Source organism: Conexibacter arvalis (genome assembly GCF_014199525.1).
In the GTDB taxonomy this organism is placed as follows: domain Bacteria; phylum Actinomycetota; class Thermoleophilia; order Solirubrobacterales; family Solirubrobacteraceae; genus Conexibacter; species Conexibacter arvalis.
In genome coordinates this window covers 221,737-278,636 of the sequence record NZ_JACHNU010000006.1, presented here as the reverse complement: position 1 = coordinate 278,636, position 56,900 = coordinate 221,737, and the positions used below count along the sequence as shown (strand labels likewise).

Here is a 56,900-nt window from a genome sequence, read left to right as displayed (position 1 = left end):
ACTTCACCGCCGGCGCGACGGCGCGGCAGAGAGGCGCGCCGATCACCTACGTCGCGCAGGTCTACCACCGCAACTCGGTCGCGTACGTCTCGCTGAAGAGAAGCGGGATCGAGAGACCGGAGGACCTCGAGGGGAGAAAGCTCGGCGTCCAGCGCGTCTCGGCATCGATCGACGGCCTCAACCCGCTGGTCGTGCTGCTGCTGCAGAGAGCGGGGCTGGGCACCGACGCGGTCGAGAAGGTGCCGGTCGGCTTCGGGATCGAGGACCTGCTCGCCGGCAAGGCCGACGTGATCCCGGCCCGCGTCTTCTTCCACATCGCGCAGTTGGAGAGCGCCGGCTACGACTACCCGGACGGCGTCAACGTCCTCAACCCCGACGACTTCGGCATCGACCTCGTCGATCACGGCGTCGCGGTCAACGACGACTACCTCGCCGACAACCGCCAGGCCGTCGCCTGCCTGCTGCGCGCCGGCAAGAAGGGCTGGGAGGCGGCCGTCGCCGACCCGGACGCGGCGGTCAGAGACGTGATGGCCTTCCTGCCGAAGGGCTCGAGCAACGCGAGAGACCAGGCGATCGACGTCGCCGAGACGCTGAAGCTGATCAAGCGCGACGGCATGAGCGACGCCGAGCTGATGAGACTCGACATGGACGCGATCGACGCGACCGTCGACACGATGAAGAGATTCAGACTGTTCGACGAGGAGTTCGACACCGGCGACTACGTCGACACGACCCTCTGGGGCGTGCTCGGCGAGAGCTAGGCCGATCGGCCGCGGCCGCGCGCGCGGCCGCGGCGTCGCGGAGCCGCCGCCGCGCCGGGGGCGCCGCGGCGGCTGGGCGGGGCGCGCTGGAGGTTCGCACGGCTTCGCGACCGACGATCGACCAGGCCGATCCGAGTTCCCCCTCCCGCGATTGATCCGCGCGGGGCGCTGCGCCAGATTGGGCGCGCGCCCGGCGCCGGGCCGGGCGCGGCGCGGCGACCGCCGCGGCCTCCTCACCGAATCGCAGGTCCTCTCGATGCCCAGATTGATCCCCTCGCTCGCGGAGCTGGACGGCTACGACCGGCTTCCCGACGGCTTCCACCAGCTGCTGACGCCGCCCGAGCCGGAGCCGCCGTTCCACGACGTCGGGGAGCTCGAGCGGACGTGGGGATGCCGGTGGGGCGCCGACGACGAGGTCTCGCGGCTGCGCAAGGTGCTCGTGCGCCAGCCCGGCGACGAGCTGGCCGCCGTGCGGGCCGACGCCTACCGGCCGGGCTTCGACGCCTTCGTCGACGAGGGCGGCGCATGGCACTGGACCGGCAGCGAGCCGCCCGACCTCGCGCGCCTGCACGCGCAGCACGCCGGCCTCGTCGCGGCGCTGCGCGGCGAAGGGGTGGAGGTCGTCGTCGCCGAGCCGCTCGCGCCCCGCTTCACGAAGGCGATGTACGTGCGCGACCCGCTCGTGACCGTCCGCGGCGGCGCGATCGTCGGGCGGCTGGCGCCGCGCATGCGGCGCGGCGAGGAGGCGGCGCTGACGCGCGAGGCGGCCGCGCTCGGCATGCCGATCCTCGGCACCGTCGTCGGCAGCGGGACGCTCGAGGGCGGGTCGTTCGCGAAGCTGCGGCCCGGCCTCGCGGTGCTCGGCACGTCGGTCCGCTGCAACGACGCCGGCGCCGAGCAGCTGCGCGAGCTGCTGCGGCGGATCGGATGGGAGCTGCTCGTCGTCCCGCTGCCGGGCTTCGTCGTCCACCTCGACATCCACTTCGCGATGGTCGACCGCGACCGCGCGCTCGTCAACGCGAACGGGCTGCCGTACACCTTCATGGAGGAGCTGGCGCGGCGGGGCGTCGAGTGCATCTGGGCCCATCCGGACGAGCCGTGGGCACTGAACCTGCTGACGCTCGCGCCCGGGCGCGTGCTGACCTCCGAGAGCGCGCCCCGCACCGCCGAGCTGCTGCGCGCCCGCGGCGTCGAGGTGATCGCGATCCCCTACGACGAGGCGCACAAGAACGGCGGCGGCGTCCACTGCTCGACACAGGAGCTGCTGCGCGATGCCGCGGAGTGAGCGGCTCGACGGCCTCGTCGACGGCGCGCGGGTCGTCGACGACCTGCGCGCGCTGGCGGCGCGGACCTCGTCGCCGGGCGGCGCGCAGCGCGTCGCCTGGACCGACCCGTGGCGGGATGCCCGCGACTGGCTGCGCGAGCGGCTCGCCGGCCTGCCGATCGCGGTCGACCGCGACGATGCCGGCAACCTCTGGGCCGAGCTGACCGGACCGCCCGGCGCGCCGGTCGTCGCCGTCGGCAGCCACCTCGACTCGGTGCCGGACGGCGGCTGGCTCGACGGCGCGCTCGGCGTCGTCGCGGGGCTGGAGCTGCTGCGCGCCGCCTGCGCCGCGCGCTGGGACGGGGCGACGCTGCGCGTCGTCGACTGGGCCGACGAGGAGGGCGCCCGCTTCGGCCACAGCCTGCTGGGATCGAGCGCCGCGTCCGGCCTGCTCGACGCCGAGGCCGCCGGGCGCCTGCGCGACCGCGACGGCGTCGCGCTCGCCGACGCGCTCCGCGCCGACGGGGTCGAGCTGCGGGAGATGGGCCGCGCGTCGGCGCGGATCGCCGACCTCGACGCCTATCTGGAGCTGCACATCGAGCAGGGGCCCGTGCTCGAGGAGGCCGGCGCGGCGCTCGCCGCGCCGGCCGGCTCGGTCGCGATCTCGCGTCGCCGCTTCGCCTTCTCCGGCGCCGCCGGCCACGCCGGGACGACGCCGATGGCGCTGCGCCGCGACGCCGGCGTGGCGGCCGCTCGGCTGACGCTGGCGGCGCGCGCAATCGCCCGCGAGCACGACGGGCTGGCGACCTGCGGCAGCGTCGCGCTCGCTCCCGGCGTGCCGACGGCGGTCGCCGCGACGGCGACGCTGACGGTCGACGCGCGCCATCGCGACGACCGGCGGCTGGCGGCGATCGTCGCGGCGATCGAGGCGGCCGCGCGCGAGATCGCCGTCGAGGAGCGCGTCGAGCTGCGCATCGAGGAGGTGTGGTCGTTCCCGGCGGTCGCGTTCGACGGCGAGCTGGTCGCGCTCGCCGCAACCGCCGCGGCTGCCGCGGACCCGGCGGCCGGCGGAATCGAGCTCGTCTCCGGCGCGCTCCACGACGCGGTCGCGCTCGCGCACGCCGGCGTCCCGGTCGCGATGCTGTTCGTCCGCAGCGCCGGCGGCGTCAGCCACAGCGCCGCGGAGGACAGCGCCGAGGCCGACCTCGTCGCCGGCACCCGCGCGCTCGCCGCGCTGGCCGAGCGGGTCGCGCGCCGCGCCTCCTGACCTCAGCGGTCGGGACGCGCGGCCGGCCGCTCCTCGAAGGCGGTCGACAGCACGATCGAGGTCGTCGGCTCGCCGTAGCGCATCAGCTCGTCGATCAGCGCCTCGAGCGCCTCGATCGAGGCGACGCGGACCTTGACGATGAAGGCGTCGCCGCCGGTCAGGCGGTGGCACTCGACGATCTCCGGGTGGTCGAGCGCCGCCTGCCCAAAGCCGCGGGCGCGCGTCTGCAGCCGGATGAACGCGACGATCGGCCGGCCCAGCGCGGCGTGGTCGACGCGCGCGCCGAAGCCGGTGATGACGCCGCGGTCGCGCAGCCGCCCGACGCGGTCGATCGTCGCGCTCGCGCTCAGCCCGACCTGCCGCGCGAGCGCCCGCATCGACATCCGCCCGTCGCGTTGGAGCGCCTCGACGATCAGCCAGTCGAGCTCGTCCATCGGCGTCGCGGTCGGGTGTCCGGGCGGCCGCCGAGCGGCCGTGCGTTCGTCCGGTCGAAGGTCGCCGGAACCGGACGAACGCCGTGGGCGGCGAGGCCGGCCGAACGTAGCGTTTCGGCCATGAGAACGACGATCCCGCGGCCGCCGGCCGCGAGCGCGCCGACGCGGCTCGCCGACGCGCTGGAGGAGGCGCTGGCCGCCGACCTCGCCCACTTCGCGCCGCCCGGCCACAAGCGCGCCGCCGCGCTGCCCGGCGCCGAGCTGCTGCGCCACGACATCCAGCTGCTCAACGGCGTCGAGGACCAGCGGCTGTCGCGCGGGCTCCTGAGCGACGCCGAGCGGGCGCTCGCCGACGCGTGGGGCGCGGCGTGGGCCCGGCTCTCGGTGCAGGGCTCGACCCACGCCAACACCGCGCTCTGCCTCGCGCTCGCCCGCCCGGGCGGCGAGCTGGTCGTCGCGCGGCACGCGCACAAGTCGGTGCTCGCCGGGCTGGTCGTCTCGGGCCTGACGCCGCGCTGGGTGATGCCGGAGGTCGGCGCCGACGGCGTCGTCGGCGGGATCGCGCCCGATCGCCTCGCCGCGGCGCTCGCCGCGGCGGAGGACCCGGTCGGCGCGCTCGTCGTCGACCCCGCGTACACCGGTGGCATCTCCGACCTGGAGGCGCTGCGGGCGGCGGCCCGGGTGCGGGGCGTCCCGCTGCTCGTCGACCAGGCGTGGGGCGCCCACCTTGGCTTCCACCCGGCGCTGCCGCCGTCGGCGCTGTCGCTCGGCGCCGACGTCGCCGTCGTCAGCCTGCACAAGACGCTGCCCGCCTTCACGCCGGCGGCGGCGATCCTTGGCGGGCCCTCCGGCGCGCTCGACCGCCGGCGGGTCGAGCTGGCCTTCGACGCGCTCCACACGACCAGCCCGTCGGCGGCGGTGCTCGCGAGCGCCGACCGCGCGCGGGCCTTCATGGAGCGGGAGGGGAGCGCCAGGCTGGGGGAGGCGCTGGCGCTGGCGGCGTCGCTGCGGACGCGCATCGCGGCGCTGCCGGGCGTGCGCTGCGACGACCCGGCCTCGCCGCCGCCCGGCGCGCGCTGGAGCGACCCGCTGAAACTCGTGATCGACGTCGCCTCCAGCGGCGTCGACGGCCTCGAGCTCGACCGGCGGCTGCGCGCCGCCGGGGTGCAGGTCTCGATGGCGGCGCCGCGGCAGCTCGTCGTGCTGCTGACGGTCGCCGACGAGGCGCGCGCCGCCGACCGCCTCGTCGAGGCGCTCGCGGCGGCGCTCGGCGGAGGCGCGGGCGGGGGCGGCGCGGCAGGCGCAGGCGCCGGTGGGGGAGGCGTCGGCGCCGGCGGGGGCGCCGCGGCCGCCGCAGGCGCCGGCGCGCACGCCGCGACCGGCGGCGCCGCCACCGCCGCGGCGAGCCTCTTCGCGCTCGACCCGCCGCCGGCCGTGCTGACCCCGCGCGACGCCTTCACGGCGCCGCACGAGACCGTCCCGCTGGCGGCCGCCGCGGGGCGCGTCGCCGGCGAGCTGGTGGCGCCGTACCCGCCCGGCGTCGCGGCGATCGTGCCCGGCGAGCTGGTCGCCGCCGAGACGGTCGCGTCGCTGCGCGCGCTCGCCGCGGCCGGCGTCCGCATGACCGGCTGCGCCGATCCGGCGCTGACGACGCTGCGCGTCGTCGCCGAGGGGCGCCGGCCGCTCAACGCACCGGCGCTGCGACGCGGTCGCTGACCGGCTGGGTCGCGGCCGCCCGCGCGGCCGCGACGACGAAGTCGAGCACCAGGCGCGCCGCGACGCCGGCGGTCACCCCGAGCGGGTCGCGCATCGGGTTGAGCTCGGCGACGTCGAAGGCGGCGACATGCGGCGCGAGCCGGCGCACGACGGTGCTGACGAAGGCGAACGGCAGCCCGCCCGGCTCCTGGTGCCCGACGCCCGGCGCGACGCTCGGGTCGAGGCAGTCGAGATCGACCGTCAGGTAGAGGCGCGCGCCGTCGGCGGTCGCCGTCGCGAGCGCCTCGTCGGCGACCTGCTCGGCGCCGCGCCGCAGCGCCTCGGCCGCGGTCAGCTGCGTGATCCCGCGCTCGCGGCACCAGTCGCGGAAGTCGGGGTAGTTGAAGCTCCGCAGCCCGACCTGCACGAGCCGCCGCGGCGAGCCCTGCTCCAGCTCGATCGCCCGTCGCATCGGGCTGCTCTGCGACAGCCGCCCCTGCGCCGGCGACTCGTCGACGAGGTCGAGATGGGCGTCGAGCTGGACGACGCCGAACCGCTCCGAGCGGGCGGCGAGCGCGCGCACCGCCGGGATCGTGATCGAGTGGTCGCCGCCGAGCACGATCGGGACCTCGCCGGCGTCGTGCGCGGCGCCGATCGCGTCGGCCGCGGCGGCGAAGGTCGCCTCGGCGTCGTGGCCGGCGATCGCGACGTCGCCGCGGTCGCGCAGCCGCAGGCCGCCGAGGTCGACGACGTCCCCCGCCTCGACGTCCCAGACGCGGTCGCCGCGGACGCGGTCGAGCCACCAGCCGATCGCGCCGCGCACCGCCTCCGGCCCGTAGCGGCCGCCGGGCGCGCCGAGCGACGCGCCGCCGTCCCACGGGAAGCCGATCAAGCTCAGTCGGCACGTCGCCGCCGCCGATCCTGAGAACGAAGCCTCAGCCACACCTGCTCCTTGTCGCGTTCGGGAATGCCCGCGAGTGCGGGGCGGCGATGCTAACGCTGCGAAGTTCTCGATCTCTTGCTCTGATGGATCGAGAAGATCGATGTCAGGCGTAGCGGACCGCGTCCTCCCACGACGTGATCGCGCGCAGATGGCGCATCACCGCGGTCGCCGTCACGGAGCTGCCGTCGCCGAGCACGATCGCCGAGACGTCGCGCGTGACCGGCTCGCCTTGCAGCGGCACCAGCGCGAGGTCGCCGCGCAGTCTCGGCACCGCCAGCTGCGGGATCAGCGCGACGCCGAGCTCGGCGGCGACCCAGTCGGCGATGACCGTGTAGCTGTCGGTGCGGCCGGCGATGCGCGGCTCGAAGCCGGCGCTCTGGCCGGCGCGCACCAGCAGGCGGTGGCAGGGGTGCTCGTCGGAGCCGGCGGTGATCCACGCCTCGCCGGCCAGCTCGGCGATCCCGATCGCGTCGCGGCCGGCGCACGGGTGGCTGGCCGGCAGCAGCAGCACGAACGGATCGGAGAAGAGCCGCACGACCGAGAGGCCCGGGACGGGGCGGACCCAGTAGTCGGGCGTCGTGTAGACGACCGCGACGTCGAGCCTGCGCTCGCGCACGTCGTCGACCGCCGTCGCCGGGATGTCGCACTGCTCGACCGTTATCCCGACGCCCGGGTGCTCGCGCCGGAAGGCGCGCAGGACGCGCGGCACGAAGGTCATGCCGGCGGTCCCGAAGGTCGACATCCGCAACATCCCCTCGCGCAGCGAGGCCGAGTCCTGCACGGCGCGCTCGGCCGCCACGAGCTGGCTCAGGATCAGCTCGGCGTGGTCGAGCAGCACGCGGCCGCGGTCGGTCAGCTCGACCCCCTTGCGGCTGCGCACGAAGAGGACCGTGCCGAGCTGGTCCTCGAGCGCCGCGAGATGGTGCGAGACCGTCGACTGGCTGTGCCCGAGCACGTGGGCGGCGCCGCCGAAGGAGCCCTCGCGGGCGACGGCCTCGAAGACGCGCAGGTGGTTGCTGCTGATCATCGGTCGGGCGCGGTCGGGGTGGCCGGCGACGGGGCCTCCAGCGGCGCCGCCCGGTGCTGCGCCGGGAAGATCTCCATCCGCCCGTCGGCCTCGCGCTCGAGCGAGGTGTACAGCCGGTCGCGATGGGTGCGGCGGTAGGTGATGCGCGCCAGCCGGCCGTCCTCCTGGCCCTCGAAGACCGCCTCGTCGTCGCGCGAGCGGACGAGCAGCCAGCGGACGGGCCGCCCCGCCTGCCGCGGCATCAGGCCGTGCGGCCCGAACGCCCGCAGCGAGAGCATCACGCCGCTGGCGCTCTGCTCGATCGTCAGGAACTCGAACAGCTGCACGCCGCCCGGGCTCGACCAGCAGTACATCCCCATCATCACGTCGCGCGAGACGCGCGTCCAGGTCTCCTCGATCGCGTCGTGCGAGCGTACGCCGACCCAGCGGCCGATCATGAACGCCAACGCGTCAAGCGCCGATTGCTTCTCCCCTGTGGTCACGGCGCCAGCGTACCGCGTCGGCAGGTGCACGCAACGATGATCTCGATCTCGTCGATGGAAGGGATGCAATCCGTCGATTGGCATCGATCGCGTTGCCGGCCTAGACTCGCCGCCTTGTCGGAGGACGGCACGGTCGTCCGGCGGAGGTCGGCCCCCCGTCAGGCCGGCAGGAGATGGCCCGTCAAACGAGCGGATGACTCATGGGAGAGGCGATGGTGCGAGAGGACCTGCGGATGGCGCGGATGCGTAGCCGGCACAGCGAGCTGGAGAACCACCTGATCGACGAGCTGCTCGCGGCGCGGCTCGACCGTCGCACCTTCGTGCGGCGGGCGACCGTGCTCGGGATGTCGATGCCGGCGGTCGCGACGATCCTGAGCGCCTGCGGCGACGACGGCCCCGCGGCCGGGACCGGCGCCGCGCCGGCCGCCGGCAGCGGCGTGAGAGGCGGCCTGCTGCGCGCCGGCGCGATCACGCCGGGCCGGGCGGTCGACCCGCTCAAGCTCGGCGACACCGGCTCGGTGACGCTGCTGTCGCAGACCGGCGAGTACCTCGCGCTCTCCTACGGCGAGCCCGAGCTGAGACCGATGCTCGCCGAGAGCTGGGAGCCGAACGACGACGCGACGGTGTGGACCTTCAAGATCCGCCAGGGCGTCAGATTCAACGACGGCACGCCGATGACGACGAGAGACGTGGCGGAGACGTTCAACCGCCTCGCCGACCCGAGAAACGGCACGAACGCGCTCGAGGTCTTCGACGGCTTCCTGTCGCCCGGCGGGACGAGAGCGGTCGACGAGACGACGGTCGTCTTCGAGCTCGACCAGCCGAACGGCTCGTGGCCGTGGCTGGTCTCCTCCGACAACTCCAGCGCGGTCATCCTTCCGGCCGGCTACTCCGGCGACTGGGAGAAGTCGTTCATCGGCACCGGGCCGTGGAGACTGGAGGCCTACACGCCGAAGGTCCGCGCCGCGTTCGTGCGCAACGACGACTACTGGGGCGAGCCGACGCTCGCCGACCGCCTCGAGTACACGCTGTTCGAGGACGAGGTCGCGATGGTGCTCGCGCTGCAGGCCGGCGACGTCGACCTGATCGGCTACTTCAGCGTCGGCGCCGGTCGCGCGCTGCTGGGAGACAGAGGCCGCTTCACCGTCAACGCGATCCGCTCGGCCGCCCATTCCAACTGGACGCTGCGGACCGACAGAAGACCGCTCGACGACCCGCGCGTGCGGCGGGCGCTGGCGCTGACGCTCGACCGCGACGAGCTCGTGAGAGAGCTGCTGCAGGGCTACGCCGACCTCGGCAACGACAGCCCCTTCGCGCCGGTCTTCCCGATGACGAACACCGACGTGCCGCAGCGCGCGCAGGACATCGAGCAGGCGAAGGCGCTGCTGTCGCAGGCCGGCCTGCCCGACGGCTTCGAGCTGGAGGTGACGGTCTGGAACACCGGCGTCAACGCCGCCTACGCGCAGCTGGCCCAGAACGCCGCGAGAGCGGCCGGCATCCGTCTGAGACTGACGATGCAGGACACCGCCACCTTCCTCGGCACGGGCGACTTCGGCAGCTCGCCGCAGCTCGACGTGATCTCCGGGATCGGCGACTGGGGCAGCCGCGGCATCCCCAACGCCTACCTCGCCGCCCAGCTGTCGCCGAGCGGCGTGCGCAACGCCGCGCACTGGAGAAACGACGAGTACGCGCGGCTGCTCAGAACGTACGTCGCCGAATCCGACCTGCAGGCGCAGCGGCGGACGGCGGGGAGAATCCAGGAGCTGCTGCTCGAGGAGACGCCGGTGATCTACGCCTTCTTCCCCAACTACCTGACGGCGGCGGCCACCAGCGTCCAGGGCATCGTGCCGACCGCGATGGGCCACATGCTGCTCGCGCAGGCGTCGAGAGCCTGAGGGCCCGCCCCGACTGATCCACGATGTCGCGTTTCCTGATCCGGCGCGCCGGGCTCGGGCTGATCACGCTCTGGCTGCTGAGCGTGATCGTCTTCCTCGGCGCGCAGGTGCTGCCGGGCAACCCGGCGCGGGCGATCCTGGGGCAGGACGCCGCGCCGGCCTCGGTCGCCCAGCTCAACAGCCAGCTCGGCTACGACCGGCCGCTGCTGGAGCGGTACTTCGACTGGCTCGGAGGCGTCCTCACCGGCGACTTCGGCACCTCGTACCTGTACCAGTCATCGGCCGGCGACCTGATCGCGACGGCCCTGGGCAACTCGCTCAAGCTCGGGCTCGTCGCGGTCGTGCTCGTCGTGCCGCTGTCGCTGGCGGGCGGCGTCTTCGCCGCGCTGCACCGCGGCAGGCTGGCCGACAAGGCGGTCACGTTCGGCGGCATGATCGTCTCGGTCCTGCCGGAGTTCGTGACCGGCATCGTGCTGCTGCTCGCGCTCGGCATCTGGTGGCCGGTGCTGCCGATCAGCGCGACGGCGCCGCCCGGCGCCGGCCCGCTGGAGGAGCTGCGCCATCTGATCCTGCCGGCGCTGGCGTTGATGGCGGGCCTGTTCGGCTACATCGCGCGCGTCGCGCGCGCCGGGACGATCGACGTGCTCGACGCCGACTCGACCCGGACGGCGACCGTGAAGGGGCTGCGGCGGCGGGAGGTGATCCGCCGCCACGTGCTGCGCAACGCGCTGCTGCCGAGCATCACCGTGACCGCGACGCAGATCGGCTACATGGTCGGCGGGCTGGTCGTGATCGAGCGGCTGTTCAACTACCAGGGCCTTGGGCTGCTGCTGTTCAACGCGGCGCAGCGCAAGGACTTCCCGCTGCTGCAGGGCGCCGTCCTCGTCGTCGGCGCGATCTACATCGTGATGACGCTGCTCGCCGACGTGCTGCAGGCGGTCGTCAACCCCCGCGTCCGAGCGCAGGTGACGAGCCGATGACCGCGACCTCCACGCCGCTCGCGGCGCCGTCGGCGCGCCGCGCCCGCCGCGTCGCGACCGTCCGCGCGCTGCTGCGCCGGCCGAGCTTCGTGATCGGCACCGCCGTGCTCTGCTTCTGGGTCCTCTGCGCGCTCGTCGGCCAGGCGATCGTGCCCGACGACCCGTACGCGACCGACCCCGCCAACGCGCTCGCGTCGCCGTCGGGAGCGCACTGGTTCGGGACCGACGCGCTCGGCCGCGACGTCTTCTCGCGCGTCGTCGTCGGCTCCCGCGCGATCCTCACGATCTCGCTGCTGGCCGCCGGCCTCGCGACGCTGCTGGGCACGACGATCGGGCTCGTGATGGGCTACTTCGGCGGCCTCGTCGACGAGGCGCTCTCGCGCGTCGCCGAAGCGGTGATGGCGCTGCCGAGCGTCATCCTCGCGCTGCTGGCGCTGACGGCGCTCGGCCCCTCCAACCTGACGCTCGTCGTCGTCGTCGGCTTCGCCTACAGCTGGGTGATCGCCCGAACGGTCCGCGCCGCGGTGCTGACCGAGCGCGGCGCCGAGTACGTCGCGGCGGCGCGCGTCCGCGGCGAGCGTTCGCCCTACATCATGTTCGGCGAGATCCTCCCGAACGTCGTGCCGGTCGTGATCGTCGAGTTCACGGTGCGGGTCGGCATGGCCGTCTTCAGCGTCGCGAGCCTCTCGTTCCTCGGCTTCGGCGTCCAGCCGCCGTCGCCCGACTGGGGGCTGCAGATCGCCGACTCCTACGGCGTGCTCTCCGCGGGCGCGTGGTGGACGGCGCTCTTCCCGGCGCTGGCGATCGCGTCGCTGGTCGTCTCCGTCTTCCTGATCGCCGACAACGTGCAAGGAGCTCTGAGCGAGTGACCGCATCGATCGCACCGCCGGCCGCGGCGGTCCAGGCCGAGCAGCTCGACGTCACCTATCGCGTCCGCGGCCGCGACCGGCTCGTGATCCGCGGACTCGACCTCGCGATCGCGCCGGGGGAGAGCTACGGGCTCGTCGGCGAGTCGGGCTGCGGCAAGTCGACGATGGCGCTCGCGCTCGTCGGCGCGCTGCCGTCGAACGGGCGCGTCAGCGGCGGGCGCCTCGAGGTCGCCGGCCACGACCTCGCGTCCGCCCGCGGCGAGGCGCTGCGGAGGCTGCGGACCGACGTCGTCGCGATGGTCTACCAGTCGCCCGGCCGCGCGCTCAACCCGACGATGCGCGTCGGCGACCAGATCGCGGAGTCGTTCGTCGTCAAGTCCGCCAGCTGGGACGAGGGGCGCGCCCAGGCGCACGAGATGCTGCGCAAGGTCAAGATCGCCGACCCCGATCTGGTGATGCGCCGCTACCCGCACGAGCTGTCGGGCGGGATGCAGCAGCGCGTCGTGATCGCGATGGCGCTGGCCAAGCGACCGGAGCTGCTGATCCTCGACGAGCCGACCACCGGCCTCGACGCGACCGTCGAGGCGGAGGTGCTCGACCTGATCGCCGAGCTGCGCGCGGAGATGCGCACGAGCGTGCTGTTCATCTCCCACAACCTCAGCGTGATCGCGCGGATGTGCGACCGCGTCGGCGTGCTCTACGCCGGACGGCTGGCGGAGGAGGGGCCGGTCGACGACGTCTTCCGGCGCCCGCGCCATCCCTACACGGCCAGCCTCGTCGGCTGCATCCCGAGAGCGGGCATGTCGAAGGAGGACGGCCGCCTCGTCGCGATCCCCGGCGCGCTCCCGGCGCTCGGCTCGGTCGAGCGCGGCTGCGTCTTCGCAGCGCGCTGCCCGGCGGCGGAGGAGCGCTGCGCCGCCGAGGAGCCGCCGCTCACCCGCGAGGACGACCGCGGCTTCCGCTGCCACTACCCGGAGCGGGCCGGCGCCCTCTCGCGCCCGACCGAGGCGCCGCTCGCCGTGGCCGACCCCGCGCGGGAGGCCGGGGAGCGGCCGCCGCTGCTGGAGGTCGAGCGGGTCGCGAAGACCTTCGGCGACGGCGCCCGCGCGGTGAGAGTCCTGCAGGAGATCTCGTTCACGCTCGCCGCCGGCGAGACGCTCGGGATCGTCGGCGAGTCGGGCAGCGGCAAGTCGACGCTGGCGCGCGTGCTGCTCGGCCTCGAAGCGGCCGACGAGGGCGCGACGCTGCGGCTCGACGGCAGACCGCTGCGCCCCGGCGTCGCCGCGCGCGACGACGAGCAGGTGCGGGCGCTCCAGATCGTCTTCCAGAACCCCGACTCGGCGCTCAACCAGCGGCACACGATCCGCCGCATCCTGCGGCGGGCGCTGCGGAGGCTGAGCGCGCTCCCGCCGCAGCGCCGCGAGCAGCGGATCGCCGAGCTGGCCGAGGAGGTGCGGCTGCCGGCGCCCCAGCTCGACGCGCGCCCGGCCGGGCTCTCCGGCGGGATGAAGCAGCGCGTCGCGATCGCGCGCGCCTTCGCCGGCGAGCCGCGCGTCGTCGTCTGCGACGAGCCGACCTCGGCGCTCGACGTCTCCGTCCAGGCGGCGATCGTCAACCTGATGGTCTGGCTGCAGCGCGAGCACGGCACCGCCTTCGTCTTCATCTCCCACGACCTCGCGATCGTCCAGTACATCGCCGACCGGATCATGGTCATGTACCTCGGCCGCGTGATGGAGGTCGGCGCCGCCGCCGACGTCTTCTCGCCGCCGCACCACCCCTACACGGAGGCGCTGCTGTCGGCGCCGCGCGACGCCTTCGCGGCGGAGGCGCGGGCGCGCGTGCGCCTCCACGGCGACCCGCCGAGCGTCGCCGACCCGCCGAGCGGCTGCGTCTTCCAGACGCGCTGCCCGCGCAAGGTCGGCGCGATCTGCGAGACCGAGGCGCCGCCCTGCCAGCAGCTCGCCGGCGGCCGCCAGATCCACTGCCACATCCCGGCCGCCGAGCTCGAGCGGCTGCAACGCGAGGCGCCCGTCGAGGCGCCCACCCCTGACCCGAAGGAGACCTGAATGGCCCGCGCCCACGTGGAGGACCTGCACTACACCGACGTCCCGCTCGAGCAGGCGGCCGCCGGGCCGTTCGCCGGCGCGCCGTGGCGCGTCCTGTCGCGCGACGAGGAGACCGGCGCGATGACGGCGCTGGTCGAGGCGCCGGCCGGCTACGCGGTCGACCAGCAGCTCGACGCCGGCTGCGAGCTGCTCGTGCTCGACGGCGCCGTCACGATCGACGGCGACGAGGTCGCCGCCGGCCGCTACGCCTACCTGCCCCACGGCGACAGCGCGCGGCTGGAGGCGACGGGCGCGACGCGCCTGCTGGCCGTGATCGGCGCGCCCGGCGCCGGCGGCGGCGAGCGGTCGGTCGTCGACCCCGAGTCGATGCAGTGGATGGTCCGCGTCAGCGAGGCGAGAACCGACAGCGGCTTCACCGAGCCGATCCTCCACGTCGTCAAGATCCTCCGCCGCGACCCCGTCAGCGGCGACGTCACCGGCCTCTCCGCGCTGCCGGCCGGCATGGGTCAGGTGACGGCCGAGTGGCACGACCCGGCCGACGAGGGCTTCATGCTGCGGGGCGACATGCTCGTGCTCGGCCCCGACGGCGAGCCGGCCGAGATGGTCGTCGGCACCTACAACTGGCGCCCGGAGAGCGCGCGCCACCTGCCGAAGTACACCCACACCGGCAACCTCCGCTTCTTCCGCGCCACCGGCGGCGGCTTCGACGGGACGGTCACCGTCACCTACGTCGACGAGCCGCGCTGGCCGGCGATGCTCGCGGCCTACCAGGCGAGATTCCCCTTCTTCGGCTGATCGTCGGGCAGGGGCGGGGCGGGGCGCCGCGGCGGCGCCCCGCCCCGAGCCCGCGCTCAGCCCTCGCCGGTCAGCTCGGCGAGGCGCAACCCGGGCGCGATCCGATCGGGATCGGTCCGGATCGCGATCAGCGACGGCCCGGCGTGCGCCAGCGCGCCGTCGAGCGCGGCGTCGAGCTCCTCCTCGTCGCGCGCGGTCCAGCCGCGCGCGCCGAGCGCCGTCGCCCAGGCGCCGAGGTCGGGCAGCCCGATCGTCGTGGCCGGCTCGACACGTCCGGCGGCGCGCGCCTCGTGCATCGCGATCGTCCCGTAGAGGCCGTTCTGGAAGACGACGACGAGCACGTCGGCGCCGTGGCGCACCGCCGTCTCCAGCTCCTGCCCGGTCATCAGCGCGCCGCCGTCGCCGACGACGGCGACGACGCGCGCCGCCGGCGCCGCGAGCTTCGCGGCGACCGCCGCCGGGACGGCGTAGCCCATCGCACCGTTGGCCGGCGCGAGCAGCGCGCCGCCGGGGGCGAAGCGCCAGTGGCGGTGCAGGAACGCCGAGAAGTTGCCGGCGTCGTTGGTGACGATCGCCTCCCCGCCGACGGCGCGGCGCAGCGCCGCGACCGCCCGCGCGGGGTCGACGCCGGCCGTCGCGGCGTCCGCGGCGCGCGGCGGCGTGGCGGCCGCCGCCGCGTAGGCGCCGTGGGCCGCCGACCAGTCGCGCGCCGCCGGCTCGGTCGGCAGGCGCTCGGCGAGCGCCCGCAGCGTCGCCGCCACGTCGCGCCCGATCAGCTCGGCGCCGTCCGGCAGGTCGTCGTCGGGGCCGATCGCCAGCACCCGCTGGCCCGGCCGCGGGAGCAGCCCCTGCTGGCCGGTGATGTCGTCGAGCCGCGTGCCGGCGAGCAGCAGCAGGTCGGCGTGGCGCGCCGCCCGCAGCAGCTCCGGCGGCGTCCCGATCACGAGCTGCCCGAGGCAGTTGGGGTGCTCGTCGGGGAAGACGTTCTGGCGCCGGAACGAGGTGTAGACGCCGAGGCCGGCCCGCTCGGCGAGCGCGACGAGCTGCTCGCGCGCCCGCGCCGCGCCGCCGCCGGCGACCATCACCGGCCGGCGGGCCGCCGCCAGCGCGGCCGCGGCGCGCTCGAGCGCCTCGGCGGCGGCAGGCGGCGGGGCGGCCGGCTCCAGCGCGGCCGCGTCGACCGGCTCGACCGGCTCCCGCCACAGGTCCTCGGGGACGGCGATCGCGACCGGGCCCGGCCGGCCCTCGCGCGCGATCCGCAGGCCTCTCGCCAGCAGCCCGGGCAGCTCCCGGGCGCTGCGCGCGGTGACCGCCCACTTCGTGATCGGCGCGTAGAAGGCGGCGAGGTCGATCTCCTGCAGCGCCCCGGTGCCGAGCCGGTCGGACGGGACCTGGCCAAGGATCGCCACCAGCGGCGTGCCGTCCTCGTGCGCGGTCTGCACGCCGATCGCGAGGTTGGAGCCGCCGGGCGCGCGGCTGGCCAGCGCGACGGCGACCTGCCCGGTCAGCCGCGCGTCGGCGTCGGCCATGAAGGCGGCGCCGCTCTCGTGGCGGGTCGAGACGACGTCGAGGCGCGGGTCGGCGTCGAGTGCCAGCAGCAGCCCGAGGAACGACTCGCCGGGAACGGTGTAGCAGCGGCGCACGCCCGCCCGCGCGAGCAGGTCGCACGCCGCCTGCGCCGCCGTCAGCGGCTCGCCGGCCATCCGCGCACGATCGTCGCGAGCGATGCGGCCGCCGCCTCGTCGAGCGGCTCGCAGGGCGCGCGGACCTCGCCGACGTCGCTGCCGAGCAGTGCCATCGCCGCCTTCACGACGGCGACGTTGTGGCGGCCGCCGGCGCGCGTGCGCAGCGCCTCGAACGGGAGCAGCGGCGCGATCGCGGCGGCGAGCGCGTCGAAGTCGCCGGCGCGGCTCGCCTGCCAGACGGCGAGCGCGAGGTCGGGGCGCACGTTCGCGACGCCGGAGGTGAAGCCGACCAGCCCGAGCGCGCGCATCGGCGCGACCATCGACTCGGCGAGCCCGCAGGTCCAGGTGCAGGCGTCGCGGAGGCCAGGGCGCTCCAGGACGGTGGCGAGCACGTGCAGATCGTGACGGGCGTACTTGACGCCGGCGATCCGAGGGTGGAGCGCCAGCTCGGCGAGCGCGTCGCCGCCGAGGCGGGGCGTTCGCACGTAGAGCACGACCGGCAGCGGCGAGCGCTCGGCGAAGTCGCCGTAGAAGCGGACGATGCCGCGCTCGCCGGCGAGCGGGTCGGGCGGGTCGTGGAGCATGACGGCGTCGTACCCGATCTCCGCCGCCTCGGCGGTCAGCTCGAGCGCCTCGGCGCCGGCGCCCGCGATCCCGGCGACGAGCGCGGCGTTCGTGCGCCCGCGCGCGGTCGCGGCGAGCACCGCGCGGCGCTCCTCGGCGGTCAGCTGGAAGACCTCGCCGGTGTTGCCGAGGGCGGTCAGCGCGTGGATCCCGGCGGCGTCGAGCGTCGCGGAGAGGCGCTCCAGCGCCGCGGCGTCGACGGCGCCGCCGTCGTGCGCGAACGGCGTGGGAAGGACGGCGACGACGCCGCCGAGCTGGTCGGAGAGCTGAGATCTGGGCATATTGAGATATGGTATACCAAACGACCTGACGGTCCGAACGGACCGGCCCGCGAACGGGTCGGCCGGACCGTCGCTGGAAGGAAGGCATGGCTCACGAATCCCCCGCCGCCGAGCCGCTCGGCGACGACCTGATCGCCGCGTTCTCGCGCATCAGCACGGCGACGCTCACCACGCAGCTGTTCGCCCGCGGGCTGCGGAACACGTTCCTGCACGGCGTCCGGCCGCTGAATCCCGGCAACGCCCGGATGGTCGGCAGCGCCTTCACGCTGCGGTACGTGCCGGCGCGCGAGGACCTCGACGTGCTCGCGGTCTTCAAGGACTACGACCATCCGCAGCGGCGGGCGGTCGAGTCGGTCGGCCCCGGCCAGGTGCTGGTGATGGACTGCCGCGGGCGGGGCCGCGCGGCGTCGGCCGGCAACATCCTCGCCACGCGCCTGATGCGGCGCGGCGCGGCCGGCCTGGTGACCGACGGGTCGCTGCGCGACAGCCCGGAGATCGCCGAGCTGGCGATGCCGGCCTTCGCCGCCGGCGCCTCGGCGATGACCAACCTCGCCCAGCACCACGCCGTCGACATGCAGGTCCCGATCGGCTGCGCCGAGGTCGCGGTCTACCCCGGCGACGTGATCGTCGGCGACGCCGAGGGCGTCGTCTGCGTGCCGCGCGAGCTGGCGGCCGAGGTCGCCGCCGCGGCGCTGGAGCAGGAGCGGCTGGAGGAGTTCATCCTCGCCGAGGTCGACGGCGGCGCGCCGCTGCGCGGCACCTACCCGCCCGGCGAGGAGCTGCTCGCGCGCTACCGGGCCGCCGGCGGCGACGGGGCGGCGTCGGCCGCGTCGGCGCCTTGATCGCCGCGCAGGCGCTCGAGCGAGGCGGCGATGTGGTCGTGGACGAGGCGCGCCGCGAGCGCGCCGTCGCCCTCGCCGACCGCCTCCAGCACGGCGCGGTGCTCGGCGGCCTCCGCCTCCCAGGTGGGATGGCGCGTCCACAGCAGCGAGACGGTGCCGAGCGCGACCCGGTCCTGCAGGTTGTCGAGCACGTCGAGGACGATCTCGTTGCCGCAGCGGGCGTAGAGGGCGCGGTGGAAGGCGCGGTTGGCGAGGCTGAGCGCGACACGGTCGGCGCGTGCGATCGCGTCGGCGCCGCGCTCCAGCGCCTCGGCCGCGGCGGCGTGGACCTCGGCGGGAGCGGCCGCGGTCGAGCGCCCGACCGCCCACGGCTCCAGCTGCACGCGGACCTCGTAGACGGCGACCAGCGCCGGCAGGTCGAGCGTCGCCACGACGGCGCGCCGGTTGGGCAGGATCTCGACCAGCCCGCCGCGCGCGAGGCGGATCAGCGCCTCGCGCACCGGCGTCTTGGAGACGCCGAGCTGCTCGGCCAGCCTGCGCTCGACGAGCGTGGCGCCGGGGCGCAGCCGGCCGGCGACGATCGCGTCGCGCAGCGTCCTGCCGACGAGGTCGCTGCGCGACGGTACGTCGTCGACGGGCGCCAGCCGCACGCCGTCGAGGCCGATCGGGTCCGCATCCATCTTCCTGTCATATCAGCCCGCCCGCATCACCGAACCGGAGAGGCACCCGTCCGATGACCGCCGACACCACGATCCGCGCCACCGACCCCAGCAGCGGCAGAACGCTCGAGCCCCACCGCGAGACGGCGATCGCCGAGCTTCCGGCGATCGCCGGCGAGGCCGCCGCCGCCTTCGCCGACGAGCGGATGCGCGACGCCGACCGCCGCGTCGCCGCGCTGCGCGGCGCCGCCGCGCGGCTGCGCGCCGACGGCGAGTCGCTGCGCGCGCTCTTCCAGCGCGAGTCGGGCCTGCCGGCGGGGCGCGCGGAGGGAGAGCTCGAGCGCACCTGCTTCCAGCTGGAGGCGCTCGTCGACGTCGTCGCCGCCGGCGCCCACCTCGAGCCGATCGTCGACCGCGCCGACCCGGCGGCCCGGCCGGCGCCGCGCCCCGACCTGCGCCGGATGCTGGTGCCGATCGGACCGGTGGCGGTCTTCGGCGCCAGCAACTTCCCGCTCGCCTTCGGCGTCGCCGGCGGCGACACGGCCGCGGCGCTCGCGGCCGGCTGCCCGGTCGTCGTGAAGGGGCATCCGGCGCAGCCGGGGATCAACGCCGCGGTCGCCGGCCACGTCGCGGCGGCGGTCGCGGAGGCCGGGCTGCCGGCCGGCGCGTTCGCGCACGTGCAGGGCGCCTCGGCCGAGCTCGGGGCCGCGCTCGTGCGCGCCGAGCCGATCGCGGCGGTCGCCTTCACGGGATCGACCGCCGGTGGCCGCGCCCTCTTCGACGTCGCCGCGGGCCGGGAGCGGCCGATCCCCGTCTTCGCGGAGATGGGCAGCGTCAACCCGGCGGTCGTGACGGTCGGCGCCCTGCGGGCGCGCGGCGGCGCGATCGCCGACGCGTTCGTCGCCGCGATCACCGGCGCGGCCGGCCAGCTCTGCACCAAGCCGGGCGTCGTGCTCGTCCCGGCCGGCGAGGAGGGCGACCGCTGGTGCGCCGACGTCGCCGCGCGCCTCGCCGCCGCCGAGCCGCTCGTGATGCTGACCGAGCGGATGCGCGACGCGCTCGCCGCGCAGCTCGCCGAGCTGTCCGCGCGCGACGACGTCGACCCGCTGACCCCGCCGGCGGCTCCGAGCGGCCCCGGCTTCCGCGTGAGCGCGGCGGCCTTCCAGACGAGCGCGTCGGCGCTCGCGAGCGCCAAGGAGCTGCGCGAGGAGCGCTTCGGCCCGTTCGCGCTGCTGGCGCGCTACGGCTCCGACGAGCAGCTCGAGACGGCGGTCGCGGCCTTCGACGGCCAGCTGGCGACGGCGCTCCATATCGACGTCGCGTCGGAGCCGGAGCGGGCGCGACGGCTGACTGAGCTGCTCGCGGCTCGCTGCGGGCGCGTCGTCTACGACGGCTTCCCGACCGGCGTCGCGGTCACGTGGGCGATGCAGCACGGCGGCCCGTACCCGTCGACGACGGCGGCGGGGGAGACCTCGGTCGGGATGACCGCGACGCGCCGCTTCATGCGCCCGGTCTGCTGGCAGGGAGCGCCCGCCGAGCTGCTGCCGGCCGCGCTGCGCGACGAGAACCCGCGCGGGCTGTGGCGGCGCGTCGACGGGCGCCTCACCGATGCGGCGATCGCGCCGCCCGCGTCGGCGGGCTGAGACCGGCCCGCCGCGGGGCGGCGACGGCGGCGCAGCGCGTGTGAGCGGCGCCGCGCCGTCCGCCGCGCCGCCGTCCGCCGCGCCGCCGTCCGCCGCGCCGCCGCCCGACGGGACGCCGCCCGCCGCGCCGCCGCCCGACGGGACGCGCTCGGCGCTGCTGCTCGTGTGCGCGATGACGGTCGCGCTCGCGATGACGATCCACGCGGTCGCGCCGGCCGTCCCGGAGATCCAGCGGCGCTTCGGCGTCGACGACGGCGACGCCGGCTGGTTCACGCTCGCGTACGTGCTGCCGGGGGTGTTCCTGACGATCCCGCTCGGGACGCTCCTCGCCCGCGCGCCGCGCCGCCTCGCCGTCGCCGGGTCGCTGACGCTCTACGCCGCCGCGGGGGCGGCGCAGGCGCTCGCCGGCGACTACGGCACGCTGCTCGCGCTGCGCCTGCTGCAGGGCGCCGCCTTCGCGGCGGCGATGCCGCTGACGGTCGTGATCGTCGGCGACGCCTATCGCGGGCTGGCCCAGGTGCGCGCCTTCGCGGCGCGCCAGGTCGTCTCGACGGCGGCGGAGTTCGCGCTGCCGCTGATCGGCATCGCGCTGGTCGCGCTGAGCTGGCGCGGCCCGTTCGTCGCGCAGGCCGCGATCGCGCTCGTCGCGGCGGCGGCGCTCGTGACGCTCGACGACCGGCGCAGCGCGCGACCGGCGCGCGGGGACGGGCGATCGACCTGGCGGGCCGTGCGCGCGCAGCCCTGCGGCACGGCCGTGCTGGCGGTCGGGTTCGCACGCATGCTGTTCAAGTTCGCCCTGCTCGCCTACCTGCCCGCGCTGCTCGTGCGCGGCGGCGCGGCCGACGCGGCCGGCGCGGGCGTGGTGCTGGCGCTGGCCGCGGGCGCGGCCGGCGTGGCGGCCGCGTTCGTGCCGCGCGCGCTGCGCCGCCTGCCGGCCGCGCGCATGACCTGCGCCGCCCTGCTGGTCGTCGCGGGCGCCCTGGCGGCCTTCCCGCTGGCCGGCGACCTGCCCGCCGCCTGCGCGGTCGCCGTCGCGTTCGGCGTCGGTGACGGCGTGCTCGCGGTGATGCAGGACGCCTACGTGACGCGGACGTGGCCCGAGGGGGCGCGCGCCCAACCGGCGGCCGCGAGCCAGAGCGCGCGCAACCTCGGCAAGGCGGCGGCGCCGCTCGCGGTCGCCGCCCTGCTCACGACGACGAGCCTGACCGTCGCCTTCTGCGTCCTCGCGGGCGCCGCCGCGCTGCTCGCCTGCGCGCTGCGCTCGCTGCGAGCGCTCGACCGGCGGTTCGCGCCCGGGCCTACTCCGCCCGCTCGGGCAGCGTGAAGCGGAGCTTGTGGACGACCGCGACTAGCTCTTGTCCTTCGAGCCTCAAGCGCGCGCGGCGGGCGACGAACGGCCGGCGAGGCGGCGCTGCGCCCGCAGCGCCGCGGCGATCGGCGTCACCGCCGGCCGCAGCGCCTCGACGACGCTCGGCGCGACCTGCGCGGCGAGGCTGCCGCGCTCGGCGGCAGCGGCGTAGTAGGCGGCGACGCCGCAGACGATCATCGCGTGCGTGTGGCTGTGCCGCAGCGTGCTGACGGCGCCTAGCGAGCGACTCGCCGCCGCGACGATGCCGGCTCGAGCCGCGTCGGCGCCGGCGTAGTGGGAGACGAACGAGAAGTCGCCGCTGACCGCGTCGCGCTCGCAGTCGACGAGGCTGTCGAGCAGCGTCGACATCGCGCAGACGTGCGGCCAGTACGCGGCTTCGATCCGCGCGGCGTCGCGGGCGGTCGTCGCCGGGTCGGCCGCCGCCGCGAGCAGCGCCGCGATCGCGAGGTTGGAGTTGGAGCCGGCGGCGATCTCCCACCACGCATAGCCCGCGCAGCCGTCCTGCTCGGCGCTCCACGCTTCGACCTGCGCGAGCGCCTCGCCGTGCGCGGCGGTGTGGCTGTGCGCGAGCCCCTCTCCCCAGCGGACCGCGGCCGCTTGGGCTCGTCCTGCGACCGTCGCTGCAGCGGGCAGCCGCCAGAGCCGATCGCGGCAGGCCGAGACCAGCGCCGCGAGGTAGCCGCCGTCGTCGCCGAGCGGATCGAGGTCGAGCGGATCCCCAGGCCGGGCGACGGCCGCCGGCAGGGCACTGCCGATCCGGAGCCCGTCGGCGAGCCGATCGCAGCAGACCCGTTCGCCCAGCACGTCGACGTAGTCGGCGAGGAGCTGGTGGGCGACCAGCAGCTCGATCGTCGTGCGCCGACGCGATCGGGAAGCGAACGCGGCGAAGGCGGTGACGGCCTCGGCGTTGTCGGTGTCGGCCGCGATCGCGGCGGTCGCATGCGCGCGCAGCACCGGGTCCGGGATCGTCTCCGCGACGGTCGACCAGCGTCGGATCTCCGCACGTGCCTGCGGGACGATCGACCCCTCGTACAGCGCGAGCGTCCGGAGGGTCCTGAGCATGGCGAGCATGCCGGCCATGATCGCCCACGGAAACGGGCGGAAAAGCGGCTCTTCGAGGCCTGCGTTCGTGCCCGGATCAGCGGTCTCGTCAGGCGCGGTCGACGGCGAGGCGGCCGCGCGGATGCGCGGCGAGATAGCCGGGGACGGCGGTGACGAGGAGCGCGACGCCCGCGAGCAGGCCGCAGGCCGGCAGCGCCGCGAGCGGCGACCACGTCCAGGGGGCGGGGAACGAGGTCGTCTGTTCGAGCCAGCGTCCGCCGAGGTAATGGCCGTAGGTGCCGGCGGCGATCCCGGCGAGGCAGCCGGCGAGCAGGATCATCGCCGTCTCGCCCATCAGCGCGCGCCAGAGCGCGAAGCGGCTCCAGCCCTCGATCGCGTACGCGGCGAGCTGGGGGCGGCGCTCGCGGATGGTGGCGATCATCGCGACGGCGATCGCGACGGCGGCGGCGATCAGCAGCAGCGTCTCGATCTGGCGCAGGCGCGCGAGACCGTCGCTGACGATCTCGCGGGCGTCGGCGACGTTCTCGGCGGTCGTCTGGACCTGGAGGCCCGTTCCCGGACCGAGCGCGGCGCGGATCGCGTCGCGCACGCGCGTCGGGGAGGCGCCGGGCGCGACGTCGACCTCGAGCGCGGTCGGCGTGGTGGTCGACCACCCCTCGCGGTAGTCCTCGGCGCGCATGACGATCGCGCCCGGCCCCCAGCCAAGGTTGGTCGTGATCGCGGCGACGCGGAACGTGCGGGGCCCGGTCGGCGTGGGCAGCTCGATCTTCGAGCCGGGCGCGATGCCTCGCTCGCGCGCGAGCTGATCGGAGACGGTGATCCAGCCGCCGGCGCGCAGCCGCGCGGTGGTCGTCGCGTAGTTGCCGTCGCGGATCTGGGAAGGCGGGACCATCGTCCGGTCCGCGCTCGGCCGTCCGATCACCCACATGCGCCGGTCGCCGATGTCGAGCAGCCCGCCCATGTACTCGCGCACGGCTGCCACGCCGGGAAGGGCGGCGAGCCCCTCTGGCGCACGGAACGGCTGGAGACCGAGCGCGTCGCCGCGTTGACTGATCCAGATGTCCGTCGTGCCGTAGTGCTCGCGCTGATCCTGTTCGATCCCGTCGAACAGGTCGGTGCGTGCGCCGCCGATCGCGAGCGCGCCGCAGATCGCGACCGCGCAGGTCGCCGCGAGCGCGACCGAGCGAACCGGAGCCGAGCGCAGCGCGGCGACGGGAATCACGAGCGGCGGGGCGCGGTCGAGCCGCTCGAGCCGTGTCGCCGCGGCGACGACGCCGGCGAGGACCGCGGGCATCGCCAGCAGCGTCGCGACGATCAGGATCCCGATCGTCAGCAGCGTCGTGCCCGGCCACACCGCCACGACGACCGACGCCGCGGCGACGAGCGCGACGGCGACCGCGGCGAGCTGCCATCGCAGCCGGGGCGAGATGCCCTGTCCGGGCTGGCCGCCCGTGCCGTAGATCGCGTTCAGCGCCCGGCCGGAGCGCAGGTCGGCCAGCGGCGTCGCGGCGGCGATGCACGTGAAGAGCGTGCCGCCGAGCAGCGCGGCGACGACCATCCACGGCTCGATGTCGACGCCGGAGCCGATCGGGAACGCGAACGTCAGGTACCCGGGCGGCGCCTGCGCCGCGCTGCGTGCCAGCAGCGATCCCGCGAGCACGCCGGCGGCCGATGACGCCAGTCCGAGCATGATCGCCTGCGAGAGCAGCACCTGGGTCGCCTGGCGTGAGGTGAAGCCCCCGACGATCCGCATCCGCGCCAGCTCGCGCCGGCGCTCCGGCACGGTGAGCAGCATCGCCATCGCGGTCAGCAGCAGGCCGACGATCGCGGCGATCGCCGCGAACAGCATCGTCGACTGATCGTTGGGCGCGGTCGCGATCGAGAGCGCGCGCAGCTCGTCGTCGACCGTGCTCGTCCGCAGGCCGTTGTCACGTGCGATCCGTTCGAGCGAGGTGCGTGCGGCCTCCGCCTCGCCGTCTCTGACGACGGCGAGGATCCGCGTCGCTCTGCCGCGCATGCCGCTCAGCTCCTGCGCGCGTTCGAGCGACGTCGAGGCGATCGTCGCGGGGGCGACGGGTCCGACCTCGTGGGAGCCGAGCACGCCGATCACCGGGATCTCGCGGTTGCGTCCGCGGACGTCGATCGCGACCGGCGCCGACGGCGCGCTTCCGGGCGGCAAGCCGAGGGCGTCTCCCGCGCCGGCGGTCAGGTAGATGCCCGGCAGCGAGAAGATCCCGAACAGCGCCGGACGGGCGCTGACGCCGCCGAGCTGCGCGTAGGAGCCGTCGACGCCGACCAGGTCGACGCCGACCCGGTCGTCGCGGTGGCGCAGGTTGGCGCGGGTCTGGAGCAGGGCGGAGGCGGTCTCGACGCCCGGCGCGGCCCGGACCTCCTCGACCAGCCGCGCGTCGAAGCCGCCGCCTCCGAGCGCGCCGAGCTGCAGCTCGGCCCGTCCCGATATCGCGGTCGCGATCTCGCGCGCCGAGGACTTGATGCTCGTGTTGGCGGCGAGCACCGCGAAGACGAGCATCACGCCGGTCGCGATGCCGGCGGCCGCGAGCAGCTCCTGCAGCCATTGGCGTCGCAGGCGGCCGGCGTAGAGCGTCAGCAGCGTGCCGATCCGCACCCACTGGGCCGTCTCGCGGGTGCGGTCGGGCTCGGTCGGCGGCGCGGTCGCGCCCGTCACGGCTGCGGCGAGAGGTCGGCGGGGTCGTGCACCGGCTCGCTCAGACGTCCGTCGGCGAGGCGGAGCACGCGGTCGGCACGGTGCGCGAGTTGCGGGTCGTGCGTGACGATCAGCACCGCTCGCCCCCGCTCGTGCGCGAGCGCGTCGAGCAGGTCGACGATCTGCGCGCTGGTCTGGGAGTCGAGGCTGCCGGTCGGCTCGTCGGCGAGGATCAGCGCCGGGTCGGTCGTGAGCGCTCTCGCGATCGCCGCACGCTGGCGCTGCCCGATCGAGAGCTGATCGGGCCGATGCTCCAGCCGGTGACCGAGGCCGACCTCTCTCAGCGCGCGGATGCCGGCGAGGCGGGCCTGCGAGCGGCGCATGCCGCGCGCCTCCAGGCGCAGGCCGGCGCTGCGATGGAGCGGCACGCCCTCGACGAGCTGCGGCTGCTGCAGGAGGACGCCGAGCGTGTCGCGCCGCCAGCGGTCGGCGGCCCGTCCGCCCAGCGGGACCGGGACGCCGTCCCAGCTCACCGATCCGCTGTCGGGGCGGTCGAGGCCGGCGGCGAGCAGCAGCAGCGTCGACTTGCCGGAGCCGCTGGGGCCGTAGAGGGCGATCAGCTCGCCGCGCTCGATCGTCAGCGAGACGCCGTCGACGGCGCGCACGGTCTCGCCGCCGACGTCGAAGTGGCGCGAGACGCGGTCGAGCCTGAGCGTCACAGCCCGCGCCCCGGCCCCGCGCGTCGCCCGTCGAGCGGGATGACGTCGGCCGGGACGGACGGCCCGGCGCCGCGCACGGTGCCACGCTGCATCGTCAGCACGCGGGCGCCGGGGACGAGCGCCGCGCCCTCGGCGTCGTCGGTCATCAGCACCGCGAGCCCGTCGTCGCGGACGAGCGAGCGGACCAGCTCCAGGAAGCGCTCGCTCTCGGGGTGGGAGAGGCCGGTGGTCGGCTCGTCGAGCAGCACCAGCCTTGGCTCGCGCACGAGGCTGCGGGCGAGCAGCACGCGGATCCGCTCGGCGGCCGAGAGCGCGTCGATCGGCTCCTGGGCCAGCTCCTCGACGCCGCACCGTCGCAGCACGCCGTCGGCGGCCGCCTGCGCGCGCCACCGGGACATCGTGCGGATCGCCGGATAGGCGACCTGGTCGATCACGAGATCGTCATGGCCCAGCAGCGCGCGGCTGCTGCCGGTCACGAGCGCGAAGCCGCCCTGCCGGCCGAGGCTGGCGCCCGGCGCCCGGCCGGCGAACGTGACCGTGCCGACGTCGGGCGGCCGCACGCCCGAGGCGACCTCCAGCAGCGTCGTGCGCCCGGACCGCGCCGGGCCCCAGACGATCACCAGCTCGCCGGCCGCGACCTCGAGCGAGACGTCGGCGAGCGCGGTCGCGCTCCGGAACCGCACCGACACGCCCGCGAGCGTGAGCAGCGTCACCGCCACGGCGAGGTTCCCGCCATCGCGTCGGTGACGATCTCGCGCGAGTGCTGGCACCACTGCAGCTGCGCGACCAGCTCGCGTCTGCTCCACACCGATCTGATCCGCTCGACGATGTGGTCCGGCGCGACGGGGTCCTCGGCGCGCTGGACCATCAGCCGCAGCATCGCCTCGTAGCGGTCGATGATCCCGAGCATCGTTGCGAAGTCGCCCTGCCGCACCGCGTAGAGCCGGGCGAGCGCGCCGGTCATCGCGTCCGGCATCGCGATCGGGCTCGACAGCCACGCGCGCCAGTCGTGGACGCCGGCCTGGGTGGCGCCGAACAGGCTCGTCGGCTCTCTGCTGGTGCGCGTCGGCGCCGTTCCGACGACACGGATCAGTCCGTTGGCCTCGAGCGCCGGGACCAGGTCGTAGGCGTGCTGGCGCTTGGTCCGGAGTATCCCGTCGTCGCCGCCGTAGCGCTGCTCGACCGCCTTGGCGACGGCGTAACGCGTGAGCGGTTCGGGGGCGAGCACGACCGTCGCCAACGTGACTCTCGCAACGACCCCGCCTCGCATCGCTCCCCAGAAACTCCCCAGACGTCCCCGAATTGACCAGCCGGCCGAGCGTAGACCACCGATCAGCGGGCTGGCAACCGGCAAGCCGCCTTCCCGGTGCCTCGAACTACTGCTTCGGTATACCGCTCCAGAACTAGGCAGACGGTGCCGACGGCGGCACGCTGTGACCCGATGCAACGGCCTGCTCGGCACGTCCTCACTCCCCTTGACGGACCTGCCATGCCCGCGGCCGCCGCATCGAGCAGCGGACCGGACGGGGCACCCCCTTACCCGTCCGGCCGCTGCTGCGCCGCTGCCGCCGAGACCGGCCGATGCTGAGCGACGGGACCCACTACGACGTCGGCGCGACGCTGCGCTGGGTCGAGATCGCCGAGCGGCTGCGCGCCGCCGAGGTGACGCTCCTGCATTGCCTCGCGCTCGTGCGCGGGATCGACCCGGATCTCAGCGCCACCTCTGCGATCACCGTCGCCGAGGCGCAGGTCGACGAGCTGCGCGGCGCGGTCGCCGAGCTGGGCGACCGAGTCGAGCAGATCGGGGCGCTGACCGACCGCACCCGGCGCGGTTCGTTCGAGCTGCGGCTGCGGACCCTGCAGCTCGAAGCCGAGGCGGCGCTGTCGGCCGGCGTCGCCGACGTCGAACGCGCCGAGGTGCTGGCCCGCTGCCTGCCGGTACACAGCGGCTTCCCCGCGCTCGCTGCCACGTTGCGCTGCACCGACGCCCACGAGTCGTGGGGCGGGGCGCCGATCGGTCACCTGCTCGGCTGCTTCCGCGACGCCGACCTCCACCTCGTCCGCCACGTCACCGGCCTCGCGACCCTCTCGCCGGAGGCGCGCTGGGACCAGTGCGACCGCGAGCAGCTCGGACGCCTCGCGCTCGTCCTCGAACGCCACGCCGCGGCCGCCCGCTGACCGCGGACCGGCCGCGGTCGCGATGCGCGGGCCGAGCAGGATGGCTCATGCCGTGGTGCGCAGCGCTGCGGCGAACGGGCCGAGCGCGGAGGGCTCATGCGGTCGAGCGGAGCGCCGCGGCGGCCGGTCGCGCACGGTCATGCCGTCGAGCGCAGCGCCGTGGCGATCGTCGCGGCGGCGTCGTCGAGCTCGTCGTCGGCGAGCGTGCGGGGGTCGATGAGCACGCGGCCGTCGGCGATGCGTGCGAGCAGGGGCGGGTCGGCGCTGCGCAGCGCGCGGGCGAGCGGCGCCGGGTCCTCGCCGGGCGCGCCAAGCGCGACCGCCGGGCCGCGCAGCGCGAGCAGCGGCAGCGCCCCGCCGCCGACGCGGGCCTCCGCCTCGACGAGCGCGACGCGGTCGGCGGGTGCGGCGGCGGTCGTGTGGGCGCGGTGCGAGTCGGGGCGCGTGATGGTCGCTTCGATGTCGGAGGCGCCACTCGCGCCGGCTTCGCGGGCGGCGGCGGCGAGGCGTTCGGCGCGGGCGCGGAGGGTGGTGGGTGGGAGGTCGAGCATCGCGAGGACGGGGACGTCGCGGCGGGCGCGGGCGGGGTCGCGGTAGAGGGCGAGCGTCGCGGCGAGCGCGGCGAGCGGGAGGCGGCCGATGCGCAGCGCGCGGGCGAGCGGGTGGCGGCGGCAGGCGTCGATCGCCCATGCTCTGCCGAGGAGGATGCCGGCCTGGGGTCCGCCGAGCAGCTTGTCGCCGCTGAAGCAGACGAGCGCGGCGCCGGCGGCGACCGAGCGGGCGACCGGCGGCTCGTCGGCGAGCGCGTCGATACCGGTGGCGAGCGCGCCGGAGCCGAGGTCGTCGACGACCGGGACCCCGAGCCCGCAGAGGGCCTCGATCGCGACCTCCTCGACGAAGCCGACGGTGCGGAAGTTCGATTGGTGGACGCGCAGGATCGCGCTCGCGCCCCCGCCGCCGGCCGCGACCGGCGCGAGCGCCTGCTCGTAGTCGGCGAGCCGGGTGCGGTTGGTCGTCCCGACCTCGACCATCCGCACCCCAGCCTGCGCGAGCACGTCAGGCACCCGAAACCCGCCGCCGATCTCGACCAGCTGCCCCCGCGAGACCGCGACCGCCCGGGAGGTGGTGTGGGACGGGGGTGCGGTCGGGCTGGGGAGGGGAGTGGTGTGGGGCGGTGCGGCGAGGGTGGCGAGGGCGAGGAGGGCGGCGCCGGCGCCGTTGTTGACGGCGATCGCGTCTTCGGCGCCGGTGAGCTCGCGCAGCAGCGCGGTGACGTGGTCGTGGCGGCTGCCGCGCCGGCCCTCGTCGAGCTCCAGCTCGACGTTCGCGTAGCCGCGCGCCGCGTCGGCGACCGCGGCGGCGGCCGTGTCGGCGAGCGGCGCGCGTCCGAGGTTGGTGTGGACGATCACGCCGGTCCCGTTCAGCACGCGCCGCAGCGTCGGCCGCAGCCGCTCGCGCCCCCGCGCGACGAGATCGACCTCGTCCCGCGCGCCGCCGATCAGCTCGGCCCGCCGCTCGTCCAGCACCGCCCGCGCCGCCGCAACCGCCTCGGCCATCGACGCCGCGCCCGTCGCGCCGCCCTCGCCCGTCGCGCCGCCCTCGCCCGTCGCGCCCACCGCGCCGTCCGCGCCCGTCGCGCCCACCGTGCCGCCCGCGCCCGTCGCGCCGCCCGCGCCCGTCGCGCCGCCCGCGCCCGTCGCGCCGCCCGCGCCCGTCGCGCCGCCCGCGCCCGTCGCGCCGCCCGCGCCCACCGCGCCGCCCGCGCCCGTCGCGCCGCCGGCGATCGCGGCAGCGAGGCGGTCGACGGCGGGGAGGGCGCGGAGGCGGGTTTGGAGGTCCGGGTCGGTGGTCATCGCGGGTGCTGCTGTGGCGCATTGGCTTTCTGGGCGTGCTGAGTACGTGCAGAAAGCCAATGCGCCGCGTGTCGGGGGTCGGTCATGTGCGGGTTCGGGGTTGGAAGAGGATGCGGCGGTCGTCGGGGAGGCGGCGGGTGACGCGGGTGGCGTCGAGGTGCTCGAGGAAGGCTTGGGCGCCCTTGCGCGAGATGCCGAGCGCGTCGCGGACGCTGGCCAGGGTCGTTTCGCCGTCGCGCTCGAGCAGCGCGACGATTCGGTTGCGCATGTCGGCGACGACGTCGGCGTGGCCGTAGAGCCGTCCGCTGACCCGCACCGCCACGCCGGCCTCCCGCAGCGCGCGCAGCGCCGCCCGCTCGTCGGCCATCTGCGCTTCGGAGAGCAGTTGCGCCCCGGCCGCGCGGAGCCGCTCGGCGAGCGCCTGCGCCGCGGGGTCGAGCGGCGCGCCGAGGCTCTCCGACGGCTCCGAGCGCGGGCGTCCGGTCGAACTCCGGTCGTTTGTACCCCGCTGAGGGGGAGAAACGACCGGAGTTCGCGGCTCGGGGCGGGCCGCGGGCTTGGGCTCGGGGCGGCCGTCGCGGAGGGCGCGGAGGCGGGTGAGGATCTCGGGGCGGCGGCCGTGGCGGCCGGCGGCGGCGTCGAGGACGATGCCGCCGCCAAGGGTGTCGGGTGGGGAGAGGCGGCGGACGACGAGGCGGTCGCGGTCGCAGGCGAGCAGCGGGCGCTCCAGCCGCAGCTGCCAGAGGCCGTCGTCGCTGAGCTGCGCGAGGCGGGCGGGGGCGTCGCGGGTGCCGTGGTGGGCCTGGACGCGCTCGTTGTGGCGCGCGTCGCGCAGGGCGAGTGCGCAGTCGAGGATCGTCGTCGGGCGCAGCGCGCCGGGCGGGGCGAGCACGTCGCCGCGCGCGACCTCGCTCACGCGCACGCCGGCGAGGTTGAGCGCGACCCGCTGGCCGGCCCGCGCCCGCTCGACCGGACGGTCGTGAACCTCGACGCCGCGCACGCGCGCGGCCGCTCCGCGCGGCGCGATCTCCAGCTCGTCGCCGACCGCGACCGCACCCGACCACAGCGTCCCGGTCACGACCGTCCCCCGCCCGACGACGGTGAAGGCGCGGTCGACGTGAAGCCGCGCCGGACCGGTCGCCTCGCCGCGGCTTGTCAGGGGCGCGACGGCGCGGTCGAGCGCGGCCCGCAGCTCGTCCAGCCCCGCGCCGGTGCGGGCCGAGACGGCGACGATCTCGCACCGCGGCAGCAGCTCGCGCGCCTCCTCGACGGCCGGCGCCGGGTCGGCGACGTCGGCCTTCGTGACCGCGACGACCCCGGCGCCGACGTCGAGCGCGCGCAGGACCTCGGCATGCTCGATCGTCTGCGGCATCACGCCGTCGTCGGCCGCGACGACCATCAGGAAGGCGTCGACGCCGGTCGCGCCGGCGACCATCGTGCGCACGAACCGCTCGTGGCCGGGCACGTCGACGAGCGACACCGCCCTGCCCGACGGCAGCCGCAGCGGCGCGTAGCCGAGCGCGATCGTCAGCCCCCGCGCCTTCTCCTCCGGCAGCCGGTCGGTATCGACCCCGGTCAACGCGGCGACGAGCGTCGTCTTGCCGTGGTCGACGTGCCCGGCGGTGCCGAGCGTCAGCGGTCCGGCCGACCGTCCCATCGCACGCCCGTCCCGGTCCCCAGCCCCGACGCCCCGCGCCCGGGCGAGGCGGCCCTGCCGAGCGAGCGGCGAGCGCGCCGCCCCGCCCCGCGCCTGAGCGGCATGGCATCGGCGACGGAGCTGCGAAGGAGCCGCCCCGTCCCGCGCCTGAGCGGCATGGCCTCGGCGGCGGAGCGGCGCCGGAGCCGTCCCGCCCCGTGCCCCAGCGGCGCGGCCTCGGCGGCGGAGCGGCGCCGGAGCCGTCCCGCCCCGCGCCCGAGCGGCGCGGCTTCGGTGACGGAGCGGCGAAGGAGTCGAACCTTCCCGGCGCGGAGAGCGCGCCGCCGACGGCTTTGAAGGCCGTTCGGGGCACCGGCCCCGGGCCGCTCCACGGTGAAATTCGACGCGCCCTCTGCCATCGGCTCAGCGCACGCGGATCGTCCCGGGCGGCCCCGCCCGCAGCGTCCCGACCACCGGACCGGGCACCCGCGCCGCCGCGTCCGCCGGGAGCGCGATCAGCAGGCCGCCGGAGGTCGTCGCGTCGGTGACGAGCCGCCGCCGCCACGCCGGCACGCCGCCATCGAAGGTCGCGAAGCCCTCCGCCCACGCCGCGTTGCGGCGCGCGCCGCCGGAACGGCCCGGCGCCTCCTCATCGCCGCCGGAGAGGAGCGCCTGCACGCCGTCGAGCGCCGGCACCGCCGCGGCCTCCAGGTCAGCGGCCAGCCCGCTCTCGCGGCAGAGGTGGTGGAGGTGGCCGAGCAGTCCGAACCCGGTCACGTCGGTCGCCGCCCGCGCCCCGGCCTCCAGCGCCGCACGCGAGGCGGCGGCGTTCAGCTCCGTCATCGTCGCGACCGCCCGCGCCAGCAGCGCGTCGTCGACCGCGCCGCGCTTGCGCGCCGCCACGACGGCCCCGACGCCGAGCGGCTTGGTCAGCACGAGCGCGTCGCCGGCCCGCGCCCCCGCGTTCGACAGCACCCGTCCCGGATCGACGACCCCCGTCACCGCCAACCCGTACTTCGGCTCCGCGTCGTCGATCGAATGGCCGCCCGCGATCACCGCGCCCGCCTCCTCGGCGACCGCCAGCCCGCCGCGCAGGATCTCCGCCAACGTCTCGCCGCCGAGCGATCTCAGCGGATAGGCGACGACGTTCAGCGCCGTCACCGGCGTCCCGCCCATCGCATAGACGTCCGAGAAGGCGTTCGCCGCCGCGATCCGCCCGAAGTCGAACGGATCGTCGACCAACGGCGTGAAGAAGTCGATCGTCTGCACCAGCGCCAAGTCGTCACGGACCCGGAAGACCGCCGCGTCATCGCTCGTCGCCGACCCCACAAGCAACCGCTCATCCTGCTGAGTCGGCAGCCGCCGCACGATCGGCAGCAGCTCCGCCGCCGGCAGCTTGCACCCGCACCCGGCGCCGGCGGCGAGCGAGGTCAGCGGCGGCGCCGCGGCGGTCGACGGAGAGCTGGCTGCGGTCACTGCGATCTCGTCTACCCCGGGGTCGGCGGAGGCATGCTTCGCCGCCCCGCCCCTCACGCCCTCTCGCTCGCCCGGTCGGGTGGGCGGCGGTCGGTGCCGCGGACGTACAGGTACCAGTACGACAGCGTCACGAAGAGGAAGGCGCCGACGAAGTTGCCGAGCAGGGCGAACAGCCAGTTGCCGAGCGTGTCGCCCCAGCCGATGCCGGGGACGTCGGCGAAGATCGCGGCCGGCAGGAAGAACATGTTCGCGACGACGTGGTCGAAGCCCATGGCGACGAAGGCCATGATCGGGAAGAAGATCGCCAGCACCTTGCCGGCGACGTCCTCGGCGGCGAGCGCCATCCAGACGGCGAGGCAGACGAGCCAGTTGCAGCCGACCGCGCGCAGGAAGACCTGCCATTCGCTCTCGGCGTGCGCCTTCCCGTTCGCGATCTCGGCGAGCCGTCTCAGCGGGGCCTCGGCCGTCACGACGCCGGTTCTGACCGCGAGGAAGTAGGCGACGAACAGCGACCCGAGCAGGTTGCCGATCAGCACCCACAGGAGGTTCAGGCCGATCCTGTCGACCTGCGCTCTGCCGCCGAGCCCGCTCAGCGGGACGAGCGCCATGTTGCCCGTCAGCAGCTCCGATCCCGCGACGACGACCAGCACGAGGCCGAGCACGAAGACCGTGCCGGTCACCAGCGTCTGGACGCCGCCCCACGTCTCGGGGTCCATCCCGGCCGAGACGACGATCGCGACGAGACCGGCGAAGGCGATGTACGCGCCGGCGAGGAAGCCCGCGACGAGCGCCTTGTCGAGCGGCAGCGCCGCCTTCGAGGCGCCGGTCGCGACGCCGGCTCTGGCGATCTCGGGCGGGCTCTTGAACGGCATCGGTCGCTCCCGGGACGAAGGGCTGGTGTGCGCGGCCCGTACCCGGGATCTGGCGCGCCTACGCGCCCGCCCACTCGCGCACCGCCGGTGTGCGCGCGCCGCGGAGCGGGTACGCCGATCGCGATGGCCGACACCGGCGCACGACCCGGCTCCTTCGAGCGCCTGCGGCGCCTCCCGCTCGTTGGGCGCGCGCTCGACTGGGGGATGGGCGAGTCGGCGCTCTCGCCGGCGACCCGCGAGGCCGGCGCGCGGATCGCGGGGCTGAGAGCGACCGAGTCGGTCTGCCCCTACTGCGCGGTCGGCTGCGGCCAGGTCGTCTACACCCGCGGCGGCAGACTGGTCGACATCGAGGGCAACCCGCGCTCGCCGATCAACCAGGGCACGCTCTGCCCGAAGGGCGCCGCCTCGCGGCAGCTCGTGCAGCAGCCCGGCCGGCTGACGAAGGTCAGATACCGGCGGCCGGGCGGGACCGAGTGGGAGGAGCTCGAGCTGGAGCGGGCGATGGACATGATCGCCGACCGGCTGATCGCCGCCCGCGAGGCCGGCTGGCAGGACGAGGACCACTACGGCAGAAGGGTCGACCGCACGCTCGGGTTCGCCCACCTTGGCGGCGCGACGCTCGACAACGAGGAGAACTACCTCATCAAGAAGCTGTTCACCGCGATGGGCGCCGTGCAGATCGAGAACCAGGCGCGCATATGACACAGCTCCACGGTCCCCGGTCTGGGGACCTCGCTCGGTCGCGGCGGCGCCACGACCTTCCTGCAGGACCTCCAGCACGCCGACTGCATCCTGATCGAGGGCTCCTCGATGGCGGAGGCGCATCCGGTCGGCTTCCGTTGGGTGATGAAGGCCAAGGAGCGCGGCGCGAGAGTGATCCACGTCGACCCGCGCTTCTCGCGCACCAGCCAGCTCGCTGACCGCCACGTCGCGATCCGCGCCGGCACCGACATCGCCTTCCTCGGCGGGCTGATCCGGCACGTGCTGGAGACCGAGTCGTACTTCAGGGAGTACGTCCTCCACTACACCAACGCATCCGCGATCGTCGGCGAGCAGTTCCAGGACGCCGAGGAGCTCGGCGGGCTCTTCTCCGGCTGGGATCCCGAGACCGGCACCTACGACCGCAGCACGTGGGCGTACGAGGGCGGCGAGGTCGCCGCGGCAGCGGGCGTGCGCGAGCACTCGACCCAGGCGTTCGAGGGCAAGAGCGGCATGCACGCGGGCGAGTTCAAGCGCGACGAGACGCTCCAGCACCCGCGCTGCGTCTTCCAGCTGCTGAAGCGCCACTACGCCCGCTACACACCCGAGATGGTCGAGCGCATCTGCGGCATCTCGCACGAGGACTTCCTCGCGGTCGCCGACGCGCTGGTGGAGAACTCCGGCCGCGAGCGCACGACCGCCTTCTGCTACGCGGTCGGCTGGACGCAGCACACCGCCGGCGTGCAGATGATCCGCGCCGCCTCGATCCTGCAGCTGCTGCTCGGCAACTTCGGACGCCCCGGCAGCGGCATCCTCGCGCTGCGCGGCCACGCCTCGATCCAGGGCTCGACCGACATCCCGACGCTCTACGACCTGCTGCCCGGCTACCTGCCGATGCCGAGATCGAGGGCCGACGACCTCACGCTGGAGGGCTACATAACGAGCAACGGCGCGCTGCGCGGCTGGTGGTCGAACTTCGACAAGTACGCCGTCTCGCTGCTGAAGGCGTGGTTCGGCGACGCCGCGAGAGCGGAGAACGACTACGGCTTCCCGCGGCTGCCGAAGATCAGCGGCAACCACTCGCACTTCGCGACGACGATGCGGGCGCTCGACGGCGGCCTCGACGGCTTCTTCGTGATGGGCCAGAACCCGGCGGTCGGCTCCCAGCACGCCGGGCTGCAGCGGCGGGCGCTGGCGAGATTGAGATGGCTGGTGGTGCGCGACCTCGCCGAGATCGAGACGGCCAGCTTCTGGCGCGACAGCCCCGAGGTCAGATCGGGCGAGCTGCGCACGGAGGAGATCGCGACCGAGGTCTTCCTGATGCCGGCGGCGACCCACGTCGAGAAGGAGGGCTGCTTCACCAACACCCAGCGGCTCGTCCAGTTCCGCGACAAGGCGCTCGACCCGCCCGGCGACGCGCGCAGCGAGCTGTGGTTCATGCACCACCTCGCCAAGCGCGTGATCGCCCGCTACGCCGGCTCCAGACGCGAGCGCGACTGGCCGATCGCCAACCTCAGATGGGACTACCCCGAGCACGGCCCGACGCGCGAGCCCGACGTCGAGGCGGTGCTGAAGGAGATCAACGGCTACGACGTCGCCGACGGGCGCCCGGTCTCGACGTTCAACGAGCTGAAGGCCGACGGCACGACCGCCTGCGGCTGCTGGATCTACGCCGGCATCTTCGCCGACGGGGTCAACCAGGCGAGGCGGCGCGACCCCGGCGCCATCGACGACCCCGCCGGCGGCTGGGTCTCGCCGGAGTGGGCGTGGGCATGGCCGGCCAACCGCCGCACGCTCTACAACCGCGCCTCGGCCGATCCGGACGGCAGACCGTGGTCGGAGCGCAAGCGCTTCGTCTGGTGGGACGAGGAGGCCGGCAGATGGGGCGGCTACGACGTGCCCGACTTCCAGCCCGACAAGCGGCCCGACTACCGGCCGCCGGAGGGTGCGCGCGGGATGGACGCGATCTCGGGCGCCGAGCCGTTCATGATGATGGCCGACGGGCGCGCCTGGCTGTACGCGCCGAGCGGGCTCAACGACGGCCCGCTCCCGACCCACTACGAGCCGATCGAGTCGCCGGTCGAGAACCTGCTCTACCCGCAGCTCTCCTCCAACCCGACCGGGATCCGCTGGCAGCGCGCCGAGAACCCGATCAACCCGACCAGCGACCCGCGCTTCCCGCTCGTCGCGACCAGCTTCCGCCTGACCGAGCACCACACCGCCGGCGGCATGAGCCGCTGGCTGCCGTGGCTGGCCGAGCTGCAGCCGGAGATGTTCGCCGAGATCGACCCGGTGATCGCCGCCGACCGCGGCATCGAGGACGGCGGCTGGATGACGATCGTGACCGAGCGCGCCGAGATCGAGGCGCGCGCCCACGTCACCGACCGGATCAAGCCGCTGCGGGTCGACGGGCGCCCGCTGCACCAGATCGCGCTGCCGTGGCACTGGGGCTACGGCGGGCCGCTCCCGGGCGACTCGACCAACGACCTCGGCCTGATCTCCGGCGACCCGAACGTCTCGATCCAGGAGTCGAAGGCGTTCTCCTGCGACGTCCGCGCCGGCCGCCGCTCGCGGCCGACGACGACCCGCCTCGTCGGGGCGGCGCCGCCCCGCCCGCCGGTCCCGACCAACGCCGACGATCCCAGCGCCGAGGAGCCCAAGGAGGCGGCCGAATGACTCGGCACGCGGTCTCGCCCGCGGTCGGAGGAACCGGCTCGGAGGCCCGCACCGCCACCTCGGCGCCGCCGACCGAGGTCGCGCTCCATCGCGAGGGCGCCCGCCGGATGGGCTTCTTCACCGACACGACCGTCTGCATCGGCTGCAAGGCCTGCGAGGTCGCCTGCAAGCAGTGGAACGACCTGCCGGCCGACGGCGCGCAGTTCCGCAAGGGCGCCTCCTACGACCACACCGGCGAGCTGTCGGGCAGCACGTGGCGCCACGTCCGCTTCGTCGAGCTGCTCGAGCCCAGCCCGCAGCTGCGCGCCGAGGCGGCCGCCGCGATCGCGGCCGGCGACGGCGGCCACGTCCCGGCGATCCCGGCCGCCGGCGGCGGCAGACGGCCCTCGCCGGCGGAGCTGGCGAGCGCCGGCGGCGGCGTGCGGGCCGAGGAGCTGCCCGACCTCGTCGCGGTCGCCGAGGACCGCGACGGCGACGGCCACGTCGACGTCGACGAGGCGGTCGCGCGGATGGGCGACTGGATCTTCATGTCCGACGTCTGCAAGCACTGCACCAACGCCGGCTGCCTCGACGCCTGCCCGACCGGCGCGCTGATCCGCACCGAGTTCGACACCGTCGTGCTGCAGCCCGACGTCTGCAACGGCTGCGGCTACTGCGTCCCGGCGTGCCCGTTCGGCGTCGTCGACCGCGACCCCGAGGACGGCCGCGCCGCCAAGTGCACGCTCTGCTACGACCGCCTGCAGGACGGCCTGGAGCCGGCCTGCGCGAAGGCGTGCCCGACCGACTCGATCCAGTTCGCCCCCTACGACGAGCTGGTCGAGATCGCCTCCGGGCGGGTCGCGGCGCTGCGCCGGCGCGGGATCGACGGCGCGTACCTCTACGGCGCCGGCGACGAGCCCGAGCGCCAGCTCGCCGGCGGCCTCGGCGCCTTCTTCCTGCTGACCGAGCCGCCCGAGCGCTACGGCCTGCCGGCGCACGCCGACTCGCCGATCCAGCAGAACGTCGTCCCCGCGACGGCCGCGGCCGTCAGCGCCGGCCTCGCGGCGGCCGGGCTCGCCGCCGCCGCCTTCGTGCGCGCGGCGCGGCGGGCCGCCAGTCCGGAGCCGCGGCGCGGCGGCCGGCGCGCGCGGCGGCGCGGCGCGAGGAGGGCGCGATGAGCGACGATCGGCGCGACCGCCCGGCCGAGCGCCCCGAGGGGCCGCTCGACGCGACGCCGCCGCCGCCCGCCGTGCGGCCTGAGCACGAGCCGCCGGCGACCAGCGGCGGACGCGAGCGCGCACTGGCGCGCGAGCATGCCGGAGCGGGGGAGCGCGACATGACCCCCGCCGTCGGCACGCGCGGCGAGCCGGCCGCGTGGGAGCGCGCCTCCCCGGCCGGCGAGGTCGCGCTCGCACGGCGCGGCTGGGGCGACGCCGCCTGGTCGTTCCTGTTCGGCCGCGACGACACCGCCTACCGCGTCGAGCCGCAGCCCGGCGAGGTCGCGGAGGCCAACCGCCGCGGCCGCGCCGCGCCGATGCCGGAGACGGTCCAGGGCCCGGTGATGAAGCCGCCGGTGTGGACCTGGGAGGTGCCGCTCTACTTCTGGCTCGGCGGCGTCGCCTCCGGCGCCTCGTTCGTCGCACTCGCCTGCGACGCCGCCGGCGACGAGCGCTCCGCGCGGACCGCGCGCGCCGTCGCGCTCGGCGCCGTCGGGCCGGCGCCGCTGCTGCTGATCGCCGACCTCGGCCGCCCGGCGCGCTTCCTCAACATGCTGCGGATCGTCAAGCCGCGCTCCCCGATGAACCTGGGGGCGTGGGCGCTGGTCGCCTTCTCGGCGCTCGACGGGGCCGCGGTCGGCGCCGACCTGCTGGGGCTGCGCCGGACGGCGCGCGCGCTCGGCGGCGCGACCGCCGTCGTCGGCGGCTATCTCGGCTCCTACACCGGCGTGCTGCTGGCGGCGACGGCGGTGCCGCTGTGGGCGCGCAGCCGGCTGCTGCTCGGCCCGATCTTCGTCTCGACCGCGACCGCGACCGGCGCGGCGGCGACCCGCCTCGTGCTCGTCGCGCGCGGCCTGCCGGAGGGCCACCCGACGCGCCTCGCGCTCGGCACGCTGGAGACCGGCGCGATGCTGACCGAGCTGGGCCTCTCGTCGCTGAACGAGCGCAGGCTGAGACATGCCGCCGCGGCGATGACGGCCGGGCGGCCCGGCCTTCTCTTCAAGCTCGCGAGAGGGGCGGTGACGACCGGCCTGCTGCTGCGGCTCGTGCGCAGACCGCTCGGGCCGCGCGCCCACCACGTCGCGAGCGCGCTCTACCTCGCCGGCGGGCTCGCCTTCCGCTACGCGTGGGTCGAGGCCGGCAAGGCGTCGGCCCGCGACGACCTCGCGGTCGCGCGGATGGCGCGCGGCGCGCTGACGGTCGAGGACGTCCCCGGCGCGCCTCCGCACGGCCGCCGGCTGGAGTCCCGCCGGCGCGCGGTGCTGCGCCGCGGCGGCGGCGCCGCCGCGCGCGGCTGGAGCGAGGCCGTCCGCCGCATCAGCCTCGCGGTCGAGCGCGCGCTGCCGCGCTGAGCCGCCGGGCGCGGAAATGCCGCCCCGCGACGCTCAGCCGAGCCGCGCCGCGAGCGCGGCGAACGTCTCGGCGTCGGTCGCCCACGCGTTGAGGACCGAGTGGCCTCTGGCGCGGATCACGAGCGCGCCCTCCGCGGTCACGACGCCCTCCTGGTGCTGGGAGCGGAACCACGGCTCGCCGGCGGGGAGGGCCGCGGGCCGCTCGACCTTCGCGCTGCGCCGCTCGCGGCCGCGGTGGCGCTCGAGGTAGCAGCGCAGCTGCTGGAGGAAGGTCGTCCAGCCCTCGTTGACCTCGTCGTAGATCCCGTCCCAGCTCGCCGCGCCCGCGGGGGCGGCGCGCGTCAGCCGCACGACCGTCTTCCGCTCGCCGGCCGGCTCCAGCTCGAAGCGGCCGCCGCCGTGGGTGTCGAGCGTCAGCGCCTCGGCGTCGGCGGTGACGTCGTCGAGGTAGATCGCCCGGATCTCCGCGTCGAGCTGGTCGTAATCCCAGCCGTGCCAGCGGCGCAGCTCGGCAGGGTCTCGCAGCGCCCGCCACACCTCGGCGGCGGGGGCGGCGATCGTCAGCTCGACGACGACGGGGTCTGCGTCGGTCATCCCTCTGCCTCTCCTCGGGCGGGGGCCGGGTGGCCGCCCGCGACGATCCGGTAGCTCCTGCCGGCAGGAGCGTCGAAGCGCGCCAGCACCTCGCCGACCGCGGCCGCGAGCGCGTCGCCGAGCCGGCTGACGTCGGCCGGCTCGGCGAGCCGCACCTCACTCTCCAGCGTGAACGTCAGCAGCCGTCTGCCGGCCGCGGCGGCCGCCTCCTGCATGCGGCTGACGTCGCGGACGAGATCGGCGGCGGCGACGATCAGGTGCTCGGCCGCGTCGCGGTCGCTGGTCGCCTCGCGCGCCTGCAGGACGCGCTCGACGCAGCCGCGCCGCCGCCGCTCCTCGACCAGCTCGACCAGCCCGGCCCGCTCCAGCTCGCGCAGGTGGTAGTTGACGCGCTGGCGGCCGAGGCCGAGCTCGCCGGCCAGCTCGGTCGCCGAGGCGGGCTCGCGCAGCCGCTCGAGCAGCGTGCGGCGCAGCGGCGAGATCGCGAGGCGGGCGGTCGACACGGGCCGATCGTGCCATTCGGAAAACTGATTTGTCAAATCGTGGTCGCGAACGCGCCGTCTCTGGTGCGAGACAAACTCTTGACACGATCCATAGTTTGAGGAGATGATGTTTGGCGTGACCGCGCAACCGCCCGCGCCGTCGGCCGATCTCCTTCGCGAGCACGGCCTCCACGTCACCGTCCAGCGCCTCGCGGTGCTGCGGGCGGTGCACGGGCGCGCGCACGCGACCGCGGACGAGGTGGCCGAGGTCGTGAGGTCCGAGATCGGCACGATCTCGCGCCAGGCGGTCTACGACGTGCTGGGAGCCCTGGTCGAGAAGGGGATCGTCCGGCGCATCCAGCCGTCGAGGTCGCCGGCCCGCTACGAGGCGCGGGTCGACGACAACCACCACCACCTCATCTGCCGCGGCTGCGGCCGGATCGTCGACGTCGACTGCGCCGTCGGCGACGCCCCGTGCCTGCACGCCGCGGACGACCACGGCTACGCGATCGACGAGGCCGAGGTCATCTACTGGGGCCGCTGCCCCGCCTGTCGAGAGGCGGCCGACGGCCGCTGAGCGCCCCGCGCGAGCACACCCGCAGTGCGTCACACCAGAGTCCGCCACACCAGCGAGCCAGGAGAGCGATGAGCACCACTGAGGAGCACGGCCCGGTCACCACCAGCGACGAGCACAGACCGATGGGCTGTCCCGTGATGCATGCCGAGCATCAGGCCGTCGGGATCACGGCCAACCAGCACTGGTGGCCGCACCAGCTGAACCTGCGGATCCTGCGGCAGAACAACCCGCAGGCCGACCCGAACGGCGCCGCCTTCGACTACGCGGCGGAGTTCGCGAAGCTCGACGTCGACGCGCTGATCGCCGACGTCGACGCGCTGATGACCGACTCGCAGGAGTGGTGGCCGGCCGACTACGGCCACTACGGCCCGCTCTTCGTCCGCATGAGCTGGCACGCCGCCGGCACGTACCGGATCCACGACGGCCGCGGCGGCGGCGGCAGCGGCGCGCAGCGGTTCGCCCCGCTCAACAGCTGGCCCGACAACGCCAACCTCGACAAGGCACGCCGCCTGCTGTGGCCGATCAAGCAGAAGTACGGCCAGAAGATCTCCTGGGCCGACCTGCTCGTGCTCGCCGGCAACCGCGCGCTGGAGACGATGGGCTTCAGAACGTTCGGCTTCGCCTTCGGCCGCGCCGACATCTGGGCGCCGGAGGAGGACGTCTACTGGGGCCCGGAGCGCGAGTGGCTCGGCGACGAGCGCTACAGCGGCGACCGCGAGCTGGCCAACCCGCTCGGCGCCGTCCAGATGGGCCTCATCTACGTCAACCCGGAGGGGCCGAACGGCAAGCCTGACCCGCTCGCCGCCGCGCGCGACATCCGCGAGACCTTCGGCCGGATGGCGATGAACGACGAGGAGACGGTCGCGCTGATCGCCGGCGGCCACACCTTCGGCAAGACCCACGGCGCGGCGCCGCCGGAACCGCACGTCGGCGCCGAGCCGGAGGGCGCGCCGCTGGTCGACCAGGGCCTCGGCTGGATCAGCACCTACGGCAGCGGCAAGGGCGACGACACGATCACCTCCGGCCTCGAGGGCGCCTGGACCAACGATCCCGTGAGGTGGGACAACGGCTTCTACGAGAACCTCTTCGGCTACGACTGGGAGCTGACGAGAAGCCCGGCCGGTGCCTGGCAGTGGCGGCCGACCAACCCGGAGGCGCAGGAGGCCGTGCCGGTCGCGCACGACCCGTCGAGGAAGACGGCGCCGATGATGGCGACGACCGACATCGCGCTGATCAGGGACCCGGCCTACCTGGAGATCTCCAGACGGTTCCACGAGCACCCCGACCAGCTCGCCGACGCCTTCGCACGCGCCTGGTTCAAGCTGCTCCACCGCGACATGGGGCCGCCCTCGCGCTACCTCGGCCCGCACGTGCCGAGCGAGGAGCTGGTGTGGCAGGACCCGGTGCCGGCGGTCGACCACCAGCTGGTCGACGCGGCCGACGTCGCCGCGCTGAAGCAGAAGGTGCTCGACAGCGGCCTCTCGGTCGCCCACCTCGTCTCGACCGCGTGGGCGTCGGCGTCGACCTACCGCGACACCGACAAGCGCGGCGGCGCCAACGGCGCGCGGATCCGCCTGGAGCCGCAGGCCGGCTGGGACGTGAATGTCGCCTCCGGCGTCGCGCCGGTGCTCGACGTGCTGGCGAAGATCCAGCAGGAGTTCAACGCCTCACAGAGCGGCGGCAAGCGGATCTCGCTCGCCGACCTGATCGTGCTCGCCGGCGGCGCGGCGGTCGAGGCGGCGGCGAAGGCGGCCGGCCACGACGTGCAGGTGCCGTTCTCGCCGGGCCGCACCGACGCCTCCCAGGAGCAGACCGACGTCGAGTCGTTCGCGGTGCTGGAGCCGAAGGCCGACGGCTTCCGCAACTACCTGCAGCCGGGCCTCGGCATCCCCGCCGAGCACCTGCTGCTCGACAAGGCGTTCATGCTGACACTGTCGGCGCCGGAGATGACGGCGCTGCTCGGCGGCCTGCGCGTGCTGGGCGCCAACGCCCACGAGTCCAAGCACGGCGTCCTGACCGACCGTCCGGGCACGCTGACGAACGACTTCTTCGTCAACCTGCTCGACCTCTCCAGCGAGTGGAAGGCGACCTCCGACAGCGAGGAGCTGTTCGAGGCGCGCAGCCGCGAGAGCGGCGAGGTGCGCTGGACCGGCACCCGCGTCGACCTCGTCTTCGGCTCCAACTCGGAGCTGCGCGCGCTCGCCGAGGTCTACGCGTCGGCCGACGCCGGCGAGAAGTTCGTCGCCGACTTCGTCGCCGCCTGGGCGAAGGTGATGGACCTCGACCGCTTCGACCTCGCCTGAGGACGAGCCGACCCGGCCGACCCGATCGCGATGAGAGGGCCCCGCTCCGGCGGGGCCCTCTGTGCGCTACTCGTCGAGCAGGTCGTAGGTCGTCGTGCGCGTCGAGCGGTCGGTGCGGCCGTCGCCGTATCTGACGACCCGCGTGACGTCGATCGCGAAGTCGCCGCCGGGGACCGGACGGCGGCTGCCGGTCTCGGCGGTGACGGTGCGCCCGCCGTTGTTCCCGTAGAGGCTGACGGTGACCGACGTCTCGTCGGCGGAGGCGCGCACGAGCACCGGCGCGCCGGTGTCGTTGGTCCAGGCGAGGTCGATGTCGGGGTAGTTGAGCGTCGCCTCACGGCCGGGCGGATAGCGGTCGATGTAGAGGCTGTGCGGCTGGCTGGTGTCGAGCTGGAGGCCGGCGAAGAAGGCCGCGTTGTAGATCGTCGTCGCGAACTGCGAGACGCCGCCGCCGACCGACGGCACCAGTCTGCCGTCGGCGATGAACGGCGCCGGGACGTAGCCCTTCGCGCGGGTCCGCTCGCCGACGACGCCGTTGAGCGAGAACCGCTCGCCGGGGGCGACGCGCGTCCCGTCGACCGTCGCCGCCATCGTGCGGATGTTCGTCACGCGCGGCTGGCCGCCCTCGTAGTAGGTCGTGAAGGTGCCGATCAGGTGCGAGACCTCGCGCGCCTGCGCCGTCGTGACCTGCGGCTCCGCGCGCTCGACCGGGAGCCTCGCGCGGTGGGAGCCGCTGTGGACGGCGCGCGCGATCGACCTGCTCAGCGCCTCCCGGTCGACGGTCCGCCCGGCGGCGGCCGGCTCGACGCTCACGTCGGCCGGCTGCGGTCTCCACGTCAGGTCGCCCTTGCCGTCGACGGTCGTCGCCCGCGCGGGGGCCTCGACGCGCGCGTCGCGCGGCGGCCGGTCGCGCTGCTCGGCGACGCGCGCGACGAGCGCGGAGAGCTGCTCGTCGTCGACGCCGAGGCGGACGCGACGGCCGCCGTCGAGCGGCTCCAGCACGAGCACGCCGGCGAGCCTCGCCGGCTCCAGCGGCAGCGGCTCGCCGCCGCCCGCGAGCACGAGCGGTCTGCTCAGCAGCAGCTCCGCGTCGGCGACCACGTCGTCGACCTCGGCGGCCGAGACGACCGGGCGCTCGCGCACCGCGACCCGCACCGGGCCGGGCGCGCGGCCGAGCATCGCCGCCCGCAGCCGTTCGCGCAGCTGGGCGCGGTCGAGTCTGCGGCCCGCGCGCGGCGGCTCGGCGTCGACCCGCGTGCCGTCGTCGGATATCTCCAGCCTGCCGGGGAAGGAGGGGCGGTCGACCCGGCGCGCGAGCGACGCGACCGCGCGGTCGAGCGCGCTCGGGTCGACCGTCGCCGCGAGCGCGACGTCGCGGCTCGCGACCAGCCCCTTCAGCGTCGCCGGGAGTCCGCCGAGCGCGCCGCCGCGGCCGGCGTCGAGCGCCCGCTCGACCGACCCGTCGAGGTCGACGGCGTAGCCGGCGCGCGCGGGGCGGATCCGCAACGTCCGCTCGCCGGCGACGACGACCAGCGGCCGCTGCGGGTCGGTCGCCGCGGCCAGCCTCCTGCGCAGCTCGTCGCCCGACATGCCGGAGGCCGAGATCCCGGCGATCTCCGTCCCTGGCAGCGCCTCGCCGTCATGCAGCAGCCGCACGACGAGCGCGAGCGCCGCGAGTGCGACGAGCAGGCCGGCGACGGCGGCGAGCGCGAGCAGCGCCGGGCGCCGCCATGTGCGGAGACGACGCGTCGCCGTCAAGGATGCTGCTCGCGACCGACCATACCCCTCTGTCTACCATGCGCCGTCCGCCGATCCTCCTGACGCTGCGCCGCTCGCACGGACGGCGCCGGCGGCGGGCGGTCACCGCCGGTAGCGCCCGGGTGAGATCCCGTGGCGGCGCTTGAACGCCTTCGCGAAGGCGTACTCGGAGCCGTAGCCGACGCGGGCGGCGACGGCGCTCAGCGGGGCGTCGGACTCCTCCAGCAGGCGCGCGGCGATCGTCATCCGCCACCAGGTCAGGTAGCTCGCCGGCGGCTGGCCGACGAGCGCGGCGAACCGTCGCGCGAACGGCGCGCGCGACAGCCCGGCCTCGGCGGCGAGCGTCGCGACCGTCCACGGCCGTGCGGGATCGCGGTGGACGGCGTGCAGGGCGGCTGCGACCGGCGGGTCGGCGAGCGCCGCCGCCCAGCCGCCGTCGCGCCCGCGCGGGGGCGCGTCGTCGAGCCAGGCGCGCAGGATGTAGAGCAGGAGCGTGTCGAGCAGCGCGGGGACGATCGCGTCGATGCCGGGTCGCGGCCGCTCCAGCTCCGCGCCCAGCAGCTCCACGGCGGCGCGCAGCTCGGGGCGGTCGCCGACGCGGGCGGGCAGGTGGACGACCTCGGGCAGGTCGTCGAGCAGCGGGTGGGCGCGCTCGGGATCGAGTCGGTAGGCGCCGCAGAGCGTCACCGTCGCCGGCCGGGCGCCGCCGTCGTCGCCGACGATCGCGGCGGCGTGGCGCTGGGCGGCGCCCGGGTCGTCGGGGTCGCAGGCCGGCGCGGTCGCGCTCGTCAGCGGGTCGTCGGCGAGCGTGTGGCCGGCCCCGCGCGGCACGAACACGATGTCGCCGACGCCGAGCGGCAGGGCGGGCGCATCGGGACGCAGCAGCCAACAGCTGCCCTGGAGGATCACCTGGAAGCCGGCCGAACCCGGCACCGAGCGGAACCGCTGGCTCCACGGCGCGTGCCACTCGACGCGCGCCGAGCGCGCCTCGCCGGTGCGCATCAGCGCGATCACGTCGCTCAGCGGGTCCACGCGCGCGATCGTATCGGGCGGAGACGCTCGGACATCGAATCGAGACGAAAAGCCATTGATCGTCCTCGGGTCGGTCCATACGGTCCAGGCATGAGATCAGCGCGCATCCACCGGCACGGAGATCCCTCCGTCATCCGCATCGACGACCTGCCGCGGCCGGTGCCTGGGCCCGGCGAGCTGCTGGTGCGCGTCGCCGCTACGTCGTTCAACCCCAGCGAGGCGGCGCTGCGCGCCGGCTGGCTGCGCGACGTGATCGCGACGCGGCTGCCGTATGCGCTCGGCTGGGACGTCGCGGGGACGGTCGAGGCGCTCGGCGCGGGCGCCGGAGGTCGCTTCTCGGTCGGCGACCGCGTCGTCGGGCGGCTCGACGCCGGCGGGGCGGCCGCCGAGTACGTCGCCGCCTCGGCCGAGCTGTTCGCCGCCGCGCCGTCGTCGATCCCGCTGGAGGCGGCGGCTGCGCTCCCGGTCGCCGGCCTGACCGCGTGGCAGGCGGTCGTCGAGCACGGGCGCGTCGCGGCCCGGGAGCGGGTGCTCGTCAACGGCGCCGGCGGCGGCGTCGGCGGCTTCGTCGTGCAGCTCGCCAAGCGGCGCGGCGCCCACGTGATCGCGACCGCCAGTCCCCGCAGCGCCGACGCCGTCCGGGGGCAGGGCGCCGACGAGCTGGTCGACTACACCGCCGTCGCCGTCGCGGACGCCGTCCGCGGCCCGGTCGACGTGCTGCTCAACCTGGCGCCGATCGACCCCGCCGCGGCGGCCGCGCTCGTCGCGCTCGTGCGGCCGGGCGGGCGCGCCGTCTCGATCGCGACGCCGGTCGAGACGCCGCGCGGCGCCGGCGTCGAGACGACGCACTTCGTCGCCCGCAACGATCGCGCGCAGCTGGCCGAGCTGGTGGCGCTCGTCGACGCCGGCGCGCTCGCCGTCGACTGGGCGGAGTCGCTGCCGCTGAGCGAGCTCGCCGAGGTCCATCGCCGCAGCGAGGCCGGCGAGCTGCGCGGCAAGGTCGTGCTCGTGCCGTAGCGGTCAGCGCGCCCCGGGCGCGCCGTGATTGCGGCGCGGCGGTCGCTCAGCCGCTCTCGCGCAGCGCGGCGAGGCCGCCGCGCAGGAAGGCGAGGCCGCGGGTCAGCTCCGCGGCGGCGCGGCCGTCGTCGGGCCCGGCGGCGACGAAGGCGCTGCGGAGGGTCGCGAGGATGCCGAGCGTCGCGGTCGCGAAGACGCGCGGGCCGACGGCGTCCGGCCGCGAGCCCAGCTCGGCCGCGACGGCCGCCGCGATCCGCTCCTCGGCCGCCTCCATCAGCAGCCGGTCGCGCATCCGCAGGTCGGGGTCGGTCGCGATCGCGCGATGGCGCAGGCGCTCGATCTCGTCGTCCTCGTCGATGCGGGCGGCCTGGTCGGCGATCCAGTCGCTGAGGCGGTCGACGAGGTCGCCGTCGCCGTCGGAGAGCCGGTCGGCGAGGCGCTCGATCGGGGCGTCGGCGGCGTCGAAGACGATCTCCTCCTTGTGCGGGAAGTAGAGCGAGACGGTGCGCGGCGCGACGTCCGCGCGCTCCGCGATCTGGGGGATCGTCGCAGCCGCGAAGCCCTGCTCCAGCGTCAGCTCCAGCGCCGCCCGGACGATCGCTCGGCGCGTTCTCGCCTTCTTGCGCTCGCGCAGTCCCAGCTCACCCGTGCTCATGGCGGCGAGCGTAGCAGGAATGCGACATAGCGCACTTTTGCGCGCGCAGCAGATCCGCATGCATGGAAAAGATGCAAGCACCTGTATTATTCCCCCGTCCGCGCCTCCCGACCGACCCGACGGAGCCCTCATGTCCGCACTTCTCGCCCGCATCGCGCGCGTGCTCACCCACCACTGGAAGCGCAGCCTCGCCGCCGCGCTCGCCGTGGTCCTGCTGCTCGGCGTGGCGGCCGGGACCGGCGGCAGAGCCGCCGACGACTTCGGCATCCCGGGGACCGAGACCCAGCAGGCGCTCGACCTCTTCAAGGCTCACAGCCCCGCATTCGCCGGCGCCGACGCCTCGGTCGTCTTCAGCGTCGAGGAGGGGTCGCTGAGAGACCCGGGACGGAGGGCGGCGGTCGAGCAGGCGCTCGGCGAGATCAGGGGGCTCGAGCACGTCGAGGCGGTCTCCGACCCGTTCGCCGCCGGCGGCGCGCTCTCCAGAGACGGGCGGATCGCGAACGTCTCGGTCCGCTACGACATCGAGGTCACCGACGTCGAGAAGGAGGACGGCGAGGCGCTCGAGGCGGCCGCGCGCGGAGCCGAGGCCGGCGGCGTCGACGTCTCGATGCGCGGCGTCGTCGTCGACCTGGCGCAGGAGATGGAGGCGCCGGTCGGCGAGCTGATCGGCATCGCGATCGCGATCGTCCTGCTGACGCTGCTGTTCCGCTCGGCCGCGGCGATGGCCGCGACGCTGTTCGGCGCGCTGCTCGGCGTGATGCTCGGGCAGATCCTGCTGATGGCGCTCGCCAAGCCGCTCGGCCTGCCCGAGTTCGCGACGACGATCGCGATCATGCTCGGCCTCGGCGCCGGGATCGACTACGCGCTGCTGATCATCGGCCGCTACCGCGAGCAGGTCGCCGCCGGCGACAGCGTCCGCGACGCCTCCGCGAAGGCGGCCGCGACGGCCGGCGCCTCGGTCGTCGCCGCCGGCCTGATCGTGATGGTCGCGATCGCCGGCCTGCTCGTGATCGGCATCCCGATGATCGGCAAGATGGGCATCGGCGCGGCGATCGGCATCGCGGCCGTCGTCGTCTCCGCGATCACGATCCTGCCGATCATGATCGGCGCGCTGGCGAAGCGCCTGAAGCCGAAGAAGCCCGCCCACGTCCAGCCGTCGGCGGCATTCGCCCGCTGGGGGCAGCTGATCACCGCCAAGCCGTGGCTGTCGATCGCGGCCGGCGTCGCGCTGCTGCTCGTCTTCGCGATCCCCGTCACGCAGATGCGGCTCGGCCAGCCCGACGACGGCAACCAGCCGACCTCCAGAACGCAGCGGATCGCCTACGACAAGCTGAGCGAGGGCTTCGGCCCCGGCTCCAACGGGCCGTTCCTGCTCGCCGTCGACATCCCGAGCGGCGACCCGGCGACGAGAGCGCAGCTGGCGAGAGTCGAGCAGGCCGTCGGCGCGCTGCCCGGCGTCGCCGCCGTCATGCCGGCGATGGTCAGCGAGGACGGCGAGATGGCGACGATCACGGCCGTGCCGACGACCGCCCCGCAGGACTCCAAGACCAGCGACCTGCTGAAGCTGATGCGCGACGAGACGATCCCCGCCGCGGTCGCCGACACGCCGCTGAAGGTCTACATCGGCGGCAACACGGCCGGCTTCGAGGACTTCTCGGCGAAGGTCTCCAGCCGCCTGCCGGTCTTCATCGCGGTCGTGATCGGCCTCTCGGTGCTGCTGCTGATGGCGGCCTTCCGCTCGCTCTGGATCCCGCTCGTCTCGGCCGCCTTCAACCTGCTGTCGGTGCTCGCCGCCTACGGCGTCGTCGTGGCGGTCTTCCAGGAGGGGATCGGCGCGAGCCTGATCGGCGCCGACACCGGCGTCCCGATCGTCTCGTTCATCCCGGTGATGATCTTCGCGATCCTCTTCGGCTTGAGCATGGACTACAACGTCTTCCTGCTGTCGCGGATCCACGAGGCGTACAACGAGGGCGACTCGCCGCGCGCGAGCGTCGTCCACGGCGTCTCGCGGATCGGCAAGGTGATCCTCTTCGCCGGCCTGATCATGGCGTCGGTCTTCCTCGCCTTCGTCACCCAGGACCAGGTCGTCGCGAAGATGATGGGCCTCGGCCTCGGCCTCGCCGTCCTGATCGACGTGCTCGTCGTGCGGCTGGTGATCGCGCCCGCGGTCGTCACGCTGCTCGGCGACCGCGCCTGGTGGCTGCCGGGCTGGCTCGACCGCGTGATGCCGAACGTCTCGCTGGAGGGCCATCTGGTCGAGAGCGTCGACGGGCAGGAGGAGAGCGCCGAGCGGCGCGACCGCGAGCGCACCCCCGCCTGACCGACGCCGGCCGACGCGGCACCGCGCTCGCGCGTTAGCGTGGGCGCGGTGCCGGACCGTCCCAGCCTGCTGCTCGTCACCGACCACGCCTACCAGGCGCGCGGCCGGCGCTACTGCGACGAGGACATCTTCCTCGCCGCGCGGCTGCGCGAGCGGTTCCGGCTGGCGACCTGCGACCCGCGCGACGCGCTCGGCCTGCTCGACCGCTTCGACGCGGTGCTCGTGCGCAACAGCGGGCCGGTGCTCGGCTACGCGCGCGAGCACGCGGCGTTCGCGGCCGCGGCGCTCGCGCGCGGGGCGCGCGTCTACAACCAGCTGGCGGGCAGGGGCGACATGGCGGGCAAGCAGTACCTGCTCGACCTCACCGCCGCCGGCTTCCCGGTGATCCCGACCGTCGACCGGCGCGAGCGGCTCGACCGCCTGCCGGACGTCGACCAGTACGTCGTCAAGCCGAAGCTCGGCGCCGACTCGATCGGCCTGGAGGTCGTCGGCCGCGAGCGGCTCGACGCGCTCGCCTTCGGCGACGTGCTCGTCCAGCCGCGCGTCGACTTCCGCTACGAGGTCTCGTTCTACTTCGTCGACGACGTCTTCCAGTACGCGCTCTACGCGCCCGACCCGGAGCGGCGCTGGGCGCTGGAGCGCTACGAGCCGAGCGACGCCGACCTGCGCTTCGCCCGTCGCTTCGTCGACTGGAACGGGCTCGAGCACGGCATCCAGCGCGTCGACGCCTGCCGCGCGCCCGACGGCGAGCTGCTGCTGGTCGAGCTGGAGGACCTCAACCCGTACCTCTCGCTCGACCTGCTCGACGCGGCCGCCCGCGACCGCTTCGTCGACGCGCTGACGGAGGCGCTGGAGCGGCTGCTGGCGTGCGGCGACGCATGCTGCGGCCGGCGCGAGCGGTGACGCGGCGGGCAGGCCGCAGGCCGCTCATCCCGCGCGGTGGACGACCTTCCCGTCGACGACCGTCAGCGTCACGGGGAGCGCGGCCAGCTCGTCGGCCGGGCAGTCGACCGGATCTTCGGCGAACGCGGTCAGGTCGGCCCGCATGCCGGGGGCGACGACGCCGCCCGGCGGCAGGCCGTGCTCGACCTCGGCCGCCCAGCGCGTGTACCCCGCCAGCGCCTCTTCGGCGCTCAGGCGCTGCGCCGGCTCGAACGGCGGATGGCCGGGCTCGCCGGGCGGGCGGCGCAGCCGCGCCCACGCCATGCCGACGCGCGGGTCGTCGTTGGCGACCGGCCAGTCGGAGCCGAGCACGACCCGGGCGCCGGCGTCGATCAGGTCGCGCGTGCGGAAGGCGCGCGCGGCGCGCTCGGCGCCCAGCCGCGCCGTCCACGAGTCGCCGCCGTCCGGTCGCCGCCACTGCATGTGCAGCGGCTGCATCGACGCGACCACGGGGCGGCAGGCGAGCGCGGCGAGGTCGTCGTCGGCGAGCGTCTCGAGATGCTCGATCCGGTGCAGCACGCCCGGCGCCGCGGGGGCCCGCGCGTAGGCGTCGAGCGCGGCCCGCACGGCGCCGTCGCCGACGGCGTGCGTCACGCACTGGAAGCCGGCGCCCGCGAAGCGCGCGACCCGCTCGGCGTAGCGCGCCGGGTCGGGCCACAGCGGCTCGCGACCGTCGCCGTGGGCGTCCGGCTCCAGCAGCCACGCGGTGCCGGTGTCGATCACGCCGTCGGCGAAGAACTTCGCCACGCCGCCGCGCCACAGAGCGCCTCCGGCGTCGCGCAGCGCGAGGTGCTCGGCGACCGTCGCCTCGTCCTGCTCGGGCGTCTGCCACAGCGGGACCGACAGCCGCATCGTCAACCGGCCCTCGTCCTCGAGCTCCGCCAGCAGCCGGTAGGTCGACGGGCTGCCGTCCATCACGTGCACGGCGGTCAGGCCGAGCGCGTGGAGCCGCTGGAGGCGCGCGGCGATCTCGTCGCGCAGCTCGGCCGCCGTCGGCTGGGGCGAGGCCGCCAGCACCAGCTCGTAGGCCGCAGGCTCGCGCAGCTCGCCGGTCGGCACGCCGTCGGCGCAGACGATCTCGGAGGCGTCGGGGAAGGCGCGCGGCCCGTCGATCCCCGCCGCCGCGAGCGCCGCGCGGGTGGCGAGCAGCGTATGCAGGTCGCAGAACATCAGCGCCGTCGGCGCGCCGCCGACCGCCTCCTCGATCAGCTCCGCGGCGATCGTGCCGCCCGCGAACGGCTCGTACGGGAGGCCCCAGCCGCGCACCCAGCCGTCGCGGCCGACCCGCTCCCGCTCCGCGCGCAGCGCCGCGAGCAGCTGCTCGAGCGTCTCGATCCCGGCGAGGTCGGCGCCGCGCGCCGCGCGGCCGCCCCACTCGAGCGGATGCTGATGGCCGTCGATCAGGCCGGGCACGACCGTCGCTCCGCCGAGGTCGACCAGCTCCGTCGCCGGGCCGCACGCGGCACGCACCGCGCGCTCGTCGCCGACCGCGGCGATCGCGCCGTCGCGCAACGCGACCGCCTCGGCCGCCGGGCGCCGCGGGTCGAGCGTGCGGACGCGGCCGCCGACGAGCGCGACGGTCGCCCCGCGGCCGGCGCCGCTCACCGCCCGTCGTCCTCGGCCGCGCCGAGCCCGTCGCGCCGCTCGGCCGCCGGCGACAGCCGCGCGCCGGTCGCGCCGGCGACGTAGGCGAGCATCTGCGTCAGCGCGGTGGCATGGTCGAAGCCGGGGATCTCGTTGACGATCATCTGCCCGTAGGCGTACTCGAGCGCCGCGAGGTTGCGCGCGACCGCGAGGCTTCCGTCGCTCAGCCGGAAGATGCCGGTCGCCGCGCCGGTCTCGAGGATCGATTGGTAGGTGAACGTCGCGCGGTCGATCGCCGAACCGAGCAGCGCCCGCAGCGTGAAGCTCTCGTCGGCCTGCGCCGCCGCGAGCGACAGCAGCCGCACCTCCTCGTCGTCGCGGTCGCTCGCGAGGCAGGCGTCGACGGTCGCGAGCAGGCGCGCGGCCGGCTCGCCGTGGCTGTCGACCGCGCGCGTGCGGCGCAGGTGCAGCCCGTCGAGACCGTGCGCGATCGCCGCGACGACGAGGTCGTCGAAGCTCGGATAGTGGTAGAGGATCGCGCTCGGCGAGATCCCGGCCTCCTCCGCGACGTCGCGCACGCGCACGCCGGCGCTGCCCCGCTCCAGCAGCGCGATCCGCGTCGCCTCGATCAGCGCCAGCCGGCGCGCCGCGCCGCGCTGGTTCGAGCTCACGCGTCCCATCCGTGGTCCCCTCTCTCGTTCGTCGCGGCGGCGCGCTCCGCGCTCCGTCGCCGCGGTCTCCAGCCCGGTCCCGGCACGCTCCGCCGCAGCAGCTGCGTGTACGGGTGACGCGGCGCGTCGAGCACCGCCGCGGTCGCTCCGCGCTCGACGATCTCGCCGCCGCGCATCACGATCAGCTCGTCGGTCACCTGGCGCACGACGCCGAGGTCGTGCGAGATGAACAGGTAGGTCGTCTTGGTCCGCGCGCGGATCTCGTCGAGCAGGTCGAGGATCTGCGCCTGGATCGAGACGTCGAGCGCCGAGACCGCCTCGTCGAGGACGATCACCTCCGGGCTCGCCGCCAACGCGCGGGCGATCGCGACCCGCTGGCGCTGACCGCCGGAGAGCGCCCGCGGCCGCGACCGGGCGTGGCGCTCGTCGAGGCCGACCTGGGCGAGCAGCTCGAGCACCCGCTCCGCCCGCCGCTCTCGCGACGGGTCGTCGAGGTGGACGCGCAGCACCTCGTCGAGGCAGGTCGCGACCGTGTGGCGGGGGTTGAGCGACGTGTACGGGTCCTGGAAGACGATCTGCAGCTCGCGGGCGCGCCGCCGCCGCTCGCTCGCCCCGGGCGAGACGCCCGTGCGCTCGCGGCCGCAGACCTCGAGCCGCCCGCCGCTGGGCGGCTCCAGGCCGGCGAGCATCCGCGCGAGCGTCGTCTTGCCCGACCCGGACTCGCCGACGATCCCGAGCGAGCCGCCGCGCTCGACCGTGAAGCTCGCGCCGGCGACGGCGGCGAAGGGACGGCGGCGTCCGTCGGCGTCGCGCACGTCGTAGACCTTGCGCAGGCCCTCCGCGACGACCGCGCTCATCGGACGGCCTCCTCGCCGCGCTCTGCGGCGGCCGTCTCGAGCTCCTCGGCGCGACAGCAGCGGACCTCGGCGGTGCCGAGCGGCCGCAGCGCCTGCGCCGTGCGGCAGCGCTCCTCGGCGTGGGGGCAGCGCGGCGCGAAGGAGCAGCCGGAGCCGGCCTCGTAGGCGGCGATCGGCCGGCCGCCGACGGTGGCCATCCGCGCTCGCCGACGCTCGACGCTCGGCCGCGCCGCCAGCAGCGCGGCGGTGTACGGGTGCCGCGGCGAGGAGACGAGCTGCGCGGCCGGCGCGCGCTCGACGATCTCGCCGGCGTACATCACCGCCAGCTCGTCGCAGACGGCGGCCGCCAGCTCGAGGTCGTGGGTGATGAACAGCATCGCGGTGCCGAGCTCGCGCCGCAGCTCGTCGACGATCGCCATCACCTCCGACTGGGTCGTGACGTCGAGCGCCGTCGTCGGCTCGTCCGCCAGCAGGAGGCGAGGGCGGGCGAGCAGCGCGGCGGCGATCATGACGCGCTGGAGCATGCCACCGGAGAGCTCGTGCGGATGCTGGTCGAGCCGCCGATCGGGCTCGGAGAGGCCGACGTCGGCGAGCCCGGCGCGGGCACGGTCGCGAGCCTCGGCGGCGGCGACGCCGTCGTTGAGCACGAGCGCCTCGGTCAGGAAGTCGCCGATCGTGCGGACGGGATTGACGTGCGCGCGCGGGTCCTGGAAGACCATCGCGATCTCGTGGGCGCGCACCCTGCGCAGCTGCGCGGGGGAGAGGTCGGGCAGCGAGGCGCCGTCGAAGCGGACGGTCCCCTCCGTGCGCGCCCCGGCCGGCAACAGTCGCAGGATCGAGCGCGCCGTCATCGACTTGCCGGAGCCCGACTCGCCGACGAGGCCGAGCGTCCGCCCGGCGTCGAGCCGCAGCGAGACGTCGCGCAGGATCGTGCGGCGCCGGCGACGGCCGCCGATCGTCATCGAGAGGTCGCGGACCTCCAGCAGCGGCTCGCTCACGCGTCCCTCCCGTCGCGGTGGTGGCGGTCGGTCAGATGGGTCCCCAGATAGCTGACCGCCGAGACCGCGACGACGATCAGCACGCCGGCCCAGACCGCCTGGTCCGGGTGGCCCTGGACGATGCTCTGCTGCGCGTTGACCATCATCCCCCAGTCGGGGGTCGTGCCCTGGACGCCGAAGCCGAGGAACGACAGCACCGCGAGGTCGATCAGCGCGTAGCCGAAGGCGACCGTCGCCTGCGCGATCACGATCGGGGCGACGTTCGGCAGCAGGTGGCGCAGCCAGATGCGGGCCGTCGGCACCCCGACGACCTCGGCCGCGGCGATGTACGGCGCGCCGCGCACGCCGAGCACCGCGCTGCGGGTCACGCGCGCGATCAGCGGCACGAACGCGATCGCGAGCGCGATCACGCACGGGACCATCCCCGAGCCGAACATCGCGACCGCGAGGACGGCGAGCAGGATGCCCGGGAAGGCGAACAGCAGGTCGAGCGCGCGGCCGACGACGGTGTCGACGGCGCCGCCCCACCAGCCGGCGGCGAGCGCCAGCGGGACGCCGACCGCCGTCGCGGCGAGCACGACCACGAGCGGCCCGGCGAGGCTCGGCCGCGCACCCCAGATCAGGCGCGAGAGGATGTCGCGGCCGAGCTGGTCGGTGCCGAGCAGGTGGTCGGCCGACGGGCCGGCGTGGATGTTGAGCAGGTCCTGCTTGTCCGGGTCGTAGGGGGCGATCACCGGCGCCAGCAACGCGACGAGCGCGAGCAGCGCCACGACGGCGAGCGCGACCTTCGCGCCGGTGCCGAGCCGCAGCGGGGCGGCGCCGCCGTCGGAGGTGGCCGCGAGCGGGCGGCGGCGCAGGGCGAGCGCGTTCATCGCCGCGCTCCCGCCGCCGCGCGCAGGCGCGGGTCGAGGACGCGGTAGAGCAGGTCGACGCCGGTGTTGACGAGCACGAACGCACAGACCAGCAGGAGGCAGATCGCCTGGACCATCGGGAAGTCCGACTGGTTGACGGCGGTCACGAGCAGCTGGCCGAGGCCGCCGAGCTGGAAGATCTGGTCGACGACGACGGTGCCGACGATCAGGCCGGCGGCCTGGAGGCCGGCGACGGTCGTGATCGGCACGAGCGCGTTGCGGAAGACGTGGCGG

48 protein-coding genes and 1 tRNA gene (2 of these 49 only partly in view) are annotated in these 56,900 nt (G+C 75.4%); 21 read left to right on the top strand and 28 right to left on the bottom strand.

What is annotated here, in order from left to right:
- The 3 genes from BDZ31_RS19350 to BDZ31_RS19340 form a co-directional block, all read left to right on the top strand.
- Positions 1–761, top strand: the 3' portion of a protein-coding gene (locus BDZ31_RS19350) for an ABC transporter substrate-binding protein (RefSeq protein WP_183344171.1). Its footprint begins 319 nt before the window's first position; only the last 761 of its 1,080 coding nucleotides appear in the window; its start codon lies beyond the left edge, outside the window; the stop codon is at positions 759–761.
- 256 nt (positions 762–1,017) lie between these two features.
- On the top strand, positions 1,018–2,046 hold the full coding sequence (locus tag BDZ31_RS19345) for a dimethylarginine dimethylaminohydrolase family protein (protein ID WP_183344169.1): 1,029 nt from the start codon (positions 1,018–1,020) through the stop codon (positions 2,044–2,046).
- Complete coding sequence (locus tag BDZ31_RS19340; RefSeq protein WP_183344166.1) at positions 2,033–3,292, top strand: hydantoinase/carbamoylase family amidase; 1,260 nt, start codon at positions 2,033–2,035, stop codon at positions 3,290–3,292. Before BDZ31_RS19345 ends, BDZ31_RS19340 begins: the two co-directional genes overlap by 14 nt.
- Positions 3,293–3,294: 2 nt before the next feature.
- On the opposite strand, the gene BDZ31_RS19335 is transcribed toward BDZ31_RS19340, so the two are convergent.
- Positions 3,295–3,726 carry an Lrp/AsnC family transcriptional regulator gene (locus tag BDZ31_RS19335; RefSeq protein WP_183344164.1) on the bottom strand — a complete coding sequence of 144 codons (432 nt, stop codon included), beginning with the start codon at positions 3,724–3,726 and terminating at the stop codon, positions 3,295–3,297.
- A 120-nt stretch (positions 3,727–3,846) separates the two neighbouring features.
- Between BDZ31_RS19335 and BDZ31_RS19330 the strand changes: the two genes are divergently transcribed.
- Positions 3,847–5,442 (top strand): aminotransferase class I/II-fold pyridoxal phosphate-dependent enzyme, encoded by a 1,596-nt coding sequence (locus tag BDZ31_RS19330; RefSeq protein ID WP_183344163.1) that lies wholly within the window; start codon positions 3,847–3,849, stop codon positions 5,440–5,442.
- On the opposite strand, the gene BDZ31_RS19325 is transcribed toward BDZ31_RS19330, so the two are convergent.
- The 3 genes from BDZ31_RS19325 to BDZ31_RS19315 form a co-directional block, all read right to left on the bottom strand.
- On the bottom strand, positions 5,411–6,313 hold the full coding sequence (locus tag BDZ31_RS19325) for an agmatinase family protein (protein ID WP_221243184.1): 903 nt from the start codon (positions 6,311–6,313) through the stop codon (positions 5,411–5,413). The genes BDZ31_RS19330 and BDZ31_RS19325 overlap by 32 nt on opposite strands.
- 154 nt (positions 6,314–6,467) lie before the next feature.
- Positions 6,468–7,391 (bottom strand): LysR family transcriptional regulator, encoded by a 924-nt coding sequence (locus BDZ31_RS19320; protein WP_183344158.1) that lies wholly within the window; start codon positions 7,389–7,391, stop codon positions 6,468–6,470.
- Positions 7,388–7,873: a DUF6265 family protein gene (locus BDZ31_RS19315; RefSeq protein ID WP_183344156.1), complete on the bottom strand. Its 486-nt coding sequence runs from the start codon at positions 7,871–7,873 to the stop codon at positions 7,388–7,390. The genes BDZ31_RS19320 and BDZ31_RS19315 overlap by 4 nt, the downstream gene beginning before the upstream one ends.
- A gap of 212 nt (positions 7,874–8,085) precedes the next feature.
- Here BDZ31_RS19315 and BDZ31_RS19310 point away from each other — a divergent pair, with 212 nt between their 5' ends.
- From BDZ31_RS19310 to BDZ31_RS19290, 5 genes are read left to right on the top strand one after another with little or no spacing between them, the layout of a single operon-like run.
- Positions 8,086–9,768 carry an ABC transporter substrate-binding protein gene (locus tag BDZ31_RS19310; protein WP_183344154.1) on the top strand — a complete coding sequence of 561 codons (1,683 nt, stop codon included), beginning with the start codon at positions 8,086–8,088 and terminating at the stop codon, positions 9,766–9,768.
- A 23-nt stretch (positions 9,769–9,791) separates the two neighbouring features.
- Positions 9,792–10,748: an ABC transporter permease gene (locus tag BDZ31_RS19305; RefSeq protein ID WP_183344152.1), complete on the top strand. Its 957-nt coding sequence runs from the start codon at positions 9,792–9,794 to the stop codon at positions 10,746–10,748.
- The gene (locus BDZ31_RS19300; protein ID WP_183344150.1) at positions 10,745–11,617 is read left to right on the top strand and encodes an ABC transporter permease; all 873 of its coding nucleotides are present in this window, start codon (positions 10,745–10,747) and stop codon (positions 11,615–11,617) included. Before BDZ31_RS19305 ends, BDZ31_RS19300 begins: the two co-directional genes overlap by 4 nt.
- The gene (locus tag BDZ31_RS26100) at positions 11,614–13,683 is read left to right on the top strand and encodes a dipeptide ABC transporter ATP-binding protein (RefSeq protein WP_221243183.1); all 2,070 of its coding nucleotides are present in this window, start codon (positions 11,614–11,616) and stop codon (positions 13,681–13,683) included. The genes BDZ31_RS19300 and BDZ31_RS26100 overlap by 4 nt, the downstream gene beginning before the upstream one ends.
- Positions 13,684–14,478 (top strand): cupin domain-containing protein, encoded by a 795-nt coding sequence (locus BDZ31_RS19290; RefSeq protein WP_183344148.1) that lies wholly within the window; start codon positions 13,684–13,686, stop codon positions 14,476–14,478.
- Between the two features lie 56 nt (positions 14,479–14,534).
- Here the strand turns inward: BDZ31_RS19290 and BDZ31_RS19285 are convergent, their stop codons facing one another.
- Together BDZ31_RS19285 and BDZ31_RS19280 are read right to left on the bottom strand one after the other, a co-directional pair.
- Entirely contained in the window at positions 14,535–16,181 is a 1,647-nt protein-coding gene (locus BDZ31_RS19285; RefSeq protein WP_183344146.1) for a thiamine pyrophosphate-dependent enzyme, read from the bottom strand.
- Complete coding sequence (locus BDZ31_RS19280; RefSeq protein ID WP_183344145.1) at positions 16,163–17,068, bottom strand: dihydrodipicolinate synthase family protein; 906 nt, start codon at positions 17,066–17,068, stop codon at positions 16,163–16,165. The genes BDZ31_RS19285 and BDZ31_RS19280 overlap by 19 nt, the downstream gene beginning before the upstream one ends.
- Positions 17,069–17,154: 86 nt before the next feature.
- Between BDZ31_RS19280 and BDZ31_RS19275 the strand changes: the two genes are divergently transcribed.
- A complete protein-coding gene (locus tag BDZ31_RS19275) occupies positions 17,155–17,910 on the top strand; it encodes a ribonuclease activity regulator RraA (protein ID WP_183344142.1) in 756 nt (251 codons plus the stop codon).
- Here the strand turns inward: BDZ31_RS19275 and BDZ31_RS19270 are convergent.
- Complete coding sequence (locus BDZ31_RS19270) at positions 17,859–18,590, bottom strand: GntR family transcriptional regulator (RefSeq protein WP_183344140.1); 732 nt, start codon at positions 18,588–18,590, stop codon at positions 17,859–17,861. The two genes, BDZ31_RS19275 and BDZ31_RS19270, sit on opposite strands and share 52 nt — an antisense overlap.
- A gap of 53 nt (positions 18,591–18,643) precedes the next feature.
- Between BDZ31_RS19270 and BDZ31_RS19265 the strand changes: the two genes are divergently transcribed.
- Positions 18,644–20,212: an aldehyde dehydrogenase family protein gene (locus BDZ31_RS19265; RefSeq protein WP_183344138.1), complete on the top strand. Its 1,569-nt coding sequence runs from the start codon at positions 18,644–18,646 to the stop codon at positions 20,210–20,212.
- 40 nt (positions 20,213–20,252) lie between these two features.
- Positions 20,253–21,536 carry an MFS transporter gene (locus tag BDZ31_RS19260; protein WP_183344136.1) on the top strand — a complete coding sequence of 428 codons (1,284 nt, stop codon included), beginning with the start codon at positions 20,253–20,255 and terminating at the stop codon, positions 21,534–21,536.
- Between the two features lie 45 nt (positions 21,537–21,581).
- Here the strand turns inward: BDZ31_RS19260 and BDZ31_RS19255 are convergent, their stop codons facing one another.
- The 5 genes from BDZ31_RS19255 to BDZ31_RS19235 form a co-directional block, all read right to left on the bottom strand.
- A complete protein-coding gene (locus BDZ31_RS19255; RefSeq protein ID WP_221243182.1) occupies positions 21,582–22,643 on the bottom strand; it encodes a DUF2600 family protein in 1,062 nt (353 codons plus the stop codon).
- 88 nt (positions 22,644–22,731) lie between these two features.
- Positions 22,732–25,329, bottom strand: a complete 2,598-nt coding sequence (locus BDZ31_RS26095; protein WP_183344132.1) for an FtsX-like permease family protein — start codon at positions 25,327–25,329, stop codon at positions 22,732–22,734.
- The gene (locus BDZ31_RS19245) at positions 25,326–26,027 is read right to left on the bottom strand and encodes an ATP-binding cassette domain-containing protein (RefSeq protein WP_183344130.1); all 702 of its coding nucleotides are present in this window, start codon (positions 26,025–26,027) and stop codon (positions 25,326–25,328) included. The genes BDZ31_RS26095 and BDZ31_RS19245 overlap by 4 nt, the downstream gene beginning before the upstream one ends.
- Positions 26,024–26,746 carry an ATP-binding cassette domain-containing protein gene (locus BDZ31_RS19240; protein WP_183344128.1) on the bottom strand — a complete coding sequence of 241 codons (723 nt, stop codon included), beginning with the start codon at positions 26,744–26,746 and terminating at the stop codon, positions 26,024–26,026. The genes BDZ31_RS19245 and BDZ31_RS19240 overlap by 4 nt, the downstream gene beginning before the upstream one ends.
- Positions 26,737–27,297, bottom strand: coding sequence for a hypothetical protein (locus BDZ31_RS19235; RefSeq protein WP_183344126.1), 561 nt, complete (start codon positions 27,295–27,297; stop codon positions 26,737–26,739). Before BDZ31_RS19235 ends, BDZ31_RS19240 begins: the two co-directional genes overlap by 10 nt.
- A 311-nt stretch (positions 27,298–27,608) precedes the next feature.
- Between BDZ31_RS19235 and BDZ31_RS19230 the strand changes: the two genes are divergently transcribed.
- Positions 27,609–28,205, top strand: a complete 597-nt coding sequence (locus BDZ31_RS19230; protein ID WP_183344124.1) for a hypothetical protein — start codon at positions 27,609–27,611, stop codon at positions 28,203–28,205.
- 137 nt (positions 28,206–28,342) lie between these two features.
- On the opposite strand, the gene selA is transcribed toward BDZ31_RS19230, so the two are convergent.
- From selA to BDZ31_RS19205, 5 genes are all read right to left on the bottom strand, one after another.
- A complete protein-coding gene (gene selA, locus BDZ31_RS19225; RefSeq protein ID WP_183344122.1) occupies positions 28,343–30,058 on the bottom strand; it encodes an L-seryl-tRNA(Sec) selenium transferase in 1,716 nt (571 codons plus the stop codon).
- Between the two features lie 82 nt (positions 30,059–30,140).
- Positions 30,141–31,715, bottom strand: coding sequence for a selenocysteine-specific translation elongation factor (selB, locus tag BDZ31_RS19220; RefSeq protein ID WP_183344120.1), 1,575 nt, complete (start codon positions 31,713–31,715; stop codon positions 30,141–30,143).
- Between the two features lie 277 nt (positions 31,716–31,992).
- Positions 31,993–32,084, bottom strand: a tRNA-Sec gene (locus tag BDZ31_RS19215).
- Positions 32,085–32,117: 33 nt separating this feature from the next.
- The gene (selD, locus tag BDZ31_RS19210) at positions 32,118–33,128 is read right to left on the bottom strand and encodes a selenide, water dikinase SelD (protein WP_281381767.1); all 1,011 of its coding nucleotides are present in this window, start codon (positions 33,126–33,128) and stop codon (positions 32,118–32,120) included.
- A gap of 95 nt (positions 33,129–33,223) precedes the next feature.
- Positions 33,224–34,042, bottom strand: a complete 819-nt coding sequence (locus tag BDZ31_RS19205) for a formate/nitrite transporter family protein (protein WP_183344116.1) — start codon at positions 34,040–34,042, stop codon at positions 33,224–33,226.
- Between the two features lie 204 nt (positions 34,043–34,246).
- On the opposite strand from BDZ31_RS19205, the gene fdh reads away from it, so the two are divergent.
- The 3 genes from fdh to nrfD are packed head-to-tail and all read left to right on the top strand — an operon-like array spanning position 34,247 to position 39,965.
- Positions 34,247–37,417, top strand: a complete 3,171-nt coding sequence (gene fdh / locus BDZ31_RS19195) for a formate dehydrogenase (RefSeq protein ID WP_281381766.1) — start codon at positions 34,247–34,249, stop codon at positions 37,415–37,417.
- On the top strand, positions 37,414–38,574 hold the full coding sequence (locus tag BDZ31_RS19190) for a 4Fe-4S dicluster domain-containing protein (protein WP_183344113.1): 1,161 nt from the start codon (positions 37,414–37,416) through the stop codon (positions 38,572–38,574). Before fdh ends, BDZ31_RS19190 begins: the two co-directional genes overlap by 4 nt.
- Positions 38,571–39,965, top strand: coding sequence for an NrfD/PsrC family molybdoenzyme membrane anchor subunit (gene nrfD, locus BDZ31_RS19185; RefSeq protein ID WP_183344111.1), 1,395 nt, complete (start codon positions 38,571–38,573; stop codon positions 39,963–39,965). Before BDZ31_RS19190 ends, nrfD begins: the two co-directional genes overlap by 4 nt.
- Positions 39,966–39,998: 33 nt before the next feature.
- On the opposite strand, the gene BDZ31_RS19180 is transcribed toward nrfD, so the two are convergent.
- Entirely contained in the window at positions 39,999–40,559 is a 561-nt protein-coding gene (locus tag BDZ31_RS19180) for an SRPBCC family protein (RefSeq protein WP_183344109.1), read from the bottom strand.
- A complete protein-coding gene (locus tag BDZ31_RS19175; RefSeq protein ID WP_183344107.1) occupies positions 40,556–41,062 on the bottom strand; it encodes a helix-turn-helix domain-containing protein in 507 nt (168 codons plus the stop codon). Before BDZ31_RS19175 ends, BDZ31_RS19180 begins: the two co-directional genes overlap by 4 nt.
- A gap of 115 nt (positions 41,063–41,177) precedes the next feature.
- Between BDZ31_RS19175 and BDZ31_RS19170 the strand changes: the two genes are divergently transcribed.
- Positions 41,178–41,618, top strand: coding sequence for a Fur family transcriptional regulator (locus tag BDZ31_RS19170; protein WP_343075636.1), 441 nt, complete (start codon positions 41,178–41,180; stop codon positions 41,616–41,618).
- Positions 41,619–41,686: 68 nt separating this feature from the next.
- A complete protein-coding gene (gene katG, locus BDZ31_RS19165) occupies positions 41,687–43,921 on the top strand; it encodes a catalase/peroxidase HPI (RefSeq protein ID WP_183344105.1) in 2,235 nt (744 codons plus the stop codon).
- Positions 43,922–43,987: 66 nt separating this feature from the next.
- Here katG and BDZ31_RS19160 read toward each other — a convergent pair whose 3' ends face one another.
- The gene (locus tag BDZ31_RS19160; protein WP_183344103.1) at positions 43,988–45,679 is read right to left on the bottom strand and encodes a VanW family protein; all 1,692 of its coding nucleotides are present in this window, start codon (positions 45,677–45,679) and stop codon (positions 43,988–43,990) included.
- A 102-nt stretch (positions 45,680–45,781) separates the two neighbouring features.
- The gene (locus BDZ31_RS19155) at positions 45,782–46,711 is read right to left on the bottom strand and encodes a cupin domain-containing protein (protein ID WP_183344101.1); all 930 of its coding nucleotides are present in this window, start codon (positions 46,709–46,711) and stop codon (positions 45,782–45,784) included.
- A gap of 90 nt (positions 46,712–46,801) precedes the next feature.
- On the opposite strand from BDZ31_RS19155, the gene BDZ31_RS19150 reads away from it, so the two are divergent.
- The gene (locus tag BDZ31_RS19150) at positions 46,802–47,728 is read left to right on the top strand and encodes an NADP-dependent oxidoreductase (RefSeq protein ID WP_183344099.1); all 927 of its coding nucleotides are present in this window, start codon (positions 46,802–46,804) and stop codon (positions 47,726–47,728) included.
- Positions 47,729–47,774: 46 nt separating this feature from the next.
- Here the strand turns inward: BDZ31_RS19150 and BDZ31_RS19145 are convergent, their stop codons facing one another.
- Positions 47,775–48,383 (bottom strand): TetR/AcrR family transcriptional regulator, encoded by a 609-nt coding sequence (locus tag BDZ31_RS19145; RefSeq protein ID WP_183344097.1) that lies wholly within the window; start codon positions 48,381–48,383, stop codon positions 47,775–47,777.
- 130 nt (positions 48,384–48,513) lie between these two features.
- Here BDZ31_RS19145 and BDZ31_RS19140 point away from each other — a divergent pair, with 130 nt between their 5' ends.
- Positions 48,514–50,703 (top strand): MMPL family transporter, encoded by a 2,190-nt coding sequence (locus BDZ31_RS19140; protein ID WP_183344095.1) that lies wholly within the window; start codon positions 48,514–48,516, stop codon positions 50,701–50,703.
- A gap of 48 nt (positions 50,704–50,751) precedes the next feature.
- Positions 50,752–51,606 carry an ATP-grasp domain-containing protein gene (locus BDZ31_RS19135; protein ID WP_183344093.1) on the top strand — a complete coding sequence of 285 codons (855 nt, stop codon included), beginning with the start codon at positions 50,752–50,754 and terminating at the stop codon, positions 51,604–51,606.
- A gap of 24 nt (positions 51,607–51,630) precedes the next feature.
- Here the strand turns inward: BDZ31_RS19135 and BDZ31_RS19130 are convergent, their stop codons facing one another.
- The 6 genes in view from BDZ31_RS19130 to BDZ31_RS19105 are tightly spaced (each overlapping or abutting the next) and all read right to left on the bottom strand, a layout consistent with a single transcriptional unit that may run on beyond the window.
- Complete coding sequence (locus BDZ31_RS19130; RefSeq protein ID WP_183344091.1) at positions 51,631–53,250, bottom strand: amidohydrolase family protein; 1,620 nt, start codon at positions 53,248–53,250, stop codon at positions 51,631–51,633.
- A complete protein-coding gene (locus BDZ31_RS25130) occupies positions 53,247–53,900 on the bottom strand; it encodes a TetR family transcriptional regulator (protein WP_183344089.1) in 654 nt (217 codons plus the stop codon). Before BDZ31_RS25130 ends, BDZ31_RS19130 begins: the two co-directional genes overlap by 4 nt.
- Complete coding sequence (locus BDZ31_RS19120) at positions 53,897–54,757, bottom strand: ABC transporter ATP-binding protein (RefSeq protein WP_183344087.1); 861 nt, start codon at positions 54,755–54,757, stop codon at positions 53,897–53,899. The genes BDZ31_RS25130 and BDZ31_RS19120 overlap by 4 nt, the downstream gene beginning before the upstream one ends.
- The gene (locus tag BDZ31_RS19115) at positions 54,754–55,755 is read right to left on the bottom strand and encodes an ABC transporter ATP-binding protein (protein WP_343075635.1); all 1,002 of its coding nucleotides are present in this window, start codon (positions 55,753–55,755) and stop codon (positions 54,754–54,756) included. The genes BDZ31_RS19120 and BDZ31_RS19115 overlap by 4 nt, the downstream gene beginning before the upstream one ends.
- Positions 55,752–56,627: an ABC transporter permease gene (locus BDZ31_RS19110; RefSeq protein WP_183344084.1), complete on the bottom strand. Its 876-nt coding sequence runs from the start codon at positions 56,625–56,627 to the stop codon at positions 55,752–55,754. Before BDZ31_RS19110 ends, BDZ31_RS19115 begins: the two co-directional genes overlap by 4 nt.
- Positions 56,624–56,900 carry the 3' end of an ABC transporter permease gene (locus BDZ31_RS19105; RefSeq protein ID WP_343075634.1) on the bottom strand. Its footprint extends 749 nt past the window's final position, so only the last 277 of its 1,026 coding nucleotides appear in the window; its start codon lies beyond the right edge, outside the window; its stop codon occupies positions 56,624–56,626. Before BDZ31_RS19105 ends, BDZ31_RS19110 begins: the two co-directional genes overlap by 4 nt.

Coding starts and splice junctions, on each gene's coding strand:
- BDZ31_RS19300 (WP_183344150.1), top strand. CDS start 10,745: ATGACCGCGACCTCCACGCCGCTCGCGGCGCCGTCGGCGCGCCGCGCC.
- selB (WP_183344120.1), bottom strand. CDS start 31,715: ATGGGACGGTCGGCCGGACCGCTGACGCTCGGCACCGCCGGGCACGTC.
- BDZ31_RS19290 (WP_183344148.1), top strand. CDS start 13,684: ATGGCCCGCGCCCACGTGGAGGACCTGCACTACACCGACGTCCCGCTC.
- BDZ31_RS19180 (WP_183344109.1), bottom strand. CDS start 40,559: ATGACCGACGCAGACCCCGTCGTCGTCGAGCTGACGATCGCCGCCCCC.
- BDZ31_RS19285 (WP_183344146.1), bottom strand. CDS start 16,181: ATGGCCGGCGAGCCGCTGACGGCGGCGCAGGCGGCGTGCGACCTGCTC.
- BDZ31_RS19275 (WP_183344142.1), top strand. CDS start 17,155: ATGGCTCACGAATCCCCCGCCGCCGAGCCGCTCGGCGACGACCTGATC.
- katG (WP_183344105.1), top strand. CDS start 41,687: ATGAGCACCACTGAGGAGCACGGCCCGGTCACCACCAGCGACGAGCAC.
- BDZ31_RS19190 (WP_183344113.1), top strand. CDS start 37,414: ATGACTCGGCACGCGGTCTCGCCCGCGGTCGGAGGAACCGGCTCGGAG.
- BDZ31_RS19265 (WP_183344138.1), top strand. CDS start 18,644: ATGACCGCCGACACCACGATCCGCGCCACCGACCCCAGCAGCGGCAGA.
- BDZ31_RS19255 (WP_221243182.1), bottom strand. CDS start 22,643: ATGCTCAGGACCCTCCGGACGCTCGCGCTGTACGAGGGGTCGATCGTC.
- BDZ31_RS19330 (WP_183344163.1), top strand. CDS start 3,847: ATGAGAACGACGATCCCGCGGCCGCCGGCCGCGAGCGCGCCGACGCGG.
- BDZ31_RS19120 (WP_183344087.1), bottom strand. CDS start 54,757: ATGAGCGCGGTCGTCGCGGAGGGCCTGCGCAAGGTCTACGACGTGCGC.
- BDZ31_RS19110 (WP_183344084.1), bottom strand. CDS start 56,627: ATGAACGCGCTCGCCCTGCGCCGCCGCCCGCTCGCGGCCACCTCCGAC.
- nrfD (WP_183344111.1), top strand. CDS start 38,571: ATGAGCGACGATCGGCGCGACCGCCCGGCCGAGCGCCCCGAGGGGCCG.
- BDZ31_RS19230 (WP_183344124.1), top strand. CDS start 27,609: ATGCTGAGCGACGGGACCCACTACGACGTCGGCGCGACGCTGCGCTGG.
- BDZ31_RS19335 (WP_183344164.1), bottom strand. CDS start 3,726: ATGGACGAGCTCGACTGGCTGATCGTCGAGGCGCTCCAACGCGACGGG.
- selA (WP_183344122.1), bottom strand. CDS start 30,058: ATGACCACCGACCCGGACCTCCAAACCCGCCTCCGCGCCCTCCCCGCC.
- BDZ31_RS19345 (WP_183344169.1), top strand. CDS start 1,018: ATGCCCAGATTGATCCCCTCGCTCGCGGAGCTGGACGGCTACGACCGG.
- BDZ31_RS19280 (WP_183344145.1), bottom strand. CDS start 17,068: ATGCCCAGATCTCAGCTCTCCGACCAGCTCGGCGGCGTCGTCGCCGTC.
- BDZ31_RS19270 (WP_183344140.1), bottom strand. CDS start 18,590: ATGGATGCGGACCCGATCGGCCTCGACGGCGTGCGGCTGGCGCCCGTC.
- BDZ31_RS19320 (WP_183344158.1), bottom strand. CDS start 7,391: ATGATCAGCAGCAACCACCTGCGCGTCTTCGAGGCCGTCGCCCGCGAG.
- BDZ31_RS19145 (WP_183344097.1), bottom strand. CDS start 48,383: ATGAGCACGGGTGAGCTGGGACTGCGCGAGCGCAAGAAGGCGAGAACG.
- BDZ31_RS19150 (WP_183344099.1), top strand. CDS start 46,802: ATGAGATCAGCGCGCATCCACCGGCACGGAGATCCCTCCGTCATCCGC.
- BDZ31_RS19205 (WP_183344116.1), bottom strand. CDS start 34,042: ATGCCGTTCAAGAGCCCGCCCGAGATCGCCAGAGCCGGCGTCGCGACC.
- BDZ31_RS19235 (WP_183344126.1), bottom strand. CDS start 27,297: ATGCGAGGCGGGGTCGTTGCGAGAGTCACGTTGGCGACGGTCGTGCTC.
- BDZ31_RS19340 (WP_183344166.1), top strand. CDS start 2,033: ATGCCGCGGAGTGAGCGGCTCGACGGCCTCGTCGACGGCGCGCGGGTC.
- BDZ31_RS19305 (WP_183344152.1), top strand. CDS start 9,792: ATGTCGCGTTTCCTGATCCGGCGCGCCGGGCTCGGGCTGATCACGCTC.
- BDZ31_RS19140 (WP_183344095.1), top strand. CDS start 48,514: ATGTCCGCACTTCTCGCCCGCATCGCGCGCGTGCTCACCCACCACTGG.
- BDZ31_RS19310 (WP_183344154.1), top strand. CDS start 8,086: ATGGTGCGAGAGGACCTGCGGATGGCGCGGATGCGTAGCCGGCACAGC.